Origin of the sequence: Citrobacter sp. Cb028, from assembly GCF_030336705.1 — a bacterium.
Classification (GTDB): Bacteria; Pseudomonadota; Gammaproteobacteria; order Enterobacterales; family Enterobacteriaceae; genus Citrobacter; species Citrobacter braakii.
Genome location: NZ_JAOWCZ010000027.1, coordinates 57672 through 114181, shown reverse-complemented (window position 1 = coordinate 114181; position 56510 = coordinate 57672). Strand labels below are relative to the sequence as shown.

Genomic DNA, 56510 nt, shown 5'->3' with positions numbered 1-56510 from the left:
CATGCTTAATCATCGTTTTGGCGACAAGCGCTTCGTTAACGTCAAATTCCAATAGTGTGCCGTCTTCCTCAATGGCACCAATACTGGTAATCAAATAGTCGGCTCTGAATCCTTCAATAAAGTTCACTGCTCCTGGACCAACAATACCGCCATTATGAGCACGTAACGTTCCACCGGGCACCATGACCTCAAGATCATGATTCTTATATAAGATCTGCGCAACACGAAGACTGTTAGTAATTATGCGTAGGTCCCGGCGGTTCAGCAAAGCTCGTGCGACGGCTTCTACCGTAGTACCAATGGTAATAAAAACCGTGCAGCGTTCAGGAAGATAATCAGCAACAGCCTCCGCTATCGCTTCTTTTTCCTGAATGAGGGACAACTCTCGCTGTTCGAAGGCGGTATTCATGATGCTGGATACACGTCCGGCTCCACCATGGTGTCGGGTGATCAGACCCTGTTCACTCAACTTACGAATATCTCGGCGCACGGTTTGTGTGGAAACATCCAGCAATTGTGCGAGCTCTTCAATATTCATATAGCCGCGTTCTGAAATGTAATGAACAAGTTGATCGTGACGCGGATTACCGGTGACTTCAATGATGCTCATGAATACTCCTGGACCTCTTCCCCGTAATTGTCGGCTATTTTACGCATAAAGTGACAAAAATGATTCGGTTTGCGCACGATTAGGAATTCCGGCTCGTCCGCCTGCCTGAGTGCATTTCATCGCCGCCACAGCACTTGCGAAACGGATAGCTTGATCAGTAGACATTTTCTCTGCGAGAGCTGCCGCCATAGCACCGTGGAAAACATCGCCTGCCCCAGTTGTATCCACAACATTGACAGAAAATGCAGTTTGTTGGCACGTTTGCCCATTTTCAATCCATAGTGATCCTTCACTACCAAGCGTAACGTACACTTTACCATTGGTATGCTTAGAGGCCAGTTTAAGTGCCAGTTGTGCATCATTCTGCCCTGTCATTCTCTTCAGACCTGGGGTTGAAAAAACTGCATGGTCGGCAAGTGCTACCAATGGGGTTATGTCTTGTGGAGTCATATCGGCATCCAGCAGTGTTGGGACACCTGCGGCACGTGCCAGCTCGAAGGATTTCAACGTCCCTTCATGCCAACGTACATCGGCCAGAACGATGTCATATCGAGAAAAATCAATCGACTCCAACCACTGAGCATCTGTACCAAGATCTGGGCTTGGATAGTTCACGATGATGCGTTCTCCGTGCTGATCGACCAATATTGCGGACTGAGATGAACGGGAATTCGGGTATTGCCGACAAAACTCGGTATTAACCCCCCAGACCTGAAGTTCATTAAGCAAAGTATTCCCGCAACTGTCATCGCCTACGCGACCTATAAAATCAACGTCAATACCGAGCCGGGCAATGGCGACAGCCGCTGTTGCGGCTGGGCCGCCACCTGTTTCAAGGTATTGATTAGATTGATATTTACCCCCGCCATTGGGCAGGTCGTTTAAAGAATAAATACGGTCCTGAACGGTGATTCCAATACAAGCAATTCTGGTCATATTTGTTTATTCCTGTGTGATCTTGTCTTCTTTTGTTCATTTTAATGACATAAATGATCAAATTAGTGACATGTGTCTTGTTTTTAGTCATAAATTACAAATATGCTCAAAAACAGACGAAAACGAATTTTTAATTGTAATTATTTTGTCAACCTGAGACAGGAGAGCATTCATGACAACCGTTGCATTTTTGGGCTTGGGCCAGATGGGCAGCCCAATGGCTAATAATCTATTGCAAAAGGGACATGCTTTGCGTGTGTTCGACGTAAACCAACAGGCAGTCAATGAATTAGTACAAAAAGGTGCGACTGCTGCTCAAACCCCTGCTGAAGCCGCTAAAGATGCTGAATTCATTATCACTATGCTGCCAAATGGCGACATCGTTCGGCAAGTTCTGCTGGGTAAAGATGGCGTCAGCGAAGGCCTGTCCCCCAATGCATTGGTTATTGACATGTCCACGATTCATCCATTGCAGACCGATGCATTGATTCATGAGATGAGAGAGAAAGGCATCAGCATGATGGATGCCCCCGTGGGCAGAACGTCAGTTAACGCGATTGACGGCACGCTGCTGATTCTTGCTGGTGGAACGCCTGAACAGGTTGAACGCGCTCGCCCTGTGCTGATGTGTATGGGAAATGAACTGGTGGAAGCTGGCGGTCCCGGTATGGGGATCCGTGTAAAGCTCATCAATAACTATATGAGTATTGCGCTGAACGCCTTGTCAGCGGAAGCCGCTGTACTTTGCGAATCATTGGGTTTGAGCCTTGATGTGGCCATTAAGGTCATGAGCGGTACTGCCGCAGGTAAGGGGCACTTTACGACAACCTGGCCTGGCAAGGTACTTAAAGGAGATCTTTCTCCGGCATTCATGGTGGACCTCGCGTTGAAAGACCTGCGTATTGCCGTCGATGTCGCTAGTCAGACCGGTGCGCCGCTCAATATGGGCATTGCAGCAGAAACCTATTACACCCGTGCCAGCGAGAACGGTCGAGGCCGTCAGGACTGGAGTGCGTTGTTATCTCAGGTTCGTCAGCAGGCTGGTCGACCAGATTCACTATAAATTTTAAACAGTTACAGGAGTTATTATGTCTTCCCACAATACCCCATACACGCTGAAAGATATTTCTCGCCCTGGCGGTGGATTTGCCATGCTGGCCGTTGATCAGCGTGAAGCAATGCGCCTGATGTTTGCAGCGTCTGGATATCCTAAACCGGTTGCCGACAGCGTATTGACTGATTTTAAAGTTGCAGCAACACAAATTCTGTCTCCCTACGCTTCAGCGGTTCTGGCAGATAAACAATTTTGTCTCGATCAGATTGTCTCTCAAGGTGCAGTCGCTGATTCATGTGGACTGATTGTGGCGGCTGACCATTTTGTTCCGGGTAATGGTATTCCAGTTGATAGTGTCGAAATTGATAGAGCGATTGATCCGCATAAAGCCCGCGAAATGGGTGCGAAAGCCATGAAGTTGTTGGTGCTGTGGCGTGAAGATGAACCTGCAGAAGAACGTTTGGCTATGGTGGCTGAGTTTGTTCAACGCTGCCGTAGCGCAGGGTTGGTCAGCATCATTGAGCCGGTTGTCCGACCTCCTCGTCGTGGTTGGGAATTTGACCGGGAAAGCGCCATCGTTGCCGCAGCGGCTGAACTCGGCTGCACCGATGCTGACCTCTATAAAGCTGAAATGCCATTAGGCGGCAAAGGTGATGAACAGACCCTACTTGCTGCGTGTCAAAAGTTGCATGAGCAAATGAAAATGCCGTGGGTCATTCTCTCTTCTGGTGTTGATGCGGATATTTTTGGCCGCGCGGTCCGTATCGCCATGAAGGGGGGAGCTTCCGGATTCCTGGCAGGGCGTGCCGTTTGGGCATCGGTTGTTGGTGCTCAAGATCCGCAAACAATGTTGCGTGATGTGTCGGTTCCACGCTTACAACGCCTGGCAGAAATCGTCGATGAAGGGATTTCTCAGCGTTAATCACCCATTTTAACGAATCTGGAGAAGAACCATGGATAAGATTACCCAAATTCTATTTTCTGATATTGGGAAGGTGACCACCCAATATGTTGAGCTGCCGCACCAGGAACTTAAACCGCAAGAAGTCCGCATTGCTCCGGTGTTTTACGGAATATGTGGCTCTGATCTGCATGTACTGAAGGGAGGGCACCCATTTGCAAAACCTCCGGTTGTGCCTGGACATGAAATTGCGGCACGCGTAACTGAAGTGGGCAGTGAAGTGACGAATGTTAAGCTGGGCGATCATGTCGTAGTCGACCCAATAATGGCCTGCATGGAGTGTCGTGCTTGTAAAGCGGGTCGCTTTAATCTGTGTGAGCCGCCACAGGTTGCTGGCTTTCGGGCGCCGGGTTTTGCCCGCTCGCAGCACATTGTACCTGCACGAAACTGCCATGTTGCACCTGCTTCGTTACCACTAAAAGCACTGGCTTTCGCTGAGCCAGCAGCCTGCGCGCGTCATTGCGTGAGCCGTATGCCGAAAGCGTCATTGGAAAGTGTACTAGTGATTGGTGCAGGGACAATTGGCTTATCCATCGTTCAAGCATTGCGCATCATGGGCGCGGGAAAGATCACCGTCATCGAACCTGATGCCGCTAAGCGCGCGTTGTCGTTAAAGCTAGGTGCCACGGAAGTCTGGGCTCCGGGGGAATTGGATGCACAGGTCCGTTTTACGGGGGCAATTGATGTTGTTGCTGCCCAGACCACGCTGAATGATGCATTTACCCACGTTTATGCTGGCGGAACGGTAGTGTGCATGGGGGTACCGAGTGGCCCACGTGAAATTCCTCTTCCGATGATGCAGCGCTTCGAACGCGATTTGTTGAATTCCGGCATGTATATTCCGGAAGACTTCGATGCCGTGATTGAATGGCTTGCGGATGGGCGGTTTGACACCAGCGAACTGGTGACCGATCTCTTCCCTGTCGAAGATGCGGATAAGGCGTTTGAACGTGCGCAGCAAAATGACTCTATAAAAGTCATGCTGCAATTTGCTGAGGTTTGATGCTGTAACCCTCTGTCTGGCGCTGCTTAAGGGTAGCGCCATCCTACAACAATGAAAAAGGATGCTGCGATGAGTCACATCACCAGTCCTACACCTTACTCGATCGGTCGTCCCCAGGACGTGATTGATATTGTTAATAAACATTCAGCAGTAAACACCAGTGTCGGCGTCATTTTTATCGCTCTTGGCGGCATTCTAATTGATGCCTATCAGGCGGCGATGGTGGGGTTTGGTAATAAATATATTGCATTGCAATTTGGTATTTCGCCGGGGCTAGCGGCGACGGTTAACGCCTCTGTTTTAGTTGCCGCTCTGATTGGTGGATTGCTGGCGAACCGTGTGATTAACCGCTTTGGTCAAAAGCGTGCATTTATCATCGGAATGGGCCTGTGCACAATAGGTGCCGCAGCTGTCGCGATAGCCCCGAACATCTGGTGGGTGCTGGTGTGTCGCGTAATCATGGGATTTGGCTTGGGTATTGATTTCCCGCTGGCAACAAATGCGGTGGCAGAACTACGCGGCTCAACATCTAAGAAAACCGGTTCATCGGTTAATCTCTGGCAAATGGCCTGGTATGTATCAACTACGGTCGTCTATCTTGTGCTGCTTCCACTGCTGTTGTCGGGTATCGCAGAAGAGCAATTATGGCGCTATGGTATTTTCATTGGTGCTATTTTTGCCATCATTATCATGATCCTACGCTATTTCTTCATTGGCGAATCCGCAATGTGGGCCGCAGGAGTCGGACGTTATGATAAAGCCTGCGATATTCTGGCTAAACGCTATGGTGTTCATGCTCGCGTTGCTGCCAAGTCAAAAAGCGATGATATTTCTGCTGAAAAAACAGAAAGTAAGTTTCATGGCGGGTATGGGATTTTATTTAACTCACGTTATCGCAAACGTACCATTCTCGGCTGCGTTGTGGCGACGATGCAAGCCTGGCAATACAACGCCGTGGGCGTTTATTTACCGCTGACTTTGGCGGGAATACTGAGCGGTGGATTAACCGGGGCACTTAGCGGTTCTGCGGTAGTGAATGCCCTGTGTGGCATTACAGGTGGATTGATTGGTTCACTTATCCTCCAGCGTTTGGGAACTCGCCTTCAGTCGATGTATGGTTTCGCCGTCGTAACGGTTGCATTACTTGCTTTAGGTGCATTAGCAACCACCAACCCATGGCTTTCTTTAGGTTTGTTGGGCGCGATCATTTTCTTCCATTCAGCGGGCCCGGGCGGCCTGGGAATGACCATTGCCACACTTTCTTATCCGCCATCTATTCGCCCGACAGGCGTAGGATTTGCTCGTGCAATTATGCGTACTGGGGCGATTGCCGGACTTATTTTCTGGCCAATGTTGTGGGGTGCATTAAAGACAGAAGCGTTCTATTGGCTGGCAATTGTTCCTTTTCTCGGCTTCTTGACATGCGTGTTGATTAAGTGGGAACCACTTGGTGCAAACGTTGACGCTGAAGACGCTGAGGTACTGGCTGAGCTGGATAAATAACAAGCAAGCGCGTCGCAACATGTCGACGCGCTTTTTCGTATATCCGCTGCTTTTTTAGTGATTTTATTGCGCAGATTTCTCGCCGACCCGGAGAGGAAAAGTATGGCTGAAATAGAACATGTACCAGGGAAAGAGCTATCCGGCAAAGCCATGAGACGCGTTGTCATGGGCAGTTTCGCTGGCGCGTTGATGGAATGGTACGATTTTTTTATTTTCGGAACGGCAGCAGGGCTAGTCTTTGCTCCCCTGTTTTTCCCTGATAGCGATCCTTTTATTGGTTTAATCGCCGCATTCGCGACCTTTGGTGTGGGTTTTCTATCACGTCCGCTAGGGGGCATTGTTTTTGGCCATTTTGGCGATAAAGTCGGTCGCAAAATAACGTTGATTTGGACGTTAGCGATAGTTGGTTCCTCAACGTTTTTAATCGGCTTCATACCAACATACAAGGACATTGGTATCTGGGCCCCGATTATATTGATGGTTCTTCGTCTGGTGCAGGGGTTCGGTCTGGGTGGGGAATATGGCGGGGCTGCATTGATGACTATTGAATCTGCGCCTGAGGCGAAGCGCGGGTTTTTAGGTTCGCTCCCACAAACTGCAGCCTCGGTTGGGATTATGCTGGCGACAGGGGTGTTTGCATTATGCAATCACTTCCTGACCCAGGAAGAGTTTCTGGCCTGGGGATGGCGTATCCCTTTTTGGCTCTCTGCCATCATGTTAATTGTTGGGATGTTCATACGGTTACATACTGAAGAAACACTGGATTTTAAAAAACAAAAAACGGCTGTCTCACAGGAACAATCAGCACCACCGTTGATTGAACTTTTCCGTAAGCATCCGCGTAACATTCTGTTGGCGCTAGGGGCCAGGCTGGCAGAGAGCGTTTCGTCAAACATCATTAATGCCTTTGGTATTGTCTATATTTCCAGCCAGTTGGCATTATCAAGGGATATTCCACTCAACGGCATGCTAATCGCCTCAGCAATTGGCATTGTATGTTGTCCATTAATTGGTTGGATCTCTGACCGCGTTGGGCAACGGAAGATGTATTTATTTGGCGCTGGTTTTTGCATCCTTTTTGCATTCCCATTCTTCCTGCTGCTGGATACGAAAAGCACACTTATCATCTGGTGCTGCATGATTCTTGGCTATAACCTAGGGCCAACGATGATGTTTGCAGTACAGCCCACCTTATTTACTCGTATGTTCGGAACACGAGTGCGTTATACGGGTCTTTCATTTGCCTATCAGTTCTCCGCAATTCTGGGTGGGTTAAGCCCGCTAATTGCCTCCAGCTTGTTGGCGCTGGGAGGCGGGAAACCGTGGTATGTAGCACTGTTTCTGTTTGTTATCTCAATACTTTCATTCATTTGCGTCTGGCTTATTGAGCCACATTCAGACAATAAAAATGACGCTAATAACATTTAACTTCTTACCGAAATATCAGAGAGCAATAACATGAACAATGAATTGAATACTGAGCATTATCAAGCATTACAGCGTGCTTTTGATGCCGCCTGGCCGGGACCGTTCGGTCAACCTATTTTGCTGGAAAAAGGACATTTACGTCTGCAAGTTTTTCCGCGTGATGGTGCCAGAATCACCTCGCTACAGGCATTTGGTTTTGAAGTGTTACGTCAATGGGAGCCACAGCGTAAAGCATTTCAGTATGGCTGCTTTCCTATGGTTCCTTGGGCAGGCCGCCTTGGCGATGCAACGTTGACAGTAGGGAAGAAACAGTACGCATTACCTGCTAACAAACCGCCTCATGCTCTACATGGTATGGCCTGTTATTCATCATGGGAAATTGTCGAACATAAAGCGGATACCTTGAAACTGCGCATGCCACTGGGCGCTCCATGGCCATGGCAAGGAGAGGTCCTGCAAACGCTGACCATTGAAGACGATGCGCTAATTCTACGCTTAGAAATTCATACTTTGTCTGAAACATTCCCTGCATCAGCTGGATGGCACCCTTGGTTTGCAAAACGACTCGACCAGCAGAATGAACAAGAACAATTACAGGTAATTTTTGATGCTGATTGGCAGGAAGAGGCTGGAAACAATGAGCTACCAACCGGTAAAAAAATCCCTCCACAATCAGGTCCGTGGGATGACTGCTTTGGTTTTAATAACGGTCTCAATGTCAGATTACAGTGGCCTGGTAAGCTGAGTATGACAATGACATCGAGTGCGCAAAGTCTGGTTGTCTTTGATAAACAGCCCGATGCAACTTGTGTTAATCCGCTTACTCAGGCGCCAAATGCGATAAATAGGACACCGCAGTTTGTCAGTACAGGTCTTCCGTTGGTGATTGAGTCACGCTGGCAATTTGCACAGGAATTCTGATGGCTTAGCCAATAATCCCAACAGGGACGCATAGTCAAACTTCTCCTTTCCCGCTACAGTTATTCATCCACGGCGAATAAGGAGAAGGGCATGCTCTATATCTTTGATTTAGGTAATGTGATTGTCGATATCGACTTCAACCGCGTGTTGGGCACATGGAGCGATCTGAGCCGTGTACCGCTGGCCTCGCTGAAGCAAAGTTTTACCATGGGGGAGGCTTTTCACCAGCACGAGCGAGGTGAAATAACGGATGAAGCCTTTGCCGAGGCACTATGTCATGACATGGCGCTGCCGCTAAGTTACGAGCAGTTCTCTCACGGCTGGCAGGCCGTTTTTGTGGCATTGCGCCCTGAAGTCATCGACATCATGCATAAGCTGCGTGAGCAGGGGCATCGGGTGGTCGTCTTGTCGAATACTAACCGTCTGCACACAACATTTTGGCCGGATGAATATCCTGAAATTCGTCAGGCTGCTGACCATATTTATCTTTCCCAGGAACTGGGCATGCGAAAACCGGAAGCGCGGATTTACCAGCATGTCCTGCAGTCTGAAGGTTTTTCTGCGGAAGATGCGGTCTTTTTTGACGACAACGCCGATAATATTGAAGGGGCTAACCGGTTAGGGATTACCAGTATCCAGGTCGTCGATAAAACGACCATTCCTGACTATTTCGCGAAGTTGTTATGCTAAAAAATGTTCAGCAACAAGCCAGGCACCATACGCGTCCTGTACGGGCCTGGCTGAAGCTACTATGGCAACGGATTGATGAGGACAACATGACGACGCTGGCAGGGAATCTTGCCTATGTTTCACTGCTCTCATTAGTACCGCTTATCGCCGTTGTGTTTGCTCTTTTCGCCGCATTTCCGATGTTTTCCGACGTCAGTGCCCAGCTACGTCATTTTATTTTCGCAAATTTTATCCCGGCGACGGGAGACGTCATCCAGCGTTATATCGAACAGTTTGTCGCCAACTCGAACAAAATGACGGCCGTTGGGGCATGTGGGCTGATTGTCACGGCGTTATTGCTGATGTATGCCATTGATAATGCTCTGAATACTATCTGGCGCAGTAAGCGCACTCGTCCCAAAGTTTACTCTTTCGCCGTTTACTGGATGATTTTAACGCTGGGGCCGCTGCTGGCGGGGGCTAGTCTGGCGATCAGCTCTTATTTGTTGTCATTGCGCTGGGCCAGCGATCTCAACTCGGTGATTGATGACGTCTTGCGTATTTTCCCTCTGGTGCTTTCCTGGCTCTCGTTCTGGCTGCTTTACAGCATTGTACCGACTACGCGTGTGCCCAATCGTGATGCGGTTATTGGCGCCTTTGTGGCCGCCGTGTTGTTCGAGGCCGGAAAGAAAGGATTTGCGCTCTACATCACGATGTTCCCGTCGTATCAGCTCATTTACGGTGTCCTGGCGGTGATCCCCATTTTATTTGTCTGGGTATACTGGACGTGGTGTATCGTCTTGCTTGGCGCGGAAATAACTGTCACTCTCGGGGAATACCGCAAACTTAAACAAGCCGCAGAACAAGAAGAAGCAGATCAACCATGATTGCATTAATTCAGCGCGTAACCCGGGCCAGCGTCACCGTGGAGGGCGAGGTGACGGGTGAAATTGGCCCAGGACTTTTGGTCCTGTTAGGTGTCGAAAGGGATGATGACGAACAGAAAGCGAACCGTCTGTGCGAGCGCGTACTCGGCTATCGAATCTTTAGCGATGCCGAAGGAAAAATGAACCTCAACGTGCAGCAATCAGGTGGCAGTGTGCTGGTGGTTTCACAGTTCACGCTGGCGGCAGATACCGAACGTGGCATGCGCCCGGGGTTTTCGAAAGGCGCTGCGCCCGAGCGGGCAGAAGCGCTGTATGAATACTTTGTTGAGCGTTGCCGCCAACAGGAAATGAATACGCAAACCGGTCGATTCGCTGCGGATATGCAGGTTTCACTGGTTAATGATGGCCCCGTGACGTTCTGGTTACAAGTATGAACCAGCTACCGGTGTGGCCGCGGGCAACAAGAGAGAATACGACTATGTATCACCTTCGAGTACCGCAAACAGAAGAAGAGTTGGAGCGTTACTACCAGTTTCGCTGGGAGATGTTGCGTAAACCGTTGCACCAGCCCAAAGGCTCCGAACGGGATGCCTGGGACGCGATGGCGCATCACCAGATGGTGGTGGACGAAGAGGGAAATCTGGTCGCGGTTGGGCGTTTGTATATCAATGCGGATAACGAAGCCTCCATACGTTTTATGGCCGTTGACCCCTCTGTGCAGGAGAAAGGGTTGGGCACGCTGATGGCGATGACCCTGGAGTCTGTGGCGCGTCAGGAAGGGGTAAAGCGCGTAACCTGTAGCGCCCGTGAAGATGCGGTCGAATTTTTCGCCAAACTGGGGTTTGTGAGTCAGGGCGAAATTACCACGCCGCAAACCACGCCGGTGCGCCATTTTTTGATGATTAAACCCATCGCAACGCTGGACGACATTCTCCATCGCGGGGACTGGTGCGGACAGCTACAGCAAGCCTGGTACGAACATATTCCATTGAGTGAGAAAATGGGCGTGCGCATTCAGCAGTACACCGGGCAGAAATTTATTACGACGATGCCAGAGACAGGCAATCAGAACCCGCACCATACTCTGTTTGCCGGAAGCCTGTTTTCACTGGCGACGTTAACGGGCTGGGGGCTTATCTGGCTGATGCTGCGCGAGCGCCATCTGGGGGGGACGATAATCCTCGCCGACGCGCATATCCGATACAGCAGGCCAATTACCGGGAAACCTACCGCTATTGCCGATCTGGGCTCGCTGAGCGGTGACCTGGACCGTCTGGCAAGAGGCCGCAAGGCGCGCGTTCAGATGCAGGTCGGGGTGTTTGGCGATGACACGCCGGGCGTCGTGTTTGAAGGTACCTACATTGTGCTACCCGCGAAACCGTTTGGCGCATATGAAGAGGGCGGGAATGAGGAAGAGTAGGTCAGAGGGGATCCTCTTTACTCGATGAATGCGTCTGCCGGAAGGTTAAAGCGTTCTGCGAGCATTTTAATATGACTTACAGTCAGTGCTCTGCGACCATTCAAGATGTTGCTGACATTGGATTTTGAACCAAGTTCGTTGGCAAGATCTGCTGCTTTGAGACCATATTGATCCATGAGCGTACGCAGTAACGCAACGCCATGAGGAGTATGTTCCAGTTGTTGGTTGAGGGCACTGAACTCAGGCGCATGTTTTTCGTAGTCGCGGATCCGAGCTGAAAGCAGCTCAAACAACGGGTTTTCCAGGTCGTTACGATCAACCAGAAACTCCACCAAAGCGAGTGCTTTTCGGTACTCTGCCTCATTTTGTTCTTTGCCTAACAGGGGGATTTTTTTCACTGCATCGGTAAAGGTATCGATCATCAATTTTACACTGGCTGTGTCTATCTGATGGCTTTCATGCGTTCTCATTCTTTGTGACCCCGATAGTATGTGGTTAGTCTGTCATACTCGGCATGGTGAACGATATGCTTCACAAATACCTTTTGCAGTTTGAAATCAATATAGGCAATAAGTCTCAAGCAGTTACCTGAAACATTAATCACCCACCATTTATTTCTGTATTTAAAATTATCCAGTGAAGGTATGTACTGCTTCATCTCTTCAGGAGTGTGGAACATTTTTTTCTCTAAAATATTCAGCAAATCAACGAGTGCTGCCATGTGGTTTGGAAAACGGAGTATTGCCTCGTTGAAAGGTTTTCGGCTGATAACATGCATGGTGTAGTTCCATTACAAGGTTTTCAACCTGAAAACAAAATAACGCAAGGTAATTAAGTTTTCAAGATGAAAGCAAAATATTAATCAAGCATGTCTTCCTGATACAGGATTTACGACGCGCCAGGCCACATCTCGCATAACATTTCGTGCCGCCTGGCTCACTCCTGCCAGCTGGAAAAATCCGTGGATAACGCCAAGATAGCGTTGGCAGGTACACTCCACGCCCTGCTCCTGGAACCGTTGATACAGGGCTTCGCCCTCATCGCGCAGTGGGTCGAATTCGGCTGTAATGATGTGCGTGGGCGGCAGACCGTTGAAGTCTTCACGCCAGACAGGGCTGGCTTCAGGATGCCGCAGGTCGGTTTGCGGCAAATACATCTCGTAGCCCGAAAGCAACGTGTCACGCGTGATAATGTAATCCTGCCCATTTCGATCGTAGCTCTCAAACCTGGCGGTTGCGTCCAGCATCGGGTAAATCAGCATTAGCTGCGCAGGTTGCCATTGATTGGCAGCTTTCAGGCGCAGTGCGGTGACCAGCGCCAGATGCCCGCCCGCGCTGTCGCCAGCAAGCGTAATCCTGCCGCGGTCGACACCCAGTTTCTGGGCATACTTCCAGATAATATTGGCTCCCGTTTCAGCGTCGTTATGTGCAGCCGGGAAAGTATGCTCTGGTGCAAGGCGATACTGCACCGCAATGACTCGACAGCCGCTGTACCAGGCGAGCTGCCTTAGCTGGTTATCATGCGTCGCGAATCCACCACTGACAAAGCAGCCGCCGTGATAATAGATAACGCAGGGTAGATTTCCCGTGGCGTCCCGCGGCGAAACAACGCGAAATGTCATTGCATCGAGTTCAATATTTTCAACCTGTACGCGGGTTTCAGTTTCTCCTGCCAGTACCGTGCTGACAATGTAGCCTGCTCTCCGGTCATCAATATTTTGCTCGCGCGAAGAAGGGCGTCCCGCCGCGATAAATGCCTCAACCAGCTGTGCAATCCCGCTTTCCAGTGCCATTTATTATTTTCCTTATCTGTATGGATATACAGTTTTATAACCTGGATAACCACGAATGAAAATGGGAAAAGTGGCGGGGTATACGATTCTGGAAAGCGGCTCGCAGATTAAATACCGTCATTGGTTTCTGCGGTTTGAATTCTGTATTGTGAGGAAAATGCGCTATACGCCATTGACGTATAGATGATTTTTATTAGTATAGTCCAATGGCGTACTAAAAATGCTATTCATAGAAACGGAAATCTTCACTGAAGACGTCAAAAAATTACTGGATGATGATGAATACCGTAGATTACAGATATTCCTTGCGATTCAGCCCGATTGTGGCGATCTAATACAAGAAACGGGGGGCCTGAGAAAGGTTCGCTGGAGAGCGCGAGGGAAAGGAAAACGTGGTGGTGTGAGGATTATCTATTTTCATCAAATCAGGGAATCACAAATTCGATTGTTGCTGATTTATCAGAAAGGGATTAAGGATGATCTGACTCCGCAAGAAAAAGTACTGCTGCGTATGTTGAATGAGAGGTGGTAAATGGATAAGGCACTATTTGAGCGACTAACTCAAAGTATGGTTCAGATGAATGAGATCGCTGAAGGAACACGGCAACCTTCCCGTACCTTTCATATTGATGCCATGAAAATAAAGGAAATCCGCCTGTCTTCAGGATTATCACAGACTCGTTTCGCAGATTTGATATCGGTAAGCGTGGATACGTTGCGCAATTGGGAGCAGGGGCGTCGTTCACCGACTGGTCCAGCAAAAGCGTTGTTACGTGCTATTGCCAATGATCCAAAACATGTCATTCAGGCGCTAAGATAATCCCCGGCAGTCTGGGTCACTTGCCGGGGGAAGATCTTAAAACTTACTCCCCTTCACCCGGGAACAGGAACGGGTTGATGGAGCTGCGGGCAAAGCCCTCTTGCTCCATGTGTGCGTCCAGCATCAGTGAAGCGAGATCGTCGGCTACGGCCTCGACTTTCGGGTCTTTTTCCTGATAGAGAATCTTCAGGTAAGTCCCGCAATCGCCGCAGCTTTCAGCTTTAATTGCCGCCTGTTCGTTATCTAACGACCAGTAGTTCAAATCACGGCTCTGCTCGCAGTTGCTGCACTTCACGCGCACCACGTGCCACTCGGTTTCGCACAGGTTGCAGTGCAAATAGCGCAGCCCCTGAGTGGTACCGATTTGCACCATGCTGGAGACCGGCATTGAACCACACACCGGGCAGTACTGACGCTGTTCGCCGTATTCCGCACGGGCTTTGCCGGGAATCAGGCTCGCCATCTGCGCCCAGTAGAGCGACAGGGCAGCCCAAATGAACGGTGCTTTGTCGCTGCTGACGGAGGCGAAATCGGAGGCAAACAGCGCGCTGGCCATCAGTTCCAGCTCCTGCTCCGAGGCTTTTTCCAGATTCTCGATCACGGCCAGCGCAGGGCCGCTCATTTCCGGCTTCAGCTCAGCAATTAGCGATTGCAGCAGTTTTTGCCAGTGCTTGTCGCGTGGCAGAACGTGGATATCCAGTGGCGGTTTGCCCTGATCGTTCGCTTCTTTGATGCGAGCGGTCAGATCCATCTGCAGCGGATGGTCGTACAACACCACTTCCTGCGCGTGAGCGATCAGCGCGGCAAAACGCAGGTAATCACCCAGTGGGTTGTTCTCGGCCAGCTCGCGCAGACGTTCAGCGCGGCGGTTATACAAATTTTTGAGTCTGGGGAATAATAACGGCGGAATCATATCCGCCGTGCGTTTCTCGCTCTTCTCCAGCTCATCTTGCGGGATTATGCGAATACTCATTCAGATGACTTTTCCTGTTTCTGGCGGACTTCACGGTACCAGCGCGGGTGATGTTTCTTCGCCCATGAGCTGGTAACCCATCCTTCCACCATCGCGGTAATGGTGCCTTTCACCCAAAGGGCGGCGTAAATGTGCACCATGATAACCACAATTAACGCTACTGCGGCAAATGAATGCAGCATTAACGCGAATCGGATCACCGGGATTGAGAAAGCAGGCGCAAAATACGGACGCCAGATGACCACTCCGCTCACCAGCAACAGGACCAGGAAGATAATCGCCGCCCAGAATACGCATTTCTGGCCGAAGTTATAACGTCCCGTGTCACCTACTTCCTCGTTGACGACAATCTTACGAATATTCTTCGCCCAAAAGATATCATCCCGATTGATTAGATTGTGGTGCCAGTAACGGAAAAACATGATGATAAACGAGGCAAACATGATCACGCCGACAAACGGGTGCACAATTCGCGCCAGTTGCGGCGTGCCCATGATGTGCATCAGCCAGTTAAACGACGGGAAGAGAAAACCCATCCCGCTCACTGCCGCCAGAATGAAGCAGAAGGCGGTGATCCAGTGGTTGATGCGTTCCGGCGCCGTGTAGCGCACGATGGTGTCACGTCGTTTCATTTGCGCACCTCGTCTTTTTCTTCATGCAGATTGTCTTCTTCCTCTTCCGCACGGTTCGGGCCTACGCCGACGTAGTGGAAGATACTGGCCGCAAATGTCGCTGCAAAGCCGACGGCTGCGAGAGGTTTCCAGATGCCTTTCCAGAACTTCACGGTGGCGCTGATTTCCGGGTTCTCCGGCAGACCGTGGTACAGATTCGGCTTGTCCGCATGGTGCAATACGTACATCACGTGCGTACCGCCAACGCCTGCCGGATCGTACAGACCCGCGTTTTCGTAACCACGCGTTTTCAGCTCCGCCACGCGCTCACCGGCCAGCGTTTTCATCGACTCTTTGGTGCCGAAATGAATAGCGCCGGTTGGACACGTTTTCACGCAGGCTGGTTCTTGTCCGACCACTACACGGTCAACGCACAGCGTACATTTGTAAACGCGGTTGTCTTCCGGGTTGAGGCGCGGCACGTCGAACGGGCAGCCCGCGATACAGTAGCCACAGCCGATGCACTGCTCGGACTGGAAGTCGACGATACCGTTGGCATACTGAATGATTGCTCCTTCGGCCGGACACGCCTTCAGGCAGCCCGGATCGGCGCAGTGCATACAGCCATCCTTGCGGATTAGCCACTCCAGTTTGTCGTTTTGTTCCACTTCCGAGAAGCGCATTACCGTCCAGGATTTAGCGGTCAAATCAGCCGGGTTGTCGTACACCCCAACGTTGTTGCCCACTTCATCACGGATGTCGTTCCATTCTAAACACGCCACCTGACACGCTTTACAGCCGATACAGGTGGTGACGTCGATAAGCTTCGCCACCTCTTCCTGATGGTCCCGCGCCTGAGGCGCGGGGGTGAAACCGTTAGTGGCGGAACGACGAATGATGTCTTGCGATTGATAAGCCATAGGTCGTCTCCGTTACACCTTTTCCACGTTCACGAGGAAGGACTTAAATTCCGGCGTCTGCGTGTTCGCATCACCGACGAATGGCGTTAACGTGTTAGCGATAAAGCCTTTTTTCGCCACACCTTCGTAGCCCCAGTGAATCGGGATTCCGATAGTGTCGATATCCTGACCGTTGGCCTTCAACGTGCGAATACGTTTAGTCACCACCGCTTTGGCTTTAATGTAGCCACGGTTAGAGGAGACTTTGACGGTATCGCCATGAGAGATACCGAGCTTATTCGCCAGCTTCTCGCCAATTTCCACAAACTGCTCCGGCTGGGCGATAGCGTTAAGCAGCGCATGCTTAGTCCAGTAGTGGAAGTGCTCGGTCAGACGGTAGGTCGTACCGACGTACGGGAACTTATCCGCTTTACCCAGTGCTTCCGCGTCACCTTTAAAGATACGTGCGGCAGGGTTAGAGATAACGTTCGGGTGCAGCGGGTTAGTCCCCAGCGGCGTTTCAAACGGCTCGTAGTGTTCCGGGAACGGACCTTCTGCCATCTTATCGATAGCAAACAGGCGTCCCATCCCTTCCGGCTGCATGATGAACGGCCCAACGTTGCTGCCCGGCGCGGCGGCACTGTAGTCTGGAATATCCATCCCGCTCCATTTCGCCCCGTCCCATTTCAGGATCTGACGTTTTGGATCCCACGGATTCCCCTGCGGGTCAGCGGAGGCGCGGTTATACAGAATGCGTCGGTTGAGCGGCCACGCCCATGCCCAGCCCAGCGTATTGCCAAGGCCTGACGGATCGGCGTTATCGCGACGTGCCATCTGGTTGCCTTCCGGCGTCCAGCTACCGGCAAAAATCCAGCAGCCGCTGGAGGTGGTACCGTCGTCACGCAGTTGGGCGAACGAGCTAAGCTGTTGGCCTTTCTTGACGATAACGGCACCGGTGGCCGGGTCGATAATGTCGGCCAGGGCTTTACCGTTGCTCTCCATCGCCACTTCTTCCGAAGCCGGTTCGTGTGGTGTGGAGTAGTTCCAGGTCATGCTCAGCACCTGTTCCGGGTTCGCGCCACCCTGTTCGGCATACATCTTGCGCAGACGCAGGAAGATACCGGCGAGGATTTCACCATCGGTAACGGCAATCCCCGGGGCATCCGCACCTTTCCAGTGCCACTGCAGCCAGCGACCGGAGTTGACGATAGAACCGTTCTCTTCGGCGAAGCAGGTGGACGGCAGACGGAATACTTCGGTCTGGATTTTCGTCGGGTCAACATCGTTCGACTCACCGTGGTTCTGCCAGAAGGTGGAGGTCTCTGTGTTGAGCGGGTCGATGGTAACCAGGAACTTCAGTTTGGACAGTGAAGCCACAACCTTGTTTTTATTCGGGAATGATGCGACCGGGTTAAAGCCCTGGCAGATATAGCCATTCACTTTGCCCTGGTTCATCATCTCGAAGTACTGCAGGACGTCGTACCCTTTATCCCACTTCGGCAGCCAGTCGAAGCCCCAGCTGTTTTCCGCTGTCGCTTTATCGCCAAAGAAGGCTTTCATCATCGAAACGAAGAATTTCGGGTAGTTGCCCCAGTAGTTCACCTGGCCTTCCAGCAACGGTTTTGGCGTGTTGGCGGCAAGGTAAGTTTGCAGGTCAGTTTGTTTCTCGCTTGGCAGCGTCATGTAGCCCGGCAGGCTTTGTGACAGCAGACCTAAGTCGGTCAGACCCTGAATGTTAGAGTGTCCGCGCAGGGCGTTAACGCCGCCGCCTGCCATCCCCATATTGCCAAGCAGCAACTGGATCATCGCCATGGTACGGATGTTCTGCGCACCAACGGAGTGTTGCGTCCAGCCCAGTGCGTACAGGAACGACGCGGTTTTATCTGGGCGGCTTGTTTCTGCGATGTACTCACAGACCTTCAGGAAGTCGGCCTTTGGCGTACCGCAGATATTTTCTACGACGTCCGGCGTGTAGCGGGAGACGTGCTGTTTCAGCAGGTTCCATACGCAGCGCGGGTGTTGCAGGGTGACATCGCGTTTGGCGAAGCCTTTTTCATCCAGTTCGTAGTTCCAACTGGTTTTGTCATACTTGCGTTTGTCCGCGTCGTAGCCGGTAAACAGGCCATCTTCGAAACCGTAATCCTCACGCACGATCAGGCTGGCGTTGGTATAGGCTTCAGTGTATTCGCGGTTGAATTTTTCGTTGTTCAGCAGGTACAGCAAAACGCCTGACAGGAAAGCAATGTCAGTACCGGAACGAATCGGAGCATAGAAATCAGCCACCGCCGCGGTTCGCGTAAAGCGCGGATCGATAACAATCAGCTTCGCGCCGTTGTGAATTTTGGCTTCCATCGCCCAGCGGAACCCGACCGGGTGAGCTTCAGCGGCGTTACCGCCCATTACCACAACGAGGTTGGCGTTTTTAATGTCGACCCAGTGGTTGGTCATCGCACCGCGACCAAATGTTGGAGCAAGACTTGCTACCGTTGGTCCGTGTCAGACGCGTGCCTGGTTGTCGACCGCGAGCATACCAAGCGCGCGGGAGAATTTTTGTGTTAAATAGCCGGTTTCGTTACTGGAAGCGGAAGCACACAGCATCCCGGTGGAAAGCCAGCGGTTAACGGTTACGCCTTCGGCGTTTTGTGCAACGTAGTTAGCGTCGCGATCTTCTTTCATCAGCTTAGCGATGCGGTCAAATGCCTCATCCCAGCTAATCTGTTGCCACTTATCAGAGCCAGGTGCGCGGTATTCCGGGAATTTCAGGCGGCTTTCAGAGTGGATGAAGTCCACAAGTCCTGCCCCTTTCGGGCACAGTGCGCCACGGTTCACCGGGTGATCCGGGTCCCCTTCGATATGGAAGATGGATGCTTTGGCGTTTTTTGCTCCGTCACCGAGACTGTACATTAACAGTCCACAGCCAACGGAACAGTAAGTGCAGGTGTTACGGGTTTCGCGGGTGCGCAGCAATTTATATTGCCGTGTTTCCGCTAGCGCTACGCCGGGTGCAAAGCCCAGTGCCGCTGCCGTGGTGCCTGCCATACCGCCAGCGCAGATCTTAAAGAACTGCCTTCTGCTGACCTGCATGGTTCGCTCCTTGTTTCGACATTGTCACGTTCCCTTCGTTTTCCTATAACGCGAACGCGAGGGAAGTGGTTGTTATTTTTCTTTGCGGACGGGACCGCAAAGGTCCAGAATTGGGTGAATTTCCCTCCGTCCAGGAGGGATTTGTAAAGAATACCACAATGTTGGTATGCGTGTTCCAATACGGTTAAAAGAAAGTGAATAAGATTATTCAAGAAAACATCAAGAATGTGACATCTCCGACAGGATCTCGTCAGTTGACCCTCTGGAAGCGCGAGGACTTGCAACATCCTCAGCCAGATGAGGTAGCTGAAGAAGTGCCTGTGGCACTGGTATACAACGGGATTTCACACGTGGTGATGATGGCATCCCCGAAAGATCTTGAGCACTTCGCGATGGGTTTTTCACTTTCTGAAGGCATTATTGAGTCCTCGCAAGATATTTACGGGATGGACGTGGTGCCTTCCTGCAACGGATTAGAAGTGCAGGTTGAGCTGTCCAGCCGGCGCTTTATGGGGCTGAAAGAGCGTCGTCGCGCACTGGCCGGTCGGACTGGCTGCGGTGTTTGTGGCGTGGAGCAACTTAATGATATTGGCAAACCGGTCCAGCCGCTGCCGTTTACCCAGACATTCAATCTGGCGCATCTTGATAACGCCTTAAGGCATCTCCCTGATTTCCAGCCTGTTGGGCAACTGACAGGCTGCACGCACGCGGCTGCCTGGGTACAGCCGTCAGGTCATCTGGCGGGCGGGCATGAAGATGTTGGACGTCATGTTGCGCTGGATAAACTGCTGGGACGACGTGCGATCGAAGGGGAAACCTGGCAGCAGGGCGCGGTATTAGTCTCCAGCCGCGCCAGCTACGAGATGGTGCAGAAGTCGGCAATGTGCGGCGTGGAAATCCTGTTTGCTGTTTCTGCGGCGACAACGCTCGCTGTGGAAGTTGCCGAACGCTGTAACCTGACGCTGGTGGGTTTTTGCAAACCGGGCCGGGCGACGATTTATACACATCCCGAGCGTCTGATAACTGAGTAACCAGTATTCAATTAATTTGAATAAGACTGGCAAATCCTTCCGCTTTTAGTTGTGCGATGAGATGGCTATTATTTATCACATCAAGGCACGGTGCCTTAATCAAACAACTAAGTTAAAGGGTTTATATCATGAAAAGCATCAAAACTTTTGTCGCAGTTATCGCTCTGGCTACTTCTTTCGGTTCTTTCGCTGCTCAGACAGTTACCGCAACTGGTTCTACACTGGAAAGCGCTGAAGCAAAAATTGCCGCTCAGGCTGAACGTGCAGGTGCCAGCGATTATAAAATCACTCAGGCATACACTGGCAACCGCGTGCACATGACCGCTGAACTGCTGAAATAAAATACCTCAGTACTGTCGAAAGAGCGCCCTTGAGGCGCTTTTTTCATTTCCGGCATTCACTGCCTGAGCAATGCGATAAACGCGTTATAGTCTTTCAATCCCGCAATAGTTTCTGCCGGATGGCTGCTCAGCACGCTGGATAAATAACTGAAGATTTTTAGCTCATGCCGCGCCTCGGCGGCGGCACAGGCGATCAGGACATGGCTGACCGGTTCGTTATTCACCAGAATAGGGTGTGCGAGGGTAATAAAGAAACCACGAAAGCGGCGCTCCTGTTCGCTCCAGCAATGAGGAATCGCCAGGCGATTCACGATCAGGTTTTCACCTTCATGCTCCCGGGCGCAAATGCGCAGCGCTTCGTCCTCGGTGATATGGCTCTGTGCCACAAGCTGGCCGCAGATCCGGCCGATGATACTCTGCCAGCTTTCGGCCTTCATATTGGCGTAATGGAAGCTGCCCGGCTGTAAAAAGAAACGTTCGGGCTGCTGGCGGATAAAGGCCGTTGCGAGGAAGTGTTTAATCTGCTCGGTACCTGCAGCGGTGATGATGTTCTTGATAGTTAAGGTATTTTTTATAGATTCATCAAGTAAATAGTGACTATTGTTGATGATTAACAGTGGGGTGATTTCTTCACTGATGGCGCTGACTTCACTCGTATTTCGCGCAATGATCACCCGACAATTCAGAACATCTCGCTCAATGGCCTGTTGGTTGATGGTGGCGATAGCATTCTGGTCGGATAACAAAATGACCGGCTGGCGCTCGTTTTGATGGCGCTCCAGTGCGCAGGCGAAGTAAAGCCCGATGAGGTCGCTATCGAACAGTGGGATATCCAGTTTTTCACGCAACAGGGCAATAAAACGCAGACTCAAATCGAAGGCGGCAGGCCAGGTCGACTTCAGGTTGTGCATACTACTCTGGCGATGTTCCGGTACCCAAACCGGGGCAGAGACGCATCTCAGCAGGTGGCCGGTAATATTATCAACCAGTTGGGTATCGATAACGTGCAACGCAGCGATGCCGGGAACGCTTTTTAACAACAAGGTCACCGCATCGGCAGAGATTGTCATTGCCTGCCGTTGTCTGATTTCCAGAAGGCCGATCAGTGTTCTGAAGGCGTTCTCGCCCAGGTAGACTCCTCCTTGTTCCACCGCATTTTTCAGTGAAACATACCGACACTCCGGCCATGATCCGGAGAGCTGGTTACGCAGGGCATAGACGGCCAGCACCAGACTTGCCAGGTACTCTCCCGAGATGAGCGGGAATTCATTAAGTTTTTCACATGCTGCATTGAGCCTGTCGATGTTGTCCCGGGTAATACCCGGCAGTGGAATTAAGAGGGGATCTTTTTTAAGCAGATTCGCCAACAGGATAATGCGCTTTTCTTCTGGTTCATCAATGAAATGACCGACGCCCGGGCGGCTGGCAAGACAAAAGGCCCGCTCATAGCGCTGCTTCAACCGTGGGAGACGATCGGCCACCCAGGTTTCAGGTAAATTGAGCGCCGAAGCCAGCTGTACACGCGGTGTAAAGGTATTGAGCAGAAGAAAGGCCAGCAACCGGTCATCATTATCATGGCGTTGCAGAAGCTGAAAATAACCGCGTCTGTCGACAATTTCCAACTGATAGCCCGCACTGCCACCGGGCTGAATGCGGGCCTTACCGCTGAGGGTAAAATTGAGGTAGTCAATATCGCGCAGGATGGTTCTGCCTGAAACGCCAGTTTGCCGCGCCAGGTCGCCCAGCAAACACGGCTGCTGTTCAAGAAGATCCACCAATTTTAACTGGCGTTCCGAAAGCATTAACTCTCCCGGCGAAAGTCAGTAAACGCGCGGACCTTTTCGGTCGACAGCGAGGTGAGCAGTTCGTGCACCAGCGTAAACAGCGCGTCGTAATCCGATGCGCAAATCATGCCGCTGTTGGCGTGGAGATAGCGAGTCGGCAGGCATAGCGCCGCCACCGGACGACCGCCGCCCATAACGTTATAGCGTCCACCGTCCGTCGCCCCGGTTTTCATGGTGCAAAACTGCAATGACGCACCGCTGCTTTCTGCACACGCTTTTAATGTGGCAACCAACTGCTGATTAGGGAAATAGCGCTTATCGAACAGCATCAGCCCTGGGCCCTCGCCAAGCTTGAGTGGGTATTTAATGCCGTCGATTCCGGGCACATCGCCCGCAACCGCAGTATCCAGCACGATCACCACATCGGGCTTGATATGCTCCGCTGAGGTTTGCGCCCCGCGTAGACCCACTTCTTCTTCCACGCTGCCCACGCCGTACAGGGTAATTTCAGGGTTATCCACGGTTTGTAAAAGCTCGGCCATCAGGGCGCAGCCGACACGATTATCCAGCGCTTTGCCGACGATCTTATCTTCGCCCCAGCGAGCGAAATTGGCTTCCGGGCTAACGAAATCACCGATCGCAATTCCGCGGTTTTCTACTTCTTCGCGGCTGTTGGCACCAATATCGATGAATATTTCGTCAAATGTCAGAGGTTGTTGTTTCTGCTTTTCCGTTAAGGCGTGCGGTGCCACGGAGCCGATTATGCCAGGGATTTTAACGCCCTTTCGGGTGCGGATGGCGACCCGGTGGTTCAGCATCGACTGGCTCCACCAACCGCCAATGGTGGTGAAGCGCAAAAAGCCGCTTTCGTCGATATGCGTGACCATAAAGCCCACTTCATCCATGTGACCGACGATGGCAACCTTCGGCCCACGGTTGCCCTTGCGTGCGACAAAGCTGCCGAGGCCGTCAAAAGTGATTTCATCGACGCTGGAATCCAGTGCATTAATGAGAAGAGTGCGAACTTCCTGCTCATCACCGCTGACGGCGCTGGCTTCGCATAACTGCTGAAGTAACTCAATGTTCATGGGCAAGCTCCTGCTGTGCGGCTTTACGTTTCAGCCACAATCCTTTCAGGATGATAATTAACGAAATGTTCAGCGCCAGACCGATAGCCAGCACCAGGTAAAATGCCCCCACCGGAGACATCAGGCCAATCAGCGGATCAAAGATACCTAAACCCGGCGCGAGACGTTTGATTCCAAAGGCGATGACCAGCATGCCGGTAATACCACCGGAGAGCGTATTGGCGGTAATCATCGGCAGCGGCGCGGCCAGCGCATAGGGGATTGCCGGTTCGGTGGCGACGGTGGCACCCACCACAATCGCACTGCTGGCGGCGGCCTTCTCCTGCTGGGTAAACAGTTTCGGCGCTAAATATGTAGCGATACCTGCCGCGACGGGCGGCATCAGCGCCACCACGCCGACGATGGCGTACCAGTCATAGATATGTTTTTCCAGCAGTGAGAAGCAGAAGAACCAGGCCGTTTTATTGATTGGCCCGCCCATATCAAATGCCAGCATTGCGCCAACGAGGAAGGCTGCGCCCATTTTCATTGATGGCGGAATGGTGTTCAGGAAGTGCAGCAGCCCCCCCATGATGTCGGACATCACCGGGCCGATGACGTAATAAGTCAGTACGCCAAACACCAGCAAAGTGACAAACGGGATCAGCATGGAGCCGAGCAGCGGCTGCAACGCTTTGCCGAGCCGAACCTTGCGAAACCAAAGCACAAAGTAGCCAATTGCCAGCCCGAGTACGACCGCGCCGAGAAACCCCGCGCCGGACTGGGTGCCGAGAAGACCTTTATCGTTCGCCAGGTAACACACCAGAAACGCCGGGGCAAAAGCGGGCTTATCGGCAATCGACCACGCGATGTATGCCCCCATTATGGGGATCATAAAGGTGAAGCCCAGATAGCCGATGGATTCAACAACCCAGGTGAACGATGGCGCACCTTTCGACATATCGGCATAGGGCAAACCGAACTGTACCAGCATATTAGCGATGGCAACCAGAATACCGCCGCCAATAACAAACGGCAGCGCGGCGGAAACGCCAGCCATCAGGTGGCTCATCACGCTACCGTGCTGGACCTCCTGTTTTCCCAGCTTCACGCTGCTATCAGTGGCAAAAAGTTGTGAATGAGTCGGTAACTGCGTAAAAATCAGGTCGATATTTTTCAGCGCCTGGGAAATGGCTATTTCATAGACTTTTTTCCCGGCGAAACGCCCCCGGTCTTCACCGCTCAGGCCGCGACCTGTAGCCAGAATAACGTAATCGGCAGCGGCAATTTCTTCACTGGTCAGTCGGTTTTCGACGCCGCTTGAGCCCTGGGTTTCGACTTTAATCGTATGGCCGAGCGAGCGCGCTTTTTGCTCCAGCGCTTCTGCCACCATATAAGTGTGGGCGATACCCGCCGGACAGTTGGTAATCGCCACTAAACGCAAGGATGACTCCATAGCCGCTTCCTTATGAGGTTAAGGTCTGATTGAGCAGGGCGAGCACCTGGTTGGTGTCGCCTTGCTTCAGTTGGTTGATGAAATCTTGATGGATAATTTTGCGGCACAGGGTGCCGATAATTTTGACCTGATCGTCCTCGCCCGTTTGTGGCACGCCGAGGCAGATCCAGCAGTTAACGTCCTCGCCGTCGCTGGCTTTCCAGTCCACTTTTTTTGATTTGCGCGCGAACAAGACGAAGGGGCGTGTGATACAGGCGCTTTTACCGTGTGGGACGGCAATGCCCGAACCAAAGCCGGTGGAATGCAGCTTTTCGCGTATCAGCAGCGTTTGCAGGAAGGCGCTGCGGTCAGAGACGTAGCCATTTTGAAGCGCCATATTCGCCAGTTGCTTGAGGATGGCATAAACGCTATTCCCCTGAATATTCAGGTCAATGCAGTTAGCTGTAAGGGCTGTCATGATGGGACTCCGTTAAAAACTGTTTGATTTGATTTTAACGGTGAGATGGTGAAGAGATGAGCAGCAATATGTCAGCGGGAAGTGACAATTTGAGGCAGAGTTAGCGCCTGGTTTTGTGGGGTAAAACACATAACGCTACAGGTGATTACCCTGATGAATATTTCGCCAGGGTAATTATATTCTTAGTGTATACCCACCATTCGTAACAGCGCGGTTACCACCGCAGCGGCAACGATCACCACGATCAGCGGCATCTTACGCCAGGCGAGAAATACCGCAAAAGCCACGCCGAGTACGCGCGCCATTCCGGCAAAGTGTTCGCCCTCGTAAAAGGTGGTCGCCAGCGCAACGGAGAACAGTAATACCGTTGCGGCGTCGGAAAGCAGCGCCTGCGAGCGTTCTGAGAACGCTAAACGGCTTCCAAGCTTGGCTCCCCCTAAACGCATTAAATACGTTCCCAGAGATAACATGGCGATACCGACGATAAACAGCGTCATGTTGCCCATTATTTTTTCCTCGTCAGTAAGCCAAAGAGTGAGAGCAAAACCGGTAAACCGACCGGCGCAAAGGGAATGGCGGCAAGCGACAACGTGGCGCCGCTACAGGCACGAATCAGCGTAGTGCGGTTTTTGAATGCCGGGACGACCAGAGCCAGCAGAATGGCAGGGAAGACGGCATCCAGACCGATGGTTTCCGGGGCAGGGAGCAGTTTGCCGACGCCTGCGCCGATCAGGGTGCCAACAGGCCAGAAAATTGCGACGCCCAGACCGCACAGCCAGTAGGCGGCTTTACGTTGCTCAGGCGTTTTTTGCGACAGGCCAAAGACCACGCTTTCGTCGTTCATAATATGACAGCCGAGGAAACTGGCAGCCCGGGTGCCTACCAGATCGCGCACGGTGACGCCGAACGGCACATGTCGGGCGTTAACCAGTAAACCGGCAGCCGCAGCCGCCAGTGGATTACCACCGCTGGCGATAATGCCGATAAACATAAACTCGGACGCGCCCGCCAGCACAGTAATAGAGAGTACAAACGGTACCCACAGCGGGAAGCCGTAGGCCATCGCCAGAGAGCCGTATGACATGCCGACTACACCGACGGCCAGACAGACTAAAAATATTGCTTTTATCGTGTCGCCTTTGAGACTGGAAAAATAATGTTTCATACCGTTTTAGCCATATCGAACGAGTTTCCATTATAATGAACGCGACCAATTGGCTTTACAAGTCGAACAATTCGTTCGATATAAAAAACATGGAGTCGTGAATGACCCAGCCCATCAGTATGATCGCGAAAAGTCTGGTGCGTGAACGTCAGCGCACTGGTTTGTCGCTGGCGGAGATTGCCCGTCGCGCGGGGATTGCAAAATCGACACTCTCGCAATTGGAAGCGGGCAATGGAAATCCTAGCCTGGAAACGCTCTGGTCGCTGTGTGTGGCGTTAGATATTCCCTTTGCGCGCTTGCTGGAACCGCAGGAGCAAAAAACGCAGGTGATTCGCCGCGGCGAAGGGACAAAAGTCGTGGCTGAGCAGGCCCACTATCAGGCCATTTTACTGGCCGCCTGCCCACCGGGTGCGCGGCGGGATATCTATCTGCTGCTGACGCAGCCGGGCGCGGATCGTATTTCACAACCGCATCCACCGGGATCGGTTGAACATATTATCGTAACGCAGGGTAAGGCGATGGTGGGATTGACGGAAGCGCCGGAGGAGTTAGGTGAGGGCGATTATATTTGTTACCCCGCCGATCAAGCGCATATCTTTAAAGCACTGGAGCCTGACACTCAGGCGATTCTGGTTTCTGAGCAGAGTTAATTGAACGCTTATTAAATAAAGGCGCGGCGATTGTCGTTCGCGCCTTTATTATTTTTAATTATATTTTATTGTTATTCATATAAAATTGTTTTTATTATTTTTCGTTAATTTCAGCACTATTGTTATATCCCTCACATTCTTAATTATATCTACGTTACACATAATAAAATCAGTATGATAATAAATATTAGCCTGCACTGGTGCCACGTTTTAATGTTCTGAATTTATTTCAGTCATCGGTATCGTATTACCTATAAAAATATTTTTTGGATTTGCATGTTGCGCGTCTTCCGGTCGGAAGACGTTGGACGATCTTTATTTCAAGGAAAGCAAATAATGAAGAAATCGACGTTAGCTTTAGCAATAGGTCTATTATTAGTGGCAAATAATGGCTTTGCTAAAACGCAAAAAATGACTCTGGAACAGCGGCTCGAACAACTGGAGGCTCGGCTGGAAGCTGCGGAAAACCGCGCGGCAAAAGCGGAAAATCAGGTGCAGCAATTGCAGGTACAGCAGGCTGCGGAGATCCAGGAAATTAAAGTTGCTCAGGGGAATACGCCAGTCAACGGCACTACGCCCGCACAAGAGACCAAAAAGAACGCCACCACCCCTAACCTGGTGCTCTCCGGCTATGGCGATCTGAAAATCTACGGCGACGTGGAATTCAACATGGATGCGGAAAGCAACAAAGGCGTGCTGGCGGCAACCAATTCGAATGTGGGCGACCCAACCAATGAACGCTGGGATCTGAACGGACGCATCCTGCTGGGCTTTGACGGTATGCGTAAGCTGGATAACGGCTATTTCGCCGGTTTCTCAGCGCAACCGCTGGCTGACATGACGGGTTCGGTCAATCTTGATGACGCCGCTTTCTTCTTCGGTCAGGAAAATGACTGGAAAGTAAAAGTCGGTCGTTTCGAAGCTTACGATATGTTCCCGCTGAATCAGGATACCTTTGTTGAGCATTCAGGGCATACCGCCAACGATTTGTATGATGACGGTAGCGGCTATATCTACATGATGAAAGAAGGTCGTGGCCGTTCAGATTCCGGCGGCAGCTTCCTGATGAGCAAACAGCTCGATAACTGGTATTTCGAGTTAAATACCCTGCTGGAAGATGGTACCTCGCTTTATCAGGATAGCCGCTATCATGGTCGTGAAATGTCGCAGGAGAAAAACGTGGCTTATCTGCGCCCGGTCGTCGCCTGGACACCGGTGGATGCGCTGACGATTTCTGCGGCCATGGAATCGAACGTTATCAATAACGCCTATGGATATACCGATGCTCAGGGCAACTTTGTCGATCAGTCCGATCGTACCGGTTACGGTATGACGATGACCTGGAACGGTCTGAAAGCCGATCCGGAAAATGGCCTGGTGTTTAACCTGAACACCGCTTATCTCGATGCGGATAACGAAAAAGATTTTACGGCGGCGGCCAACGCTCTGTGGAAGCGCTTTGAACTGGGCTATATCTATGCTCATAACAAGATCGACGAATTTAACGGTCTGATCGATCACGATGATAATGACTGGTTCTACAATGAGGGCACTTACGATATTCATACCATTCACGCGTCTTATTTAATTCCGAACGTGATGGATATGCAGAACTTTAATATTTATCTCGGCGCTTATTATTCGATGATTAACAGCGATAACAGCAATCCGGAGAATTATACCGACGACGACGACCGTTACGGCGCGCGTCTCCGTTTCAAATACTTCTTCTGATTTTCCGTTCTCAGGCGCCTGGATTCAGGCGCTTTTTTCTTAGAGCCTGGTCATCAGGCTTTTATTTCCCCACCAAGTTATTTTTGATTTTGAATTTGTCGGCGCGGTTGTAGCTACACGAGTAGTTAAATGCCGTCCCGTCTTCCAGTTTGGTGACGCCCGGAGACTTTCAGCATCGGTATGCCTGAGCAGGTGCCGGGTTGTGGGGAAAAGGCGTGGATGACAAAACGAACGCAATGCTGCTGACGGGAGAAAAAGGTTTCCTCCCCCGTCAGGGGAGGAAACAGAGAGGTTAAGGCAGATAAAACACTTCTTTTAGCTCAGCGCTGACCGGACTGTTGTCCGGGTTTGCCGGCATTACATCACGCATATGCTTCCACCAACGCTGGCAAACATCGGTGCTGGCAATGGCGTTCCAGCGCTCTTCTGACTCAATCTCGACGGTGGCGAACAGCAGGTTGCGTTCCTGATCGAGATAAATCGCGTAGTGATGGGCACCGTGCTCTTTCAGCACCGCTTCCAGTTCTGGCCAGATGGGATTGTGCCGACGTTGATACTCAACGTGCGCGTCGGCATTCACCTGCATCACAAAGGCCTTGCGGATCATAACGCCTCCAGATACAGCTCGCGGACCTCATCGCGGCTGGCAGTGCGCGGGTTACACGGCGCGCATGGATCGGCCAACGCTTTATCCAGCCAGCCTTCAATATCCTCTTTCGTCACGCCAAGGGAACTAAAACCAGCCGGAATACCTACACGCTTGCTCAGGGCACGAATCGCGGTGATGGCCTCCATGCTTGCCGCTTCGTCGCTCATCCCGCGGGTGTCCACTCCCATCGCCTGCGCCACTCGGGCAAAACGCGCCACGGCGTTCGGGCGGTTAAAGTTTTCGATGATCGGCAGCAGGATGGCATTGCAGACGCCGTGCGGCAGGTTGTGGGTCGCGCCTGGCTGGTGTGCCAGCGCATGCACCAGACCCAGACCTGCGCTGTTGAATGCCATACCCGCCAGATACTGACCAAACGCCATTTGCTCACGGGCCTCGAGGTTATGACCATCGTCGACCGCTTTCGGCAGCCACAGGTTGATCAGGCGAATTGCTTCCAGGGCGTTGGCGTCGGTGAGCGGATGCGCGCCAACGGAAACATAGGCTTCCACCGCGTGAGTCAGGGCGTCCATGCCGGTTGCGGCGGTAACGGAGGCTGGGATTTCCAGCATCACGCTGGCGTCATCCACGGCGATATCCGGGATGATGTTCGGGTCGATGATCACCTCTTTGACCTTGCGGGCAGAGTCGATAATGACCGCGTTGCTGGTCATCTCTGCTGCTGTACCAGCAGTGGTATTGATGGCAACCAGCGGCACGCCCGCATTTTTCACTTTGCCCACGCCGGAGTAAGCGGTAGAAGGGCCAGGGTTGGCGGTCAGGATCTTCACCGCTTTGGCGGTATCGATCGGGCTGCCTCCGCCGAAGGCGATAATATAGTCACATTCTGCCCCCTGATATACCGTAAAACCTTTCTGTACCAGCTCTTCTGTCGGATTCGGGAACACCTCATCAAACAGGTGGTAAGACATTTGATGTTCATCCAGTGCGGCAAACAGGCTATCCAGCAGGCCCAGCTTCACCAGCTGACCATCGGTGACGATCAGTGCTTTGCCCCATTGTTTATTCGCCACGAGATTCACCATATCGGCAATCGCGCCGGCGCCATGCAGGCTAATTTTTGGCAGTGCCAACATAAAGCTCATCACTATTCTCCTTAAAAAAAATCCCTGGTGCCCGATGGCATTACGCTTATCGGGCCGACGGTGAAACGTGCATCGTCATGTAGGCCGGATAAAGCGAAGCCGCATCCGGCGTTGAGTTGGCAGGTATCAGTACAGCTCTACGGCACTTGCCAGCGGAGTCACGCCAAAGCGTTTAGCCAGTGCTACCAGCTCTTCACGCGTGATGGTCTGCTTCATACCGCCCATCGAATAGATTTTGACTAAAACTTCGGCGGATTTTTCTGCGGTATCTATCAAGCCAAATGCTTCGTCGAGGGAGGGACCGCTGCCGAACACGCCGTGGAACGGCCACAGTACCAGCGAGTGTTTCTGCATTTCCTCGGCGGTTGCCTGGCCGATTTCATCCGTACCCGGCACCATCCACGGCAGAATGCCGACGCCATCCGAGAACACCACCAGACACTCGGTGCTGCCTTCCCACAGTTTGCGGGTAATCAGCGGGGTGTTGTTTTCCAGCACGTAGGTCAGGGCGATCAGGTTGGTAGCATGGCAGTGCATGATCACGCGGTCTTTGCCGTTCGTCGCTTTAATACGCTCGCAATGGGAGAGGAAGTGAGCCGGCAACTCGGAGGTTGGCACCGCTTCGTGGGTCAGGCCCCAGAGGATGTGGTAGCCCGCGCCGTCGCTGTCTACTTTCACCACGCCCAAATTTGCCGCGGGATCGAGCTGAACGTTACGGAAAAATTTACCGGAACCGGTGACGATAAACGGCGTGTTAGCCAGCAAAGGCATTGGCTGACTTAGCGCGATATAGCGCGGTTTTTCGTGGAAATCGGCGCTAAATGGCGCAATATCAGCCTCATCCAGACGCAGCGTCAGATTGCCGCCGTTACGTTCGTCCCAGCCTTTCAGCCACGCGTCGGAAGTGGCTTTGATCATCCCCTGGACGAACCAGGAATTAGTCATGTTTTGCATATTCGGTGATCCTGTTGATTGCCCGATCGTTATCGGGTCTTACGTAAGCCGGATAAGTGAAGATCCATCCGGCAATCGTCTTTCATTCATTGCCTGATAGCGACGTAGGGCGTCTTATCCGGCCTGTAAGCCTGGTGTCACGGTTAGCTACGTTTGCTCAAAATCTCTTTCTCATAGGCGCGCACGCTGTCCAGCCACTGGCTTCCTGCTGGCGTGTCGTGACGCTGGCAATACATCTCCCAGACGGCCTGCCACGGCAGCGATTTTTGCTCTTCCAGCAAGGCCAGACGTGCGGTGTAGTCGCCGCTGGCTTCAAGCTGACGCAGTTGTTCGGTCGGTTCTAACAGCGCGCGCAGCAGGGCTTTTTTCATATTGCGAGTGCCGATAACCCACGCGGCGATGCGGTTAATAGAGGCGTCGAAGAAGTCGAGGCCGATGTGTACGCGGTCAAACAGGTTGTGGCGGACGATCTCGCTGGCAATCGCCTGTGTTTCGTCATCCAGCAGCACCACGTGATCGCTGTCCCAGCGCACCGGACGGCTGACGTGCAGCAGCAGACGCGGTACGTACAGCATGGCGGCGGAGATTTTGTCGGAAATCACTTCAGTCGGATGGAAGTGACCCGCATCCAGGCACAGCGCGGTCTGACGGCTGGTGGCGTAACCCATATAGAACTCGTTGGAGCCCACGGTGTAGCTTTCGGCGCCGATGCCAAACAGCTTGCTCTCGACGGCGTCGATATGGTGCGCTGGGTCGAGTTTTTCGCTGATCACTTCATCCAGTGCTTCAAGCAGACGTTGGCGCGGCGCTAACCGGTCAACGGTAATGTCTTTCATGCCATCCGGGATCCAGATATTCATCACCGACGGCGTACCCAACTGCTCACCAAAATACGCTGAGACGCGACGGCTGGCTTTGCAGTGGTCAATCCAAAACTGGCGAATGGTGTCATCGGCGTGGGCCAGCGTGAAGCCGTCGGCGCTCAGCGGGTGAGAGAAGCAGGATGGGTTGAAATCCAGCCCTAACTGGTTTGCTTTCGCCCACTCGACCCAGTTTTTAAAGTGTTCAGGTTTGATTTGGTCGCGGGCAACCGGCGTCTCAGATTCCAGATAGATCGCGTGCAAATTCAGACGTTTTGGACCCGGGATCAGGCTCAGTGCCTGCTCCAGATCGGCGCGCAGTTCGGTGGCGTTACGCGCTTTGCCCGGATAGTTGCCGGTAGCCTGAATACCGCCTGTGAGCGAGCCTTCCGGATTCTCGAAACCGGCGACATCATCGCCTTGCCAGCAGTGCATGGAGACCGGCAGACGATCGAGCTGGCGTAAGGCCGCCTCGACATCAATGCCTACCGCGGCGAAACGCAGTTTTGCCAGTTCCCAGGCTTGTTCAAGTTGAGTGGTCATGCGCAAAGCTCCTTTGTCTGTCGTAGTGATGGAAACTGCGCCTGGTAGCGGGCAATTTCACTTTCAGGATTTGGAATGAAGGTGGTCAGGTCGTAGTTGGCACGCACCACCTGACGGAAATCATCGACGTTGTTAAGCTCGTCCAGCGTCATCAACTGGATGCCAATATTGCCGAGCGTGGAGGCCTCAATCGGCCCGGACATCACGCGAATACCGCAGGCATCCGCGCACAGCTGGTTCAGCAGGGCGTTCTGGCAGCCGCCGCCAACGATGTGCAGTTGGCTAAATGCTGCACCACGCAGTTGTGCCAGTTCTTGCAGAATGTCAGCGTATAGCAATGCCAGGCTGTCGAAGATACAGCGCGCCAGTTCGGCGTTTTGCTGGGGAACGGGTTGACCCGATTCACGACAGGCCGCCTGAATTTCCGCGCTCATATCATCGGGGTTGATAAAGCGATCATCGTTCGGGTTAATCAGGAATTGGCAGGCCGGCAGCGCTTGCGTTTGGGCAATAAGCGTTGGCAGGTCGGTAATCTGGCGCTCTTTTAAAACGCGCTGGAGCAGCCACAGTCCCATGATGTTTTTCAGTACGCGGTAGCGCCCTTCCGCGCCCCCTTCGTTGGTGATGTTCGCCGCCAGCGCCGCATCGTTGGTATACGGCGTTCTGCTCTCAAAGCCCATCAGCGACCAGGTACCGGAAGAGAGATACGCACTATTTTTATCGGCCAGCGGTGAAGCGATGACCGCGCTGGCGGTGTCGTGACTGGCGACGGCCACAACCGGAATTTGGTTTTTCTGCGGGCAAATCCAGTGACCAATGACGTTCCCCGGATGCGTCGGGCGACCAAACCAGGCTTTGTCTGCCCCGGTCCACGCCAGCAGCGTGTCATCCCAGTCGTCGGTGTTGATATTGACTAACTGGGTGGTGGTGGCGTTGGTGTATTCCCAGTTCAATTTGCCGGTCAGGCGAAAGCTGAAGTAGTCGGGGATCAGCAGGGCATGTGCCACCTGCGCAAGCAGTTCTGGCTGCTGTTCAACCAGCGCACGTAGCTGATACAAGGTGTTAAACGGCAGAAACTGAATGCCGCTACGGCGGTAGATTTCACCTTTACCTGGCTGCGCCATCGCCTGTGACATAATGCCGGTCGTGCGGCTGTCACGGTAAGAGACCGGCAGACCAACACGTTGGCCGGCGTTATCGATCAATACGTAATCCACGCCCCAGGTATCAATGCCAATGCTGTCTATCCGAATGCCTTCATCACAGACTTTTTTCAGGCCAAGGCGAATATCGTTTTCCAGGCTGTCGATGTCCCAGGTGTCAAAACCGTCCGTTTTTTGCAGACAGTTAACGAAGCGGTGGATTTCACGCAGCGTCAGGGTGCGGTGTTTACTGTCGTAACGTGCGAGCATTACGCGCCCACTGGATGCGCCGAGATCGACAGCGACACAATGGCGAAAAGTCATGGCGAGGTCCTTCTGAGTTTTATTGCACTCAGTCTAAGAACCCCGAATAAAGCGTACCTTCTTGACAGTGACAGCCCCAATTAGCGGCTGGCAACATGGCAAAGGTGAACGTGATGTTGTTCACAGTTTCCACTAATCGCGCGGATTTTGGCGGATGTGACGCCTTCCGCATTTCCCGATCTTTCCCGCCATTTCTTGAAGAATTAACCGTGTTTACGCACTTTGGCGTCAAAAAATTAAGGTGAGGGTAGGAACCCTTAATTACTATTCAGCCATATTCGTTAATCAGGGGGAGCCGTCATGACCGTACTGCATTGCGTGGATTTTTTTCCGACAGGTAAAGCGCCTGTGGCTATTGAACCGCGGCTTCCTCAGCCCGCGTTTCCTGAACATCATCATGATTTTCATGAAATTGTGGTGGTCGAACATGGAACGGGGATCCATGTGTTCAACGGACAGCCTTATACCATCAGCGGCGGTACGGTGTGTTTCGTCCGCGATCATGACAGGCATTTATATGAACATACTGACAATCTGTGTCTGACTAATGTGTTGTATCGCTCTCCGGATGCGTTTCAATTTCTGGCCGGGCTGAATCAGCTTTTACCTCAGGAACAAAATGGGCAGTATCCCTCCCACTGGCGCGTAAACCAGGGCGTACTGCAGCAGGTTCGTCACCTGGTGGGGCAGATGGAGACGCTCGGCGAGGAGATGGATACGCCCACGGCGGCAAATCGCGAGATCCTGTTTATGCAGTTGCTGGTACTGCTGCGTAAAAGCAGCCTGATGGAAGCGGCGACCGATAACGATGCGCGGCTTAACCTTTTGATGGCATGGCTGGAGGATAACTTTGCCGAAGAGGTGTGTTGGGAGGCGCTGGCCGAGAAGTTTTCGCTCTCTTTACGCACTCTGCATCGCCAGCTTAAACAGCAAACAGGATTGACGCCGCAGCGCTACCTTAACCGTCTGCGACTGATTAAAGCCCGACATCTGCTCCGCCACAGTGATGACAGCGTGACTGATATCGCTTATCTCTGCGGTTTCGGTGACAGTAACCACTTTTCGACGCTTTTTCGCCGTGAGTTCGAGTGGTCGCCACGCGATATTCGTCAGGGGCGTGACCTTATAGCGGGAAGCAGCCTTCAGTAACGCGAAAGCTATCAACGTTTTTTACCGTCCGTTTGCTGATAATCATACCCTTTCATGCCGGATAAGCGCAGCGCATCCGGCAAGCGTACAGGTTGAGGTGATGTGATGGCGAATCATCTGGTTCTTTCGAAATCAGACTTTTTTGCGCATGAGCAGCAGGCTGTCGCCGTGGCCGATCGTTATCCGCAGGATGTCTTTGCTGAGCATACCCACGAGTTTTGCGAGCTGGTTCTGGTCTGGCGCGGCAATGGTCTGCATGTCCTTAACGATCGTCCGTACCGGATAACCCGTGGCGATCTGTTTTACATTCGCGCCGAAGATAAACACTCCTACACCTCTGTTAACGACCTTGTGTTGCAAAATATCATCTACTGCCCGGAGCGGTTAACGCTGAATGTTGACTGGCAAGGGGCGATCCCCGGATTTGACGGTACGCCGAGGCAGCCGCACTGGCGACTCGGCAGCGTTGGCATGACCCAGGCCAGACAGGTGATAAGCCAGCTTGAGCATGAAAGTAATCAGCGCGATGCGCAGGCCTTTACCATGGCTGAGCTGCTGTTTGGTCAACTGGTAACTCACCTTAAACGTCATCGTTATGCCACGGATACGCTCCCGGCGACGTCAAGTGAAACGCTGCTGGATAAACTGATCACCGCGTTAGCCGGTAGCCATGAGCATGCGTTCGAACTGGATACGTTTTGCGAGCGTGAACGGTGCAGCGAACGCGTTTTGCGCCAGCAGTTTCGCAGCCAGACCGGGATGACTATCAACCAGTATCAGCGCCAGGTGCGGGTGTGCCATGCACAGTATCTGCTCAAGCATAGTCGGTTGATGATTAGTGAGATTTCCATGCGCTGCGGCTTTGAGGATAGTAACTACTTTTCGGTGGTATTCACGCGCGAAACCGGGATGACGCCGAGCCAGTGGCGTCATCTCAGTACCCAACATGATTAGCTGGCCATTCCCAGACCAACAATGTTTGCCGCGACAATGATCACTACGCAGCCAAGACTTAGCACGCTGACCGGACGGCGACCCGCGTTTTTCCACTCTTTCAATACCAGTCCGACAATTCCGCCGCACAGAACATAGAAGCTCATGTGCAGCATCCAGCTTACATAGTCATACTGTGCCGGAATACGAGCGTGGCCCCAGGCGTAGAAGAAGAATTGCAGATACCACATCAAGCCACCAAGTGCGGAGAGCAGCACGTTGGTGATAATTAGCTGTTTGGCTAACGAGAAGTCAGCTTTTATCGACAAGTTTTTCACTTTTGCCAGACGAATGAAGCAGAAACCCAGGTTGACTAGCGCGCCACCGCCCATGATAACCACATAGCTTGGCAGGGCGACATACAGCGGATCAACGCCCAACGCGGCGGCGGCATCGTGCATTGGTTTAGCAGCGTTCATCGCAAATGACATCCCGGCAGAGAAAATGCCGCACATGACCGCCAGAACCAGCCCTTTTTTCAGATTGAACTCTTCCGCTTTGATGCCCATTTTGCGTTCTTTTAACTGACCCGCACGGGTAACAATGCCCACGCCAATCAGCGCGACCAGCACGCCAAGCAGCGTCATGCGTCCGCCAGAGGTGTTGATCAGTACATCAAAGTTGCCGTTAATAATCGGGGTCATCAGCGTGCCGACAATCAGCGTAATACCAATCGCAATGCCGATGCCCATCGACATACCGAGATAGCGCATGGTCAGGCCATAGTTGATATTACCAATCCCCCACATCGCACCGAACAGAAACACCGGCGCCAGCGTGGAGAGGCTAAAGGAGCTGAAGTAGGCCCAGAAATCGGGAAGTAACATGGCGCTGATGGTCCATGGGAGGATAAGCCAGGAGACGATCCCGCCAACCGACCACATCGTTTCCCATGACCAATGTTTGACTTGCTTGAACGGGGCATAGAAACAGGCGGCACTGGCTGCGCCTATCAAATGCCAAAAGATACCCATCGTAATCGCGTTACTCATGACTTAATCCTCGTTATTTTTTATCGTCGGTAATTACCCCTCCGACCAAACGAGTTTAAAAATTATGCAGGTAGTTAACCTTTTAACGATTGCCGCCATTTGGCGCATGTTGGCAATCATCACGTTAAGTGGGTGATTCGGCTCACATCTTTAGCAATGGACTTGAGTCATCAAAACCTTGTAAAAAGTACGGCATTGATAATCATTTTCAATATCATTTAATTAACTATAATGACCCAACTGCTTACGCGGCGTTAACACTGGCCGCCCGACAATACTGGAGATGATTATGAGTTATACACTGCCATCCCTGCCGTACGCTTATGATGCCCTTGAACCGCACTTTGATAAGCAGACGATGGAAATCCACCATACCAAACACCACCAGGCTTACGTAAACAACGCGAACGCTGCGCTGGAAAGCTTGCCTGAATTCGCGAGCCTGCCTGTTGAAGAGCTGATCACCAAACTGGATCAACTGCCAGCAGACAAGAAAACCGTACTGCGTAACAACGCGGGCGGCCACGCTAACCACAGCCTGTTCTGGAAAGGTCTGAAAACCGGTACTACGCTGCAGGGCGACCTGAAAGCGGCTATCGAACGTGACTTCGGCTCCGTGGACAACTTCAAAGCTGAATTTGAAAAAGCTGCGGCAACCCGTTTTGGTTCCGGCTGGGCGTGGCTGGTTCTGAAAGGTGACAAACTGGCTGTTGTTTCCACTGCTAACCAGGATTCCCCGCTGATGGGTGAAGCTATCTCTGGCGCTTCCGGCTTCCCGATCGTGGGCCTGGACGTTTGGGAACACGCTTACTACCTGAAATTCCAGAACCGTCGCCCGGACTATATCAAAGAGTTCTGGAACGTGGTGAACTGGGACGAAGCTGCCGCGCGTTTCGCAGCGAAAAAATAAGTTCTACGCTTTAGTAAGCCCCTGCAAGCGATGCTTGTGGGGGTTTTTTTGTGATCAAAATCAATATAAAAACAATGATCCACTTAAATTGAAACAAGGTTTTATTATGCGAGTGGGATCACTTTTATAGTCTCTATGAATGTCTATCTTCGTTTCATCAAGACGGGCGCATCTCATAAGCAAGATGCAATCGCCCATAAAAATTGCCCCATTTTTATGTCTACAGGTGATGGAAATGCAGATCAAACGAACGATAGAGAAAATCCCAGGCGGCATGATGCTGGTGCCGCTTTTTCTGGGCGCGTTGTGTCACACCTTTTCCCCCGGCGCCGGGAAATACTTCGGCTCCTTTACCAACGGTATGATCACCGGTACGGTGCCTATTCTGGCGGTCTGGTTCTTTTGTATGGGGGCGTCGATCAAGCTAAGCGCCACCGGTACCGTGCTGCGTAAATCAGGCACGCTGGTCATAACCAAGATTCTGGTAGCGTGGGTGGTCGCGGCGATTGCTTCACGTATTCTGCCGGAACATGGTGTAGAAGTTGGTTTCTTCGCCGGGTTGTCTACGCTGGCGCTGGTGGCCGCCATGGATATGACCAACGGCGGGCTGTATGCCTCGATTATGCAGCAGTACGGCACCAAAGAAGAGGCCGGGGCGTTTGTCCTGATGTCGCTGGAGTCTGGCCCGCTGATGACTATGGTGATTCTGGGAACCGCCGGGATCGCTTCGTTTGAACCACACGTGTTTGTGGGGGCCGTATTACCGTTCCTGATTGGCTTTGCGCTGGGGAATCTGGACCCTGAGCTGCGGGAGTTCTTCAGCAAATCGGTGCAGACATTGATTCCTTTCTTTGCCTTCGCGCTTGGTAACACCATTGATTTGAGCGTGATTGCGCAGACCGGTGTACTGGGTATTTTGCTGGGCGTGGCGGTAATTATTATTACCGGTATTCCATTGATTATCGCCGATAAACTGATTGGCGGCGGCGATGGCACAGCGGGGATTGCGGCCTCCAGCTCAGCCGGTGCGGCGGTCGCTACGCCAGTGCTGATTGCTGAAATGGTTCCGGCATTTAAACCGATGGCGCCGGCAGCAACTTCCCTTGTCGCCACGTCGGTGATTGTGACCTCCATTCTGGTGCCGATTATCACTTCCATCTGGTCGAAAAGAGTAAAAGCCAGGGCGGCGGAAATTGATATTCGTAGCGCCGTGAAGTAAGTCTCTTTTGCCGGATGGTCTGTTCCATCCGGCTTAACGATTTACGCTTTGACGACAAATACCTCATCGATGGTCCGACACTCACCCTCGTTCAACTCTCCGCCGGCATTTCGTGATACGCCGGTGCAATAGCCAAACTTACGCGATACCACGGTTTTGATGGTGGTGACGAAATCTTCGCCGATGGCGTAGATGGACATGTAGGTGCCAATCTGGTCCTGAATGTCGCGAAGTGCTGTCAGGTCGCCCTGTTTAAATGCTTCCCGTGCGCTGACAAACAGTTCAGGCATGACGTTGTTTAATCCTGAAATCACCCCCGCGCCGCCTGCCAGCAGGTTAGGAATGTAGTATTCGTCATAGCCGGACAACACGGCAAAATCCTCCCGTACGGCGCGGGTGGTCTGGATCATACTGCGAGTATGGGACTGGCAGTCGACGGTATCTTTAATGCCTGCGAAGTTGGGGAACTCGGCGGCGAGGGTGGCAACCAGTTCAGGCGTTAAATCGCAGCCAGTGCGCGCCGGAAAGTTATAGGCAAACCATTTACCGCTGAGCTTCTGCCCCAACTGACGGAAGTAGCTCAGCAGCTGTTTTGCCGTTTGCCCGTAGTAGTAAGGCGGCAGGATCATCACGGCATCGTAATCGGCGCGATACGCTTCCTGCGCCATCAACAGCACATCATTCTGGCAGGTGGATGAGACGTTGGCGACCATCTTTAGCGAGCTCATGGCGCGGGCCTCGCGGATCAGTAGCAGCTTTTCTTCGAGCGTAAAGGAGGCAAATTCCCCGATGCTACCCATCAGCAAAATCACGTCGATTTTGGCCTCGGTAAGGCGTTTGAGATGCTGGCTCAGACCGTTAAGATCGATCTTGCCGTCATTATCCATTGGCGTAATGGAAGGACACCAGACGCCAGCAAATTGCGATTGACCAGTCACGTTGTTGACTCCTTATTTGAAATGATGTTTCAAAACCAGATTACATTGATAGCATGTGTCCCTAAGTTTCATGTGAACCGTGCTCTCATTTTGAGCGACTGGGGTAAAATAAATGTGGTGTAATGGGGGAAATTTATCGGGAGAGGGAACAGATGCGATATCCGGTCGATGTTTTTACAGGCAAGGTTCGGGACTACACGGGAAGCCGTCCCAGCGCGATTGCTAAGGTCCAGGTTGACGGCGAGCTGACGCTGACCGAACTGGGGCTGACGGGTGATGAACAGGCGGAAACGAAAATTCACGGTGGGCCGGATCGCGCGCTGTGCCACTATCCGCGTGAACACTATCAGCACTGGAGACAAGAGTTTCCGGAGCAGGCAGAGCGCTTTGTCGCGCCCGCGTTTGGCGAGAATCTCTCTACTCAGGGGCTAACGGAAGAGAATGTATTCATTGGCGACATTTTCCAGTGGGGAGATGCGCTGATTCAGGTCACGCAGCCGCGCTCGCCGTGCTTTAAGCTGAATTTCCATTTTGGCATCAGCGATATGGCTAGCCAGATGCAGGATGCAGGCAAGACGGGCTGGTTGTGCAGCGTCATCGCTCCAGGCCAGGTGTCGGCGGACGCGCCGTTGATCCTGGCTTCACGCGTCAGCGACGTCAGCGTGCGGGAGGCGATTGCCATTGCCTGGCATATGCCGTTTGATGACTCACAATATCACCGTTTACTCTCGGCTGCCGGGTTATCGAAAAGCTGGACCCGAACGATGCAAAAGCGTCGTTTAAGCGGCAAGATCGAAGACAATTCCCGCCGTTTGTGGGGAAAATAAAGCCATTCTGGCCATGCAATTAAATCAGGTGGTAACACCTGATTTGCCTCTCTCGTGGTTCATATCTCTGCATACTAAGGCAGGTTAAAAAAACCTGCCTGTCACGCCATGTTTTCAGTCCATTCTTGATACCTGGCCCACAAAAAGAAACTCTGCGTTGAAAAAAAACTTGAGTATTTCCTGCACTCAAATATCTTAGCTTTAAATTGGTTTAAACCAGATGAGTAAGATGAAAAAGAAAAACAATGTTGATGTGCTTAGAGAGCGCTTTGAAAGCTGGTTAAACGAGAATAATTTGCCAGCGGGCTCTAAATTGCCTTCGGAGAGAGAGTTATGTGAGTTGCTGGATGCGAAGCGCATGACATTACGTCAGGTTCTGATTGAGCTTGAGATCGATGCGCGTATCTTCCGAAAGAACCGCAGTGGTTGGTTTATTTCATCGAAGCGATTTATTTATAATCCCAAATCACTTTCCAGCTTTAATGCTGAAGCCTGTGCTCAGGGGCGCAAGCCTTTTTGGGGTTATTTAACCAAAGAAACGATTGCGACGGTTCCGCACCATGTTGATGATGTTTTTCTCTCCTCCGGTGATCGCTATTTAGTTACCGGTTGGTGTGGTCTTGATTCGCATAAAGTGTTTTACCATGAGTCCTATATTGATGCTGATGTTGCGCCAGGATTCATTAACAAATTGGGCAATCAGTCTTTTGCCAGCGTCTGGGAAGATGCGTTTGGTCATGCTTTAAATATCAAAGAAATGATTTTTAAACCGGTCAATATGCCAGAAGTGGCCTGCAAAGAGTTGGGCGTTGCGCCTAATACTTATGGAATTTTAGTAGAAAAACATCGGGCTACCCGAGACAAAAAAGTGGTTCAGGTTGATTTTGAATACTGGCGACTTGAATCTGTGGAACTTGTTATTCGTGATGAATGAGAAAAATAATGGGAAAATGCAACCAAGAACTTCTCGCTGAACGTGCGAGAAATATACCACTGTACCTACATGCTTATGCCTTTCATCTGAATATGCGCTATGAGAGAGTCCTTCCGGGCGATCTTCTGCATATTGCGCATCAGCAACAATTAAAGGGAGTGAAAATACATGTTGAGGATGGTGAGTCCCAATCGCTGCAGAAACTAAACGATCGGCAGTTGCACGATTTTAAAGAAAAGGCCAAAAAATATAACCTCGATGTACATATTGAAACGAGCGCATCGGACAAGGCGACATTGACGGATGCGATCCGTATTGCTGTGACAACTGGCGCAACTTCAGTACGTTTCTACCCGCGCTATGAAGGACATCTCAACGATGTCATGGCAAAGATTGCCAATGATATTGCGTGGTTGTCTCAGTATGACGATTGCGGACTAAGCTTTACTATCGAACAGCATGAAGATCTGCAAGGCCATGAACTGGTGACGCTGGTTAATAATAGTGGAATGAAGAATCTCTCTATTCTATTTGATTTTGGCAACATGATTAACGCCAATGAGCAGCCGCTTTCTGCGTTAGAGGTCATGTCCCCTCTAATCACTCAGGTACATATCAAAGACGCAAAAATTATTAAAGAAGGTAAAGGCTGGGGGCATGAGGCTTGTCGTTCAGGATACGGTGATTTACCAATGGAAGAGATGCTTAAGGCATTATTACTTTTAGGTGAGGACAAACCGCAAGTAAATGCTTTTGGTCTGGAAGAGGAAGTTGAATATTATGCTCCGGCATTTCGTTTTGATGATGAAGGTGATAATCCCTGGATCCCATGGCGCGATGCAAGCTATACGCCGCTGCCCGACAGTAACATGATTGATGCGCGACTGGCGCAGGAAAAAGAACATGCTCTTGCTCAAATAAAGTATATCCGTGATTTATGCGACAAGTTTACAAGTAATAAATAAACTTCTTTAAATATTATTAAATGCGAAAAAGGTTATGAAAATAACTCTCTTAATTTATTAGCTGCATGATTTAATTTAAATATTTCTCTCAACAAGCAATGAGGGTTTAATTATGTTCATGAACAAATGGGCAAGGCTCTGTTTTTTAATTTTAGGCGGCGGCACAATATTCAAACTTTCAAGTATGAAAGACGTTTTCTATGTGCCAATGCAAAGTGACTGGGGTTTAACCAATACGCAAATTGGTTTAAGTTTTACTGTTTATACGATTGTTCAGACAACCGGGCTTTTTCTGTCGCTCTATATCGCAGACCGTTATTCCAAGAAAATATTATTACCATTTGGTCTGATCGGCGTTGGGCTATGCGGTTTATATTTGGCGACGCTACCGTCATTTACCGGTTATCTTATTTGCTTTGCCGCAATGGCGTTCTTTGCCGATGTGGTTTATTGGCCGGTGTTATTGAAAGCTGTGCGTCTGCTAGGTACGCAAGAAGAACAAGGGCGTATGTTTGGCTTTTTAGAAGCCGGACGTGGCGTGGTGGATGTTATCGTCGCTTCTGGCGCTCTGTTTGTTTTCGTCCAGTTTGGTGAAGGTAAAGCGGGGATGCAGGCTGGACTGCTGTTTTATACGCTAATTACGCTGGCTGCGGGCGTTCTCACTTACTTTATTGTCGATGATGACAAAGTGAAAGGCGGCGAGAAAACCAGTGCCAACATGGAAGTCTTAAAGGGTATCAAACATGTGTTGTCCTGCCCTAACGTCTGGCTGGCTTCTTTAGGGATTTTCTTCGTTTACGCCGCGTACTGTGGCCTGACTTACTTCATCCCATTCTTAAAAGATATCTACATGCTGCCGGTAGCGCTCGTCGGCGCGTACGGCATCATCAACCAGTATGCATTGAAAATGGTGGGAGGGCCGATTGGTGGGCTGCTGGCGGATAAGGTTGCTAAATCACCTACGGTTTACCTGAAGTGGACGTTTCTGATCTCTGCTGCTGCTATGGTTGTTTTTATGCTGTTGCCACATCAAACGATGAATGTGTATATCGGTATGGCGGCGACGCTAGGATTTGGGGCGATTATTTTCTCACAGCGCGCCATTTTCTTTGCACCAATGGATGAGATTGGTACCCCGCGTGAATATGCCGGTTCGGCGATGGCATTTGGCTGTATCATCGGTTATATGCCCGCCATGTTTGCGTATACGTTATACGGCTATTTACTGGATACCAATAGCGGCATCACGGGCTATAACTATGTCTTTAGCGTGATGATTGCGTTCAGCTTAATGGGCTTTATCTGTTCGACCATTCTGGTGAAGCGGATTAAAAAGCAAAAGCTAGCGGCTGCGACTGTGGCAGCATAATGTGAGAACTTCCCCGGTACGACGTTACCGGGGAAGCCTGTTAAGCGCGTTTATACAGCGGCAACCAAATTACCAGCCGTAAACCACCCAGCGGGCTGTCTTCGGCTTTCACCCAGCCACGATGCTGTTGGATTGCGGTTTCAACAATCGCCAGACCCAGACCTGTTCCGCCAGACTCGCGATCGCGCGCCTCATCGGTACGATAGAACGGACGGAAAATCTGTTCTCGGTCTTCAGGGCTAACGCCCGGGCCATCGTCGTCGACGGTGATGGTAATCCCATCGATATCCACCGCGAAGCCAACTTCAATCTGCGTGTGTGAATAACGCAGGGCGTTGCGCACAATGTTTTCCAGCGCGCTTTCCAGCGCATTTGGGTTGCCGTACAGCGGCCACGGGCCCGGCGGGAAATTCACCGTGAGTGATTTACCCATCTGCTCGGCTTCAAAGGCGGCGTTATCCAGCACTTCGCCCCACAGCTGATTGGCTTTCACCGTTTCACTGACCAGCGCGTTTTTCTGCTGATTGCGTGACATCACCAGCAGGTCGTTGATCATGCTGTCCAGCCGATGTGCTTCTGTTTCAATACGCTCCAGCTCTTTGCTTTCACCGCTACGACGGCGCAGCAGCGCGGTGCCCAACTGCAGACGCGTCAACGGCGTTCTCAACTCGTGGGAGATGTCCGACAGCAGGCGTTGCTGCGAGGTCATCATTCGCTCCAGCGCCGTCACCATCTGGTTAAAGCTGGCGCCTGCCGCCAGAAACTCCTGCGGACCGGCTTCCAGTTCCGGATGCTGACGCAGGTTGCCCTGGGCCACTTCATCTGCCGCGTTTTTCAACTTACGCGCCGGTTTCGCCAGACTCCAGGCAAGCCAGAGCAGTAGCGGAGAGCTGACTAACATGGTGACAATCAGCAACAACAGCGGTCGGTCGAACAACAGATTGATAAAGTCAGATTGTGAGCTGCTGGCAGGTCGAATGAGATACAGCTGGTAGTTATCTTCGCCGTCTCTGACGGAGAAAGGCCCGACCATCTCAACGCGACCGTATTTTTTCTTTTGCGGATGGTCGGCGTTATCAGCCTGACCAATAAAGTTACGAATGATCTGCATTTCGTTGCGTTCTGCGCCGATCACGCGTCCTTCCGTCGTAACAAGCAATAACCGCTGTCCTGGCGGCGCCCACTTGTCTATCGCCCGAAACAAGCGACGCCACCACATCAAATCGTTGGGTGGATCGTTCGCCAGTTCAGCTTCAACGTGTTGCTCAATCATCAACCCCTGGCGCTGCTCGCTGTCCAGTAGCTCGGTCATCTGGCGTGAATCAAGCTTGGGTAACATCAGTACCAACATCAACACCAGTGCCAGCGTCAACCAGAAGATGGCAAAGATGCGTGCGGTTAAGCTCCCTATCATGAAGCGGAGACCATCAGGTAGCCACGACCGCGCAGGGTTTTAAACCACGGGTGTCCGTCTTTACGTTCTGGCAGCTTACGACGCAGGTTCGAGATATGCATGTCGATAGCGCGATCAAAAGGCGTCAGGCGTTTGCCCAGCACTTCCTGGCTCAGGTGTTCACGCGAAACCACCTGACCGAGATGCTGTGCCAGCAAATAGAGCAGGGTGAATTCGGTGCCGGTTAACTCCAGGGTTTGCCCGTCAAAGCTGGCTTCCTGGCGACCCGGATTAAGGCTTAACGCATCCACTTCCAGAGTCGGCGAACCGTTGTCGCTGTTCTGCTGCTGTTCGCTCCAGTGTGAGCGACGCAAAATAGCGCGGATGCGCGCGACCAGTTCACGGTCGTTAAACGGTTTGGGTAAATAGTCGTCCGCGCCCAGCTCAAGGCCAAGTACGCGATCCAATTCGCTGCCGCGAGCGGTCAGCATGATTACGGGTGTCTGGTGTGTCTGACGAAGTGCTTTCAGCGTATCAATGCCATTTTTCTTCGGCATCATGACGTCGAGCAAAAGTAAATCGATGCTGTCATCCAGAAGCTCAAGCGCCTGTTCCCCATCATAGGCAACCAGCACATCGAAACCTTCCATTTCGAGCAACTCCTTTAACAGGGAAGTCAGCTCTCGGTCATCATCAACTAACAGGATTTTATTCATTGTTTACGTACCTCCGAGGCAGAAATTACGTCATCAGGCGTCGCTAATCTATGACTTTACGTTGTTTTACACCCCCTGACGCATGTTTGCAGCCCGAATCGTAAACTGTCTCTCGTTGAATCGCGACAGAAAAGATTTTGGGAGCAAGTGATGGGCAAAGTTACCGCTGCCGTCATGGCCTCAACGCTGGCACTGAGTACTTTAAGCCATGCAGCTGAAGTCGTCACAGGCGATCACTGGCACCTGGGTGAAGGCTCCGCGCAACGCAGCGTTCAGAGCCACATGTTCGACGGTATCAGTTTAACCGAACATCAACGTCAACAGATGCGAGATTTAATGCAGCAGGCAAGACACGAACAGCCTCCTGTTAATGTTAGCGAAATGGAGACAATGCATCGCCTTGTCACCGCAGAGAAATTTGATGAACGCGCTGTGCGCGCTCAGGCAGAAAGAATGGCGCAAGAACAGGTTGCCCGCCAGGTTGAAATAGCCAAGGTTCGCAACCAGATGTATCGCCTGTTAACGCCCGAGCAGCAAGCGGTTTTAAATGAGAGACATGAACAACGAATGGAGCAACTGCGCGACGTAGCGCACTGGAAAAAAAGCTCATCGTTGAATTTATTGAGTAGTAGCAACTCACGTTCCCAGTAGTAACCCTGTTTTCCTTGCCATAGACACCATCCCTGTCTTCCCCCACATGATGTGGGGGTTTTTTTTGCCCAAAATTTGTCACTCGGTTATTGCCTGACTGTTTTACTTCATCCGTTATACTAGCGGCATATCCTGGCAGGAGTGTTTATGAATCAAACCTATGGGCGGCTGGTTAGCCGGGCGGCAATCGCGGCGACCGTGATGGCATCGCTGTTACTTTTGATCAAAATTTTTGCGTGGTGGTACACCGGATCGGTCAGTATTCTGGCAGCGCTGGTGGATTCTTTGGTGGACATCGCCGCGTCGTTAACCAACCTGTTGGTGGTGCGCTATTCTTTGCAACCGGCCGATGATGAACATACGTTCGGACACGGAAAAGCGGAATCGCTGGCGGCGCTGGCGCAAAGCATGTTTATTTCCGGTTCGGCGCTGTTTTTATTCCTGACCGGGATTCAGCATCTCATCCAACCCACGCCAATGAAAGATCCTGGCGTCGGGGTGGTTGTCACCATCATTGCGTTAGTGTGTACAATCATTCTGGTCTCGTTTCAGCGCTGGGTGGTGAAACGCACGCAAAGTCAGGCCGTTAGGGCGGATATGCTTCATTATCAGTCTGATGTTATGATGAACGGTGCAATTCTCGTGGCGCTTGGGCTGGCATGGTACGGCTGGCATCGCGCAGATGCCTTGTTTGCGCTCGGGATTGGCATCTATATTTTATATAGTGCATTACGCATGGGTTATGAGGCGGTACAGTCTTTGCTGGATCGCGCTTTACCCGATGAAGAACGTCAGGAAATTATTGATATTGTGACGTCATGGCCTGGAGTCAGCGGCGCTCACGATCTTCGCACGCGGCAGTCAGGGCCGACCCGCTTTATTCAGATTCATTTGGAAATGGAAGATAATCTGCCGCTCGTTCAGGCGCATTTAGTGGCTGAACAGGTAGAGCAGGCAATTTTACGGCGTTTCCCGGGATCGGATGTCATCATTCATCAGGATCCCTGTTCGGTCGTACCCAAGGAAGGCAAGATGTTTGAGCTTTTATAATTCGTTGTAAAAAAAGTGAACCGGGCCAGCATTTTGTGTATAAATTACCACCATTTGGCCTGACCTGAATCAATTCAGCAGGAAGTGATTGTTATACTATCTGCATATTCGTTGGATCGTTTCGATATGCGGAATCGACTTCCGGCAGCAGATTTCATTTTGCATTCCAAAGTTCAGAGGTAGTCATGATTAAGAAAATCGGTGTGTTGACAAGCGGCGGTGATGCGCCGGGCATGAACGCAGCAATCCGTGGTGTTGTACGTGCAGCGTTGACGGAAGGGCTGGAAGTCATGGGGATCCATGATGGCTACCTGGGTTTGTATGAAGACCGTATGGTTCAACTTGACCGCTACAGCGTGTCCGACATGATCAACCGTGGCGGTACATTCCTCGGTTCTGCCCGCTTCCCGGAATTCCGCGACGAAAACGTGCGTGCCGTGGCTATCGAAAACCTGAAAAAGCGTGGCATTGACGCGCTGGTTGTTATCGGTGGTGACGGTTCTTACATGGGGGCAAAACGCCTGACTGAAATGGGCTTCCCATGCATCGGTCTGCCTGGCACTATCGACAACGATATCAAAGGCACCGACTACACCATCGGTTATTTCACCGCTCTGGGTACCGTAGTCGAAGCGATTGACCGTCTGCGTGATACCTCTTCTTCTCACCAGCGTATTTCCATCGTTGAAGTGATGGGCCGCTACTGTGGCGATCTGACTCTGGCGGCTGCCATTGCTGGTGGCTGTGAGTTCGTGGTGGTTCCGGAAGTGGAATTCAGCCGTGACGATCTGGTTGCTGAAATCAAAGCAGGCATCGCGAAAGGTAAAAAACACGCGATTGTGGCGATCACTGAGCACATGTGTGACGTTGACGAACTGGCGCATTACATCGAGAAAGAAACGGGTCGTGAAACGCGCTCAACCGTACTGGGTCACATCCAGCGTGGTGGTTCTCCGGTGCCTTACGACCGTATCCTGGCGTCCCGTATGGGCGCATATGCCATTGAACTGCTGTTGGCAGGTCACGGCGGTCGCTGTGTAGGTATTCAGAACGAGCAACTGGTTCACCACGACATCATCGACGCGATTGAAAACATGAAGCGTCCGTTCAAAGGTGACTGGCTGGACTGCGCGAAAAAACTGTACTGATTGTTTTTTCCGCGCCTGATGGCGCTAAGCGCATCAGGCCTACAGGTTGTAAAGACTTGTAGGCCTGATGAGCCGCTAACCACCATTCGGCACAATTCCCCGCATTTATTCCCCCAAGTTATAGCAAATCTTTTTTTATTCTTTAATGTTTGGATACCTTTCTGGCACGCTTTGCTCATCACAACACCACATAAGAGAGCTGGGCGATGAACAAATGGGGCGTAGGGTTAACATTATTGCTGGCATCGGCCAGCGTTCTGGCAAAGGATATTCAGTTACTTAACGTATCGTACGATCCAACGCGTGAATTGTACGAGCAGTACAATAAGGCCTTTAGCGCGCACTGGAAGCAGGAAACGGGCGACAACGTCGTGATCCGCCAGTCGCATGGCGGTTCGGGTAAACAAGCGACCTCCGTCATTAACGGTATTGAAGCCGATGTCGTGACGCTGGCGCTGGCTTACGACGTGGATGCCATTGCTGAACGTGGTCGTATCGATAAAAACTGGATTAAGCGTCTGCCGGATAACTCCGCGCCATACACCTCCACCATCGTTTTCCTGGTCCGCAAAGGCAACCCCAAGCAAATTCATGACTGGAACGATCTGATCAAACCAGGCGTGTCGGTCATTACACCAAACCCGAAAAGCTCAGGCGGCGCACGCTGGAACTATCTGGCGGCATGGGGCTACGCCTTGCACCACAACAACAACGATCAGGCCAAGGCACAAGACTTCGTGAAGGCCCTGTATAAGAATGTTGAAGTGCTGGACTCCGGTGCGCGTGGCTCAACCAATACCTTCGTTGAACGCGGTATCGGTGATGTGCTGATCGCCTGGGAAAACGAAGCCCTGCTGGCGACAAACGAGCTGGGCAAAGACAAATTCGAGATAGTGACGCCGAGTGAATCTATCCTCGCGGAACCGACCGTTTCCGTGGTCGACAAAGTCGTGGAAAAGAAAGACACCAAAACGGTGGCGGAAGCCTACCTGAAATATCTCTATTCTCCGGAAGGTCAGGAAATTGCAGCGAAAAACTACTATCGTCCGCGTGATGCAGACGTTGCGAAGAAATACGAAAATGCATTTCCGAAGCTGAAACTGTTCACCATCGACGAAGAGTTTGGCGGCTGGACGAAAGCGCAGAAAGAGCACTTCTCTAACGGTGGTACGTTTGACCAGATCAGCAAGCGCTAAATAAGTCTGTGATTTACCGACCCGGTGGCATAACGCGACCGGGTTTTTTATTTGTCATGGTTTTGCGTTACTCTTGCCCTTCAATGAGATACAGGGAACGCGTAATGAAAAAAGCAGGCTATCTTTTACTGGCGGTGATTGTAGTCGCCGCTGCTGCAGGTATCGGGTACTGGAAATTCACCGGTAACCCGGACGCATTACGCCAGATTGTTCTTCAGCAATGCCTGCCGCACCAGTTGCAGCAGCAGGATCCCACGCCGTGCGCCGAAGTGAAGCCGGATGCCGGATATGTGGTGTTCAAAGATCGTAACGGCCCACTGCAATACCTGTTGATGCCGACCTGGCGTATCAACGGAACGGAAAGCCCGTTGCTGCTGAAATCAGGTACGCCGAACTTTTTCTGGCTGGCCTGGCAGGCGCGCAGCTTTATGAGCCAAAAATACGGTCAGGAAATCCCTGACAAAGCGGTATCGCTGACCATTAACTCGCGTAGCGGGCGTACGCAAAATCATCTGCATATTCATATCTCCTGCCTGCGAACCGATGTCAGAAAACAGCTGGATGACAATCTGGCGAAAATCAGCACTCGTTGGCTGCCATTACCGGGTGGGCTGCGCGGTCATGAATATCTGGCGCGTCGCGTCACGGAAAATGAACTGGCGCAACGCAGCCCGTTTATGATGCTGGCAGAAGAGGTGCCGGATGCGCGTGAACACATGGGCAGCTATGCGCTGGCGATGGTGCGTCAGAGCGATGAGTCTTTTGTCCTGCTGGCGACCCAGCGCAATCTGTTGTCGCTCAATCTCGCCTCCGCTGAGGAAATTCAGGATCATCAATGTGATATTCTGCGTTAACCCCACCTAATCTGGCATTTACTCCGCATGTCTGTCCCCGTATTCTTGTTGAAAAAAACAACAGGAGACAGGCATGTCGCTCTGGCTTACACACCCTCTGTTTATCCCCTCTCTGGTGGTTGGCATTACTATCCTGCTCTGGGCGACGTCGCTACTGCCGGAGTTTATAACGGCGCTGTTGTTCTTTGCCGTGGCAATGGTGGCCAAAATCGCGCCAGCGGATGTGATTTTTGGCGGCTTTGCATCGTCGGCGTTCTGGCTGGTCTTTAGTGGCTTTGTGCTGGGGATCGCGATTCGCAAAACGGGGCTGGCGGACAGGGCGGCGAGGGCGCTGTCATCGCGGTTGACCGATTCCTGGCCGTTGATGGTGGCGAGTGTGGTGCTGCTCAGTTACGCGCTGGCGTTTGTGATGCCGTCCAACATGGGGCGTATTGCATTACTGATGCCGATTGTCGCGGCGATGGCGAAACGAGCCGGAATTAATGATGGTACGCGCGCCTGGTATGGTCTGGCGCTGGCCGTCGGGTTTGGGACGTTCCAGCTTTCCGCGACGATTTTACCCGCTAACGTGCCAAATCTGGTAATGAGCGGCGCGGCGGAAGGCTCTTACGGCATCCACCTTAATTATCTTCCCTATTTGCTGCTGCATACACCGGTTCTGGGCTGGCTTAAAGGCGCGGTGCTCATCATGCTTATCTGCTGGCTGTTCCCTGGCAAGCCCCACGCACCGCGCGATCTCACGCCAGCGGAACCCATGAGCCGGGATGAAAAACGTCTGGCCTGGATGTTAGCAGTGGTGCTGCTGCTGTGGGTAAGTGAAAGCTGGCACGGTATAGGGCCTGCGTGGACCGGGTTGGCGGCAGCGGTTATCACGCTGCTACCACGGGTTGGCTTTATCAATGGCGACGAGTTTTCCTCCGGGGTAAATATCAGGACCTGCATTTACGTGGCGGGGATTCTGGGGTTGGCAATTACCGTTACCCAGACCGGCATTGGCAATGCAGTGGGCGAGGCGCTGTTACAGGTGATGCCGCTGGATGAGGAAAAACCATTTACCAGCTTTCTCGCGCTGACCGGCATTACCACCGCACTCAATTTTATTATGACGGCGAACGGCGTTCCGGCGCTGTATACCACTCTGGCGCAAAGTTTTGCCGATGCGACTGGGTTCCCGCTGCTGTCGGTGATTATGATTCAGGTATTGGGGTATTCCACACCGCTACTGCCGTATCAGGCTTCGCCGATTGTGGTGGCGATGGCGCTTGGGAAAGTGCCTGCGAGGGCGGGGATGCTGCTGTGTATCGCGCTGGCGACGGCAACATATCTGCTTCTTCTGCCGCTGGATTATCTGTGGTTTAGCGTGTTGGGTAAGTTGTAAAAAAAAGCCCGGTAGCGCTAACGCTTACCGGGCCTACAGTCTTGGAGGACGGGTCAGCGAAGCGCTACCCGCCTCAACAGCATTACGCCTGTTTAGCCGCTTCTGCTGCTTTAACGATGACCGCGAAGGCATCTGCTTTCAGAGAAGCACCGCCAACCAGCGCGCCATCGATGTCCGGCTGAGCGAACAGTTCTGCTGCGTTAGCTGCGTTTACGGAACCGCCGTACTGGATGATAACTTGTTCAGCGATTTTCGCGTCAGCTTTAGCAATGTGGTCACGAATGAATTTGTGAACAGCCTGAGCCTGAGCAGGAGTTGCAGATTTACCGGTACCGATAGCCCATACTGGTTCGTAAGCGATAACGACGCCTTCGAATGCTGCCGCGCCCTGAGTTTTCAGAACGGCGTCGATCTGACGTGCACAGACTTCTTCAGTTTTTCCCGCTTCGTTTTCTGCTTCGGTTTCACCGATGCACAGAACCGGAGTCAGACCTTGTTCTTTCAGCACGGCGAATTTTTTAGCGATCAGCTCGTCAGACTCTTTGTGGTAAGTACGACGCTCAGAGTGACCGATAATGATGTACTGCGCGCCGATATCTTTCAGCATTTCAGCGCTTGTTTCACCGGTAAATGCGCCAGACAGGTTCAGGTCAACGTTCTGCGCGCCCAGGATAATGTTGCTACCGGCAGCGGCGTGTTTCGCCAGGTCGATATACATTTCCGGCGGAGCGATTGCTACTGCACAGCCAGCAACGCCAGCCAGTTCTTTACGCAGATTAGCAACCAGTTCGTTTACCATGTGGCGGCTGCCGTTCAGTTTCCAGTTACCCATCACTAAAGGATGTCGCATTTCATTTCTCCACGCTTGTCAGCGAATTAAGGAATATGGCCGCCCGTCAGGGCAGCATGGTCTGTGAAACAGTATAGAGATTCGTCTGCGGAAAGGCTTTGCTTTTTGTCATCAATTCGCCTTCTCAAGACTTTCTGATAGTGCCAGCTTAATCGGTTCAACAGCGAAGGTCAGCCCTTTTTCACCGTTATCTGCCACAACATAGCGAATTGCGCCTTCTGTTTCGGCGTAATAGTGTTTACCTTTGCCGGCAGCGAGCAGTTTTTGCAGCTTTTTCTGGCTCTGTTCTTTCGTCAGTAGCGGCGCGACGGTACGAATGACGGCGGTCATGTATTCCAGCGCTTTCGCTTTGGCCGCCTTTTGTTCTGGTCCCTGAATCGGCAACCAGGTTATCTGCATACTTTTGATTTTTAGCGTGCCGCGCTCAAGGGCGGAGGACGCATACAGGTTTTCATTGATTTTACTGGCCGCGCGGGTGAGGTTTGCCCGATCGCGGCTGCTGTCGATGGCGCGGAACTCATTCAGGATAAGCTTCGGATTCTGCGTATTAAAGTTTTCGCGAAACTGGCTAATCGACAGGTCAAAGGTCGGCGCACCCGCCAGTAAATAGGGGGCTGTGGTTGCCGTCGATGGCTCTTCCGCCCGTGCCGCAACGCTCGCGGTGAAGGCTGAAAACAATAATAAAAACAGTGTAAATCCTTGCTTCATCAATCGTACCTTTCGTTATGACTGCTCACGATTAAAACGGTAACTGTCGGGCTTGTCAAAAGGGTAAACTGTTCTGGAAGGTAATAATAAAGGAACTTACATGACCATACAGCAGTGGTTATTCTCATTTAAAGGGCGCATCGGGCGCCGTGATTTCTGGATTTGGATAGGTCTGTGGATCGTCGGAATGCTGGTTTTGTTCTCGCTGGCGAGCAAGCAATTACTCGATATTCAGACTGCGGCATTTTGTCTGGTTTGTCTGCTATGGCCGACGGCGGCAGTGACGGTAAAACGCCTGCACGATCGGGGACGTTCTGGAGTGTGGGCGCTGCTGATGATTTTGGCGTGGATGCTGCTGGCCGGAAATTGGACGATGTTACCCGGCGTCTGGCAATGGGCGGTTGGTCGCTTTGTTCCGACGCTCATTCTGGTCGGCATGCTCATCGATCTGGGCGCGTTCATTGGCACCCAGGACGAAAATAAATATGGTAAGGATACGCAGGACGTAAAGTACAAAGCCGAGCGCCAGTAGTTGTCGACCGGAGAAGCGCAAGCGCCTCCCGGCAACCCTCACCAGTAGTGCTCAGCAGTCATATGGCCCGGTCGACGGCGCAGGTGTTTGGTCATCTGCCGGGTCTCTTTCAGCAGTTGCTGCGTGTCGCGTACCATTTGTGGATTTCCGCACAGCATCACATGGCTGGTTTCTTTATCCATTGGCAGCCCTACCGCCTTTTCCAGTTCACCGCTTTCAATCAGCGCCGGTACACGCCCGGTCAGCGAATCTACGGCTGTCTCACGGCTAACAACCGTCTGGATGCGTAATTTACCCTCGTAGCGCTTTTCCAGCGCCTGCATCAATGGCAGGTAGCTCAAATCGGCGGCATAGCGTGCGGCGTGGACCAGCACCAGATTTTTAAAGCGACCCAGATCTTTGCCTAACTGCAGAATCGACAAATACGGGCCGATAGCCGTGCCGGTTGCCAGCATCCATAGCGTTTCGCAATCAGGGACTTCATCCAGCACGAAGAAACCAGCGGCCTCACTCACCACCTGAACTTCATCGCCAGGCTTTAGCGCCGCCAGTTGAGGGCTGAGTTTGCCGTCGGGAACCGTCACCAGATAAAATTCTAAGTCGGGGTTATCGGGCGCATTCACGTAGGAATAGGCGCGCTGGACGCGCTCACCGTCGATCTCAAGGCCAAGCTTGGTGAACTGACCTGCAGTGAAAGGAAGAACCGGAGCTCGCACGGTCAAACTAAACAGGGCATCGGTCCAGTTCTGCACCTTTGTGACTTTGCCTGTTACCCAATCTGCCATGGTTTTCTCCTGTCTGCTTTGATTGCCTTATCTTCGTTCGTTGGACGAAAGATTTCCAGCCCGGATGGGCTGGAAGGCTCTATTGATCAAATCAATTACAGGATGTGCGCCTGCACATCGGG

At 51.9% G+C, this 56510-nt stretch carries 59 protein-coding genes (2 of these 59 cut by a window edge); 31 read left to right on the top strand and 28 right to left on the bottom strand.

The annotated features are described in order from the left end of the window. Window positions 1-610 carry the 5' portion of a DeoR/GlpR family DNA-binding transcription regulator gene (locus OGV75_RS04830; protein WP_181598704.1) on the bottom strand. It extends 179 nt beyond the left edge of the window, so only the first 610 of its 789 coding nucleotides appear in the window; it begins with the start codon at window positions 608-610; the stop codon falls past the left edge of the window. A 39-nt stretch (window positions 611-649) separates the two neighbouring features. Then, window positions 650-1546, bottom strand: a complete 897-nt coding sequence (locus OGV75_RS04825) for a sugar kinase (protein ID WP_016157866.1) — start codon at window positions 1544-1546, stop codon at window positions 650-652. Window positions 1547-1718: 172 nt separating this feature from the next. Between OGV75_RS04825 and yihU the strand changes: the two genes are divergently transcribed. The 10 genes from yihU to fabY all read left to right on the top strand — a co-directional run bounded on the left by yihU (window position 1719) and on the right by fabY (window position 11392). Then, window positions 1719-2609 carry a sulfolactaldehyde 3-reductase gene (gene yihU / locus OGV75_RS04820; protein WP_016157867.1) on the top strand — a complete coding sequence of 297 codons (891 nt, stop codon included), beginning with the start codon at window positions 1719-1721 and terminating at the stop codon, window positions 2607-2609. 25 nt (window positions 2610-2634) lie between these two features. Further along, a complete protein-coding gene (locus OGV75_RS04815) occupies window positions 2635-3522 on the top strand; it encodes an aldolase (protein WP_016157868.1) in 888 nt (295 codons plus the stop codon). Window positions 3523-3553: 31 nt separating this feature from the next. Then, window positions 3554-4564 carry a zinc-dependent alcohol dehydrogenase gene (locus tag OGV75_RS04810; RefSeq protein WP_286480404.1) on the top strand — a complete coding sequence of 337 codons (1011 nt, stop codon included), beginning with the start codon at window positions 3554-3556 and terminating at the stop codon, window positions 4562-4564. A 69-nt stretch (window positions 4565-4633) separates the two neighbouring features. Continuing rightward, the gene (locus tag OGV75_RS04805; RefSeq protein ID WP_286480402.1) at window positions 4634-6067 is read left to right on the top strand and encodes an MFS transporter; all 1434 of its coding nucleotides are present in this window, start codon (window positions 4634-4636) and stop codon (window positions 6065-6067) included. A 102-nt stretch (window positions 6068-6169) separates the two neighbouring features. After that, entirely contained in the window at window positions 6170-7495 is a 1326-nt protein-coding gene (locus OGV75_RS04800) for an MFS transporter (RefSeq protein WP_016157871.1), read from the top strand. A gap of 30 nt (window positions 7496-7525) precedes the next feature. Further along, window positions 7526-8416, top strand: coding sequence for an aldose epimerase family protein (locus OGV75_RS04795; protein ID WP_286480401.1), 891 nt, complete (start codon window positions 7526-7528; stop codon window positions 8414-8416). Between the two features lie 90 nt (window positions 8417-8506). Next, window positions 8507-9106, top strand: a complete 600-nt coding sequence (gene yihX, locus OGV75_RS04790; RefSeq protein WP_286480400.1) for a glucose-1-phosphatase — start codon at window positions 8507-8509, stop codon at window positions 9104-9106. After that, complete coding sequence (locus OGV75_RS04785) at window positions 9100-9972, top strand: virulence factor BrkB family protein (protein WP_019077938.1); 873 nt, start codon at window positions 9100-9102, stop codon at window positions 9970-9972. Before yihX ends, OGV75_RS04785 begins: the two co-directional genes overlap by 7 nt. Next, window positions 9969-10406, top strand: coding sequence for a D-aminoacyl-tRNA deacylase (gene dtd / locus OGV75_RS04780; RefSeq protein WP_003028671.1), 438 nt, complete (start codon window positions 9969-9971; stop codon window positions 10404-10406). The genes OGV75_RS04785 and dtd overlap by 4 nt, the downstream gene beginning before the upstream one ends. Window positions 10407-10450: 44 nt before the next feature. Then, entirely contained in the window at window positions 10451-11392 is a 942-nt protein-coding gene (gene fabY, locus OGV75_RS04775) for a fatty acid biosynthesis protein FabY (protein WP_003825286.1), read from the top strand. 17 nt (window positions 11393-11409) lie between these two features. Here the strand turns inward: fabY and OGV75_RS04770 are convergent, their stop codons facing one another. The 3 genes from OGV75_RS04770 to OGV75_RS04760 all read right to left on the bottom strand — a co-directional run bounded on the left by OGV75_RS04770 (window position 11410) and on the right by OGV75_RS04760 (window position 13184). Then, window positions 11410-11862, bottom strand: coding sequence for a helix-turn-helix domain-containing protein (locus OGV75_RS04770; protein ID WP_080859878.1), 453 nt, complete (start codon window positions 11860-11862; stop codon window positions 11410-11412). Continuing rightward, on the bottom strand, window positions 11859-12170 hold the full coding sequence (locus OGV75_RS04765; RefSeq protein ID WP_019077936.1) for a type II toxin-antitoxin system HigB family toxin: 312 nt from the start codon (window positions 12168-12170) through the stop codon (window positions 11859-11861). The genes OGV75_RS04770 and OGV75_RS04765 overlap by 4 nt, the downstream gene beginning before the upstream one ends. Window positions 12171-12254: 84 nt before the next feature. Next, window positions 12255-13184: an alpha/beta hydrolase gene (locus OGV75_RS04760; protein WP_286480399.1), complete on the bottom strand. Its 930-nt coding sequence runs from the start codon at window positions 13182-13184 to the stop codon at window positions 12255-12257. Between the two features lie 220 nt (window positions 13185-13404). Between OGV75_RS04760 and OGV75_RS04755 the strand changes: the two genes are divergently transcribed. Beyond that, complete coding sequence (locus OGV75_RS04755; protein ID WP_131347312.1) at window positions 13405-13716, top strand: type II toxin-antitoxin system RelE/ParE family toxin; 312 nt, start codon at window positions 13405-13407, stop codon at window positions 13714-13716. Then, window positions 13717-14004: a helix-turn-helix domain-containing protein gene (locus OGV75_RS04750; RefSeq protein ID WP_131347314.1), complete on the top strand. Its 288-nt coding sequence runs from the start codon at window positions 13717-13719 to the stop codon at window positions 14002-14004. A gap of 43 nt (window positions 14005-14047) precedes the next feature. Here OGV75_RS04750 and fdhE read toward each other — a convergent pair whose 3' ends face one another. The 4 genes from fdhE to fdnG are packed head-to-tail and all read right to left on the bottom strand — an operon-like array spanning window position 14048 to window position 19571. Further along, entirely contained in the window at window positions 14048-14977 is a 930-nt protein-coding gene (gene fdhE / locus OGV75_RS04745) for a formate dehydrogenase accessory protein FdhE (protein ID WP_003028685.1), read from the bottom strand. Further along, window positions 14974-15609, bottom strand: a complete 636-nt coding sequence (gene fdoI / locus OGV75_RS04740; RefSeq protein ID WP_003028686.1) for a formate dehydrogenase cytochrome b556 subunit — start codon at window positions 15607-15609, stop codon at window positions 14974-14976. Before fdoI ends, fdhE begins: the two co-directional genes overlap by 4 nt. Beyond that, window positions 15606-16508 (bottom strand): formate dehydrogenase O subunit beta, encoded by a 903-nt coding sequence (gene fdoH, locus OGV75_RS04735; protein WP_286480398.1) that lies wholly within the window; start codon window positions 16506-16508, stop codon window positions 15606-15608. The genes fdoI and fdoH overlap by 4 nt, the downstream gene beginning before the upstream one ends. Window positions 16509-16520: 12 nt before the next feature. After that, window positions 16521-19571: a formate dehydrogenase-N subunit alpha gene (gene fdnG / locus OGV75_RS04730; RefSeq protein ID WP_131405487.1), complete on the bottom strand. Its 3051-nt coding sequence runs from the start codon at window positions 19569-19571 to the stop codon at window positions 16521-16523. Between the two features lie 194 nt (window positions 19572-19765). Here fdnG and fdhD point away from each other — a divergent pair, with 194 nt between their 5' ends. Both fdhD and OGV75_RS04720 read left to right on the top strand, forming a co-directional pair. Beyond that, window positions 19766-20602, top strand: coding sequence for a formate dehydrogenase accessory sulfurtransferase FdhD (gene fdhD, locus OGV75_RS04725; protein ID WP_049040549.1), 837 nt, complete (start codon window positions 19766-19768; stop codon window positions 20600-20602). Between the two features lie 128 nt (window positions 20603-20730). After that, the gene (locus OGV75_RS04720; RefSeq protein WP_003825262.1) at window positions 20731-20943 is read left to right on the top strand and encodes a YdgH/BhsA/McbA family protein; all 213 of its coding nucleotides are present in this window, start codon (window positions 20731-20733) and stop codon (window positions 20941-20943) included. A gap of 56 nt (window positions 20944-20999) precedes the next feature. On the opposite strand, the gene OGV75_RS04715 is transcribed toward OGV75_RS04720, so the two are convergent. From OGV75_RS04715 to OGV75_RS04690, 6 genes are all read right to left on the bottom strand, one after another. Then, a complete protein-coding gene (locus tag OGV75_RS04715) occupies window positions 21000-22745 on the bottom strand; it encodes a putative frv operon regulatory protein (RefSeq protein WP_286480396.1) in 1746 nt (581 codons plus the stop codon). Continuing rightward, the gene (locus tag OGV75_RS04710; RefSeq protein ID WP_286480395.1) at window positions 22745-23815 is read right to left on the bottom strand and encodes an aminopeptidase; all 1071 of its coding nucleotides are present in this window, start codon (window positions 23813-23815) and stop codon (window positions 22745-22747) included. Before OGV75_RS04710 ends, OGV75_RS04715 begins: the two co-directional genes overlap by 1 nt. Beyond that, a complete protein-coding gene (locus tag OGV75_RS04705) occupies window positions 23805-25250 on the bottom strand; it encodes a PTS fructose-like transporter subunit IIBC (protein WP_109017828.1) in 1446 nt (481 codons plus the stop codon). Before OGV75_RS04705 ends, OGV75_RS04710 begins: the two co-directional genes overlap by 11 nt. A gap of 10 nt (window positions 25251-25260) precedes the next feature. Beyond that, window positions 25261-25707 carry a PTS fructose transporter subunit IIA gene (locus OGV75_RS04700; RefSeq protein WP_047497522.1) on the bottom strand — a complete coding sequence of 149 codons (447 nt, stop codon included), beginning with the start codon at window positions 25705-25707 and terminating at the stop codon, window positions 25261-25263. Window positions 25708-25889: 182 nt separating this feature from the next. After that, window positions 25890-26213: an AzlD domain-containing protein gene (locus tag OGV75_RS04695; protein ID WP_016155190.1), complete on the bottom strand. Its 324-nt coding sequence runs from the start codon at window positions 26211-26213 to the stop codon at window positions 25890-25892. Then, window positions 26213-26872, bottom strand: a complete 660-nt coding sequence (locus OGV75_RS04690; protein ID WP_016155191.1) for an AzlC family ABC transporter permease — start codon at window positions 26870-26872, stop codon at window positions 26213-26215. Before OGV75_RS04690 ends, OGV75_RS04695 begins: the two co-directional genes overlap by 1 nt. A gap of 101 nt (window positions 26873-26973) precedes the next feature. Between OGV75_RS04690 and OGV75_RS04685 the strand changes: the two genes are divergently transcribed. Both OGV75_RS04685 and OGV75_RS04680 read left to right on the top strand, forming a co-directional pair. Beyond that, window positions 26974-27522: a helix-turn-helix domain-containing protein gene (locus OGV75_RS04685; RefSeq protein ID WP_016155192.1), complete on the top strand. Its 549-nt coding sequence runs from the start codon at window positions 26974-26976 to the stop codon at window positions 27520-27522. A 336-nt stretch (window positions 27523-27858) separates the two neighbouring features. Continuing rightward, complete coding sequence (locus tag OGV75_RS04680) at window positions 27859-29256, top strand: carbohydrate porin (protein WP_016157885.1); 1398 nt, start codon at window positions 27859-27861, stop codon at window positions 29254-29256. A gap of 292 nt (window positions 29257-29548) precedes the next feature. Here the strand turns inward: OGV75_RS04680 and rhaM are convergent, their stop codons facing one another. The 5 genes from rhaM to rhaB form a co-directional block, all read right to left on the bottom strand. Continuing rightward, on the bottom strand, window positions 29549-29863 hold the full coding sequence (gene rhaM / locus OGV75_RS04675; RefSeq protein WP_047357771.1) for an L-rhamnose mutarotase: 315 nt from the start codon (window positions 29861-29863) through the stop codon (window positions 29549-29551). Continuing rightward, a complete protein-coding gene (fucO, locus tag OGV75_RS04670; protein ID WP_094761757.1) occupies window positions 29860-31008 on the bottom strand; it encodes a lactaldehyde reductase in 1149 nt (382 codons plus the stop codon). Before fucO ends, rhaM begins: the two co-directional genes overlap by 4 nt. 126 nt (window positions 31009-31134) lie before the next feature. Then, window positions 31135-31962, bottom strand: coding sequence for a rhamnulose-1-phosphate aldolase (rhaD, locus tag OGV75_RS04665; RefSeq protein WP_286480394.1), 828 nt, complete (start codon window positions 31960-31962; stop codon window positions 31135-31137). Between the two features lie 143 nt (window positions 31963-32105). Further along, window positions 32106-33365: an L-rhamnose isomerase gene (rhaA, locus tag OGV75_RS04660; RefSeq protein WP_016157888.1), complete on the bottom strand. Its 1260-nt coding sequence runs from the start codon at window positions 33363-33365 to the stop codon at window positions 32106-32108. Beyond that, entirely contained in the window at window positions 33362-34831 is a 1470-nt protein-coding gene (gene rhaB, locus OGV75_RS04655) for a rhamnulokinase (RefSeq protein WP_016155199.1), read from the bottom strand. Before rhaB ends, rhaA begins: the two co-directional genes overlap by 4 nt. Before the next feature lie 300 nt (window positions 34832-35131). Here rhaB and rhaS point away from each other — a divergent pair, with 300 nt between their 5' ends. Continuing rightward, window positions 35132-35980: an HTH-type transcriptional activator RhaS gene (gene rhaS / locus OGV75_RS04650; RefSeq protein ID WP_016157890.1), complete on the top strand. Its 849-nt coding sequence runs from the start codon at window positions 35132-35134 to the stop codon at window positions 35978-35980. A 105-nt stretch (window positions 35981-36085) separates the two neighbouring features. Continuing rightward, the gene (rhaR, locus tag OGV75_RS04645) at window positions 36086-36934 is read left to right on the top strand and encodes an HTH-type transcriptional activator RhaR (protein WP_131380439.1); all 849 of its coding nucleotides are present in this window, start codon (window positions 36086-36088) and stop codon (window positions 36932-36934) included. On the opposite strand, the gene rhaT is transcribed toward rhaR, so the two are convergent. Continuing rightward, window positions 36931-37965, bottom strand: a complete 1035-nt coding sequence (gene rhaT, locus OGV75_RS04640) for an L-rhamnose/proton symporter RhaT (protein WP_046276208.1) — start codon at window positions 37963-37965, stop codon at window positions 36931-36933. The genes rhaR and rhaT overlap by 4 nt on opposite strands. A gap of 289 nt (window positions 37966-38254) precedes the next feature. On the opposite strand from rhaT, the gene sodA reads away from it, so the two are divergent. Next, on the top strand, window positions 38255-38875 hold the full coding sequence (gene sodA, locus OGV75_RS04635) for a superoxide dismutase [Mn] (RefSeq protein WP_016155203.1): 621 nt from the start codon (window positions 38255-38257) through the stop codon (window positions 38873-38875). Between the two features lie 235 nt (window positions 38876-39110). Continuing rightward, window positions 39111-40094: a 2-keto-3-deoxygluconate transporter gene (kdgT, locus tag OGV75_RS04630; protein WP_286480393.1), complete on the top strand. Its 984-nt coding sequence runs from the start codon at window positions 39111-39113 to the stop codon at window positions 40092-40094. A 41-nt stretch (window positions 40095-40135) separates the two neighbouring features. Here the strand turns inward: kdgT and OGV75_RS04625 are convergent, their stop codons facing one another. After that, window positions 40136-41032, bottom strand: a complete 897-nt coding sequence (locus tag OGV75_RS04625) for a dihydrodipicolinate synthase family protein (protein WP_016155205.1) — start codon at window positions 41030-41032, stop codon at window positions 40136-40138. Between the two features lie 152 nt (window positions 41033-41184). Here OGV75_RS04625 and yiiM point away from each other — a divergent pair, with 152 nt between their 5' ends. The 4 genes from yiiM (at window position 41185) to OGV75_RS04605 (ending at window position 45127) form a co-directional block, all read left to right on the top strand. Beyond that, entirely contained in the window at window positions 41185-41859 is a 675-nt protein-coding gene (yiiM, locus tag OGV75_RS04620; protein WP_046276211.1) for a 6-hydroxyaminopurine reductase, read from the top strand. A gap of 229 nt (window positions 41860-42088) precedes the next feature. Beyond that, window positions 42089-42793, top strand: coding sequence for a GntR family transcriptional regulator (locus OGV75_RS04615; protein WP_019077919.1), 705 nt, complete (start codon window positions 42089-42091; stop codon window positions 42791-42793). 8 nt (window positions 42794-42801) lie between these two features. Then, the gene (locus OGV75_RS04610; RefSeq protein WP_286480392.1) at window positions 42802-43758 is read left to right on the top strand and encodes a sugar phosphate isomerase/epimerase family protein; all 957 of its coding nucleotides are present in this window, start codon (window positions 42802-42804) and stop codon (window positions 43756-43758) included. 118 nt (window positions 43759-43876) lie between these two features. Next, window positions 43877-45127, top strand: a complete 1251-nt coding sequence (locus OGV75_RS04605) for an MFS transporter (RefSeq protein ID WP_029139693.1) — start codon at window positions 43877-43879, stop codon at window positions 45125-45127. Window positions 45128-45167: 40 nt separating this feature from the next. On the opposite strand, the gene cpxA is transcribed toward OGV75_RS04605, so the two are convergent. After that, a complete protein-coding gene (cpxA, locus tag OGV75_RS04600; RefSeq protein WP_016155210.1) occupies window positions 45168-46541 on the bottom strand; it encodes an envelope stress sensor histidine kinase CpxA in 1374 nt (457 codons plus the stop codon). Beyond that, on the bottom strand, window positions 46538-47236 hold the full coding sequence (cpxR, locus tag OGV75_RS04595; RefSeq protein ID WP_006686193.1) for an envelope stress response regulator transcription factor CpxR: 699 nt from the start codon (window positions 47234-47236) through the stop codon (window positions 46538-46540). The genes cpxA and cpxR overlap by 4 nt, the downstream gene beginning before the upstream one ends. Window positions 47237-47386: 150 nt before the next feature. Here cpxR and cpxP point away from each other — a divergent pair, with 150 nt between their 5' ends. The 6 genes from cpxP (at window position 47387) to OGV75_RS04565 (ending at window position 53513) form a co-directional block, all read left to right on the top strand. Beyond that, on the top strand, window positions 47387-47887 hold the full coding sequence (gene cpxP, locus OGV75_RS04590) for a cell-envelope stress modulator CpxP (RefSeq protein ID WP_016155211.1): 501 nt from the start codon (window positions 47387-47389) through the stop codon (window positions 47885-47887). A 147-nt stretch (window positions 47888-48034) separates the two neighbouring features. After that, window positions 48035-48937 carry a CDF family cation-efflux transporter FieF gene (fieF, locus tag OGV75_RS04585; protein ID WP_016155246.1) on the top strand — a complete coding sequence of 301 codons (903 nt, stop codon included), beginning with the start codon at window positions 48035-48037 and terminating at the stop codon, window positions 48935-48937. Window positions 48938-49122: 185 nt separating this feature from the next. Further along, complete coding sequence (gene pfkA, locus OGV75_RS04580) at window positions 49123-50085, top strand: 6-phosphofructokinase (protein ID WP_003028778.1); 963 nt, start codon at window positions 49123-49125, stop codon at window positions 50083-50085. Window positions 50086-50291: 206 nt separating this feature from the next. Continuing rightward, a complete protein-coding gene (gene sbp, locus OGV75_RS04575; protein ID WP_286480391.1) occupies window positions 50292-51281 on the top strand; it encodes a sulfate/thiosulfate ABC transporter substrate-binding protein Sbp in 990 nt (329 codons plus the stop codon). Window positions 51282-51385: 104 nt separating this feature from the next. Continuing rightward, complete coding sequence (locus OGV75_RS04570; RefSeq protein ID WP_019077918.1) at window positions 51386-52135, top strand: CDP-diacylglycerol diphosphatase; 750 nt, start codon at window positions 51386-51388, stop codon at window positions 52133-52135. Window positions 52136-52208: 73 nt separating this feature from the next. Then, entirely contained in the window at window positions 52209-53513 is a 1305-nt protein-coding gene (locus tag OGV75_RS04565; RefSeq protein ID WP_131347335.1) for an SLC13 family permease, read from the top strand. 82 nt (window positions 53514-53595) lie between these two features. Here the strand turns inward: OGV75_RS04565 and tpiA are convergent, their stop codons facing one another. After that, on the bottom strand, window positions 53596-54363 hold the full coding sequence (gene tpiA / locus OGV75_RS04560; protein WP_286480390.1) for a triose-phosphate isomerase: 768 nt from the start codon (window positions 54361-54363) through the stop codon (window positions 53596-53598). 111 nt (window positions 54364-54474) lie between these two features. Then, window positions 54475-55071 (bottom strand): YiiQ family protein, encoded by a 597-nt coding sequence (locus tag OGV75_RS04555; RefSeq protein ID WP_016155250.1) that lies wholly within the window; start codon window positions 55069-55071, stop codon window positions 54475-54477. A gap of 100 nt (window positions 55072-55171) precedes the next feature. Here OGV75_RS04555 and OGV75_RS04550 point away from each other — a divergent pair, with 100 nt between their 5' ends. Continuing rightward, window positions 55172-55603 carry a DUF805 domain-containing protein gene (locus OGV75_RS04550; RefSeq protein ID WP_047357763.1) on the top strand — a complete coding sequence of 144 codons (432 nt, stop codon included), beginning with the start codon at window positions 55172-55174 and terminating at the stop codon, window positions 55601-55603. A 38-nt stretch (window positions 55604-55641) separates the two neighbouring features. Here OGV75_RS04550 and fpr read toward each other — a convergent pair whose 3' ends face one another. Further along, entirely contained in the window at window positions 55642-56388 is a 747-nt protein-coding gene (fpr, locus tag OGV75_RS04545; RefSeq protein ID WP_016157907.1) for a ferredoxin--NADP(+) reductase, read from the bottom strand. Window positions 56389-56483: 95 nt separating this feature from the next. Next, on the bottom strand, window positions 56484-56510 hold the final stretch of the coding sequence (gene glpX, locus OGV75_RS04540; protein ID WP_103928813.1) for a class II fructose-bisphosphatase. The gene runs 984 nt beyond the window's last position; the window shows 27 of its 1011 coding nt (coding positions 985-1011); its start codon lies beyond the right edge, outside the window; it ends in the stop codon at window positions 56484-56486.

Bases quoted from the DNA above. Each gene is read 5' to 3' on its own strand.
- OGV75_RS04710 (WP_286480395.1), bottom strand. From the start codon at position 23,815: ATGAACATTGAGTTACTTCAGCAGTTATGCGAAGCCAGCGCCGTCAGC.
- tpiA (WP_286480390.1), bottom strand. From the start codon at position 54,363: ATGCGACATCCTTTAGTGATGGGTAACTGGAAACTGAACGGCAGCCGC.
- OGV75_RS04760 (WP_286480399.1), bottom strand. From the start codon at position 13,184: ATGGCACTGGAAAGCGGGATTGCACAGCTGGTTGAGGCATTTATCGCG.
- OGV75_RS04610 (WP_286480392.1), top strand. From the start codon at position 42,802: ATGGGAAAATGCAACCAAGAACTTCTCGCTGAACGTGCGAGAAATATA.
- yihX (WP_286480400.1), top strand. From the start codon at position 8,507: ATGCTCTATATCTTTGATTTAGGTAATGTGATTGTCGATATCGACTTC.
- OGV75_RS04810 (WP_286480404.1), top strand. From the start codon at position 3,554: ATGGATAAGATTACCCAAATTCTATTTTCTGATATTGGGAAGGTGACC.
- OGV75_RS04795 (WP_286480401.1), top strand. From the start codon at position 7,526: ATGAACAATGAATTGAATACTGAGCATTATCAAGCATTACAGCGTGCT.
- yiiM (WP_046276211.1), top strand. From the start codon at position 41,185: ATGCGATATCCGGTCGATGTTTTTACAGGCAAGGTTCGGGACTACACG.
- OGV75_RS04705 (WP_109017828.1), bottom strand. From the start codon at position 25,250: ATGGAGTCATCCTTGCGTTTAGTGGCGATTACCAACTGTCCGGCGGGT.
- sbp (WP_286480391.1), top strand. From the start codon at position 50,292: ATGAACAAATGGGGCGTAGGGTTAACATTATTGCTGGCATCGGCCAGC.
- rhaA (WP_016157888.1), bottom strand. From the start codon at position 33,365: ATGACCACTCAACTTGAACAAGCCTGGGAACTGGCAAAACTGCGTTTC.
- fieF (WP_016155246.1), top strand. From the start codon at position 48,035: ATGAATCAAACCTATGGGCGGCTGGTTAGCCGGGCGGCAATCGCGGCG.
- OGV75_RS04720 (WP_003825262.1), top strand. From the start codon at position 20,731: ATGAAAAGCATCAAAACTTTTGTCGCAGTTATCGCTCTGGCTACTTCT.
- OGV75_RS04615 (WP_019077919.1), top strand. From the start codon at position 42,089: ATGAAAAAGAAAAACAATGTTGATGTGCTTAGAGAGCGCTTTGAAAGC.
- rhaT (WP_046276208.1), bottom strand. From the start codon at position 37,965: ATGAGTAACGCGATTACGATGGGTATCTTTTGGCATTTGATAGGCGCA.
- OGV75_RS04555 (WP_016155250.1), bottom strand. From the start codon at position 55,071: ATGAAGCAAGGATTTACACTGTTTTTATTATTGTTTTCAGCCTTCACC.
- rhaR (WP_131380439.1), top strand. From the start codon at position 36,086: ATGGCGAATCATCTGGTTCTTTCGAAATCAGACTTTTTTGCGCATGAG.
- OGV75_RS04805 (WP_286480402.1), top strand. From the start codon at position 4,634: ATGAGTCACATCACCAGTCCTACACCTTACTCGATCGGTCGTCCCCAG.
- rhaD (WP_286480394.1), bottom strand. From the start codon at position 31,962: ATGCAAAACATGACTAATTCCTGGTTCGTCCAGGGGATGATCAAAGCC.
- fdoH (WP_286480398.1), bottom strand. From the start codon at position 16,508: ATGGCTTATCAATCGCAAGACATCATTCGTCGTTCCGCCACTAACGGT.
- fpr (WP_016157907.1), bottom strand. From the start codon at position 56,388: ATGGCAGATTGGGTAACAGGCAAAGTCACAAAGGTGCAGAACTGGACC.
- OGV75_RS04715 (WP_286480396.1), bottom strand. From the start codon at position 22,745: ATGCTTTCGGAACGCCAGTTAAAATTGGTGGATCTTCTTGAACAGCAG.
- OGV75_RS04770 (WP_080859878.1), bottom strand. From the start codon at position 11,862: ATGAGAACGCATGAAAGCCATCAGATAGACACAGCCAGTGTAAAATTG.
- fabY (WP_003825286.1), top strand. From the start codon at position 10,451: ATGTATCACCTTCGAGTACCGCAAACAGAAGAAGAGTTGGAGCGTTAC.
- OGV75_RS04825 (WP_016157866.1), bottom strand. From the start codon at position 1,546: ATGACCAGAATTGCTTGTATTGGAATCACCGTTCAGGACCGTATTTAT.
- rhaB (WP_016155199.1), bottom strand. From the start codon at position 34,831: ATGACTTTTCGCCATTGTGTCGCTGTCGATCTCGGCGCATCCAGTGGG.
- fdoI (WP_003028686.1), bottom strand. From the start codon at position 15,609: ATGAAACGACGTGACACCATCGTGCGCTACACGGCGCCGGAACGCATC.
- OGV75_RS04750 (WP_131347314.1), top strand. From the start codon at position 13,717: ATGGATAAGGCACTATTTGAGCGACTAACTCAAAGTATGGTTCAGATG.
- OGV75_RS04815 (WP_016157868.1), top strand. From the start codon at position 2,635: ATGTCTTCCCACAATACCCCATACACGCTGAAAGATATTTCTCGCCCT.
- rhaM (WP_047357771.1), bottom strand. From the start codon at position 29,863: ATGATCCGCAAGGCCTTTGTGATGCAGGTGAATGCCGACGCGCACGTT.
- OGV75_RS04570 (WP_019077918.1), top strand. From the start codon at position 51,386: ATGAAAAAAGCAGGCTATCTTTTACTGGCGGTGATTGTAGTCGCCGCT.
- cpxP (WP_016155211.1), top strand. From the start codon at position 47,387: ATGGGCAAAGTTACCGCTGCCGTCATGGCCTCAACGCTGGCACTGAGT.
- fucO (WP_094761757.1), bottom strand. From the start codon at position 31,008: ATGAGCTTTATGTTGGCACTGCCAAAAATTAGCCTGCATGGCGCCGGC.
- OGV75_RS04690 (WP_016155191.1), bottom strand. From the start codon at position 26,872: ATGAAACATTATTTTTCCAGTCTCAAAGGCGACACGATAAAAGCAATA.
- OGV75_RS04550 (WP_047357763.1), top strand. From the start codon at position 55,172: ATGACCATACAGCAGTGGTTATTCTCATTTAAAGGGCGCATCGGGCGC.
- pfkA (WP_003028778.1), top strand. From the start codon at position 49,123: ATGATTAAGAAAATCGGTGTGTTGACAAGCGGCGGTGATGCGCCGGGC.
- sodA (WP_016155203.1), top strand. From the start codon at position 38,255: ATGAGTTATACACTGCCATCCCTGCCGTACGCTTATGATGCCCTTGAA.
- rhaS (WP_016157890.1), top strand. From the start codon at position 35,132: ATGACCGTACTGCATTGCGTGGATTTTTTTCCGACAGGTAAAGCGCCT.
- OGV75_RS04765 (WP_019077936.1), bottom strand. From the start codon at position 12,170: ATGCATGTTATCAGCCGAAAACCTTTCAACGAGGCAATACTCCGTTTT.
- OGV75_RS04605 (WP_029139693.1), top strand. From the start codon at position 43,877: ATGAACAAATGGGCAAGGCTCTGTTTTTTAATTTTAGGCGGCGGCACA.
- fdhE (WP_003028685.1), bottom strand. From the start codon at position 14,977: ATGAGTATTCGCATAATCCCGCAAGATGAGCTGGAGAAGAGCGAGAAA.
- OGV75_RS04695 (WP_016155190.1), bottom strand. From the start codon at position 26,213: ATGGGCAACATGACGCTGTTTATCGTCGGTATCGCCATGTTATCTCTG.
- OGV75_RS04800 (WP_016157871.1), top strand. From the start codon at position 6,170: ATGGCTGAAATAGAACATGTACCAGGGAAAGAGCTATCCGGCAAAGCC.
- OGV75_RS04565 (WP_131347335.1), top strand. From the start codon at position 52,209: ATGTCGCTCTGGCTTACACACCCTCTGTTTATCCCCTCTCTGGTGGTT.
- dtd (WP_003028671.1), top strand. From the start codon at position 9,969: ATGATTGCATTAATTCAGCGCGTAACCCGGGCCAGCGTCACCGTGGAG.
- OGV75_RS04700 (WP_047497522.1), bottom strand. From the start codon at position 25,707: ATGACAGCCCTTACAGCTAACTGCATTGACCTGAATATTCAGGGGAAT.
- OGV75_RS04755 (WP_131347312.1), top strand. From the start codon at position 13,405: ATGCTATTCATAGAAACGGAAATCTTCACTGAAGACGTCAAAAAATTA.
- kdgT (WP_286480393.1), top strand. From the start codon at position 39,111: ATGCAGATCAAACGAACGATAGAGAAAATCCCAGGCGGCATGATGCTG.
- OGV75_RS04680 (WP_016157885.1), top strand. From the start codon at position 27,859: ATGAAGAAATCGACGTTAGCTTTAGCAATAGGTCTATTATTAGTGGCA.
- OGV75_RS04785 (WP_019077938.1), top strand. From the start codon at position 9,100: ATGCTAAAAAATGTTCAGCAACAAGCCAGGCACCATACGCGTCCTGTA.
- cpxR (WP_006686193.1), bottom strand. From the start codon at position 47,236: ATGAATAAAATCCTGTTAGTTGATGATGACCGAGAGCTGACTTCCCTG.
- OGV75_RS04685 (WP_016155192.1), top strand. From the start codon at position 26,974: ATGACCCAGCCCATCAGTATGATCGCGAAAAGTCTGGTGCGTGAACGT.
- yihU (WP_016157867.1), top strand. From the start codon at position 1,719: ATGACAACCGTTGCATTTTTGGGCTTGGGCCAGATGGGCAGCCCAATG.
- cpxA (WP_016155210.1), bottom strand. From the start codon at position 46,541: ATGATAGGGAGCTTAACCGCACGCATCTTTGCCATCTTCTGGTTGACG.